The sequence below is a fragment of the Cognatundibacterium griseum genome, assembly GCF_014284195.1.
GTDB lineage: Bacteria > Pseudomonadota > Gammaproteobacteria > Burkholderiales > Burkholderiaceae_D > Undibacterium > Undibacterium griseum.
Genome location: NZ_JACOGC010000001.1, coordinates 515,971 through 571,747 on the forward strand (window position 1 = coordinate 515,971; position 55,777 = coordinate 571,747).

General features: G+C 52.5%; 62 protein-coding genes and 1 riboswitch (1 of these 63 cut by a window edge). Of the genes, 48 read left to right on the forward strand and 14 right to left on the reverse strand.

Annotation, left to right across the window (positions count from 1 at the left end; genetic code table 11):
* The 25 genes from rpsC to H8K27_RS02380 form a co-directional block, all read left to right on the forward strand.
* Positions 1-662, forward strand: partial view of a 30S ribosomal protein S3 gene (rpsC, locus tag H8K27_RS02260; RefSeq protein ID WP_176804280.1) — the 3' portion only. 163 nt of this gene lie to the left of the window's left edge; 662 of the gene's 825 nt are visible here — the last part of the coding sequence; its start codon lies beyond the left edge, outside the window; it ends in the stop codon at positions 660-662.
* A 2-nt stretch (positions 663-664) separates the two neighbouring features.
* On the forward strand, positions 665-1,084 hold the full coding sequence (gene rplP / locus H8K27_RS02265; RefSeq protein WP_176804279.1) for a 50S ribosomal protein L16: 420 nt from the start codon (positions 665-667) through the stop codon (positions 1,082-1,084).
* A 12-nt stretch (positions 1,085-1,096) separates the two neighbouring features.
* Positions 1,097-1,288 carry a 50S ribosomal protein L29 gene (gene rpmC / locus H8K27_RS02270; protein WP_176804278.1) on the forward strand — a complete coding sequence of 64 codons (192 nt, stop codon included), beginning with the start codon at positions 1,097-1,099 and terminating at the stop codon, positions 1,286-1,288.
* Positions 1,288-1,560: a 30S ribosomal protein S17 gene (gene rpsQ, locus H8K27_RS02275; protein WP_176804277.1), complete on the forward strand. Its 273-nt coding sequence runs from the start codon at positions 1,288-1,290 to the stop codon at positions 1,558-1,560. The genes rpmC and rpsQ overlap by 1 nt, the downstream gene beginning before the upstream one ends.
* A 236-nt stretch (positions 1,561-1,796) precedes the next feature.
* Positions 1,797-2,165: a 50S ribosomal protein L14 gene (gene rplN / locus H8K27_RS02280; protein WP_006464924.1), complete on the forward strand. Its 369-nt coding sequence runs from the start codon at positions 1,797-1,799 to the stop codon at positions 2,163-2,165.
* 9 nt (positions 2,166-2,174) lie between these two features.
* A complete protein-coding gene (gene rplX, locus H8K27_RS02285) occupies positions 2,175-2,489 on the forward strand; it encodes a 50S ribosomal protein L24 (RefSeq protein WP_162021778.1) in 315 nt (104 codons plus the stop codon).
* A 4-nt stretch (positions 2,490-2,493) separates the two neighbouring features.
* A complete protein-coding gene (rplE, locus tag H8K27_RS02290) occupies positions 2,494-3,033 on the forward strand; it encodes a 50S ribosomal protein L5 (protein ID WP_176804275.1) in 540 nt (179 codons plus the stop codon).
* A gap of 7 nt (positions 3,034-3,040) precedes the next feature.
* Positions 3,041-3,346 (forward strand): 30S ribosomal protein S14, encoded by a 306-nt coding sequence (gene rpsN / locus H8K27_RS02295; protein WP_176804274.1) that lies wholly within the window; start codon positions 3,041-3,043, stop codon positions 3,344-3,346.
* Between the two features lie 14 nt (positions 3,347-3,360).
* Positions 3,361-3,756 (forward strand): 30S ribosomal protein S8, encoded by a 396-nt coding sequence (rpsH, locus tag H8K27_RS02300; protein ID WP_176804273.1) that lies wholly within the window; start codon positions 3,361-3,363, stop codon positions 3,754-3,756.
* A gap of 10 nt (positions 3,757-3,766) precedes the next feature.
* Positions 3,767-4,300 (forward strand): 50S ribosomal protein L6, encoded by a 534-nt coding sequence (rplF, locus tag H8K27_RS02305; protein ID WP_176804272.1) that lies wholly within the window; start codon positions 3,767-3,769, stop codon positions 4,298-4,300.
* Positions 4,301-4,312: 12 nt separating this feature from the next.
* Positions 4,313-4,675, forward strand: coding sequence for a 50S ribosomal protein L18 (gene rplR / locus H8K27_RS02310; RefSeq protein WP_176804271.1), 363 nt, complete (start codon positions 4,313-4,315; stop codon positions 4,673-4,675).
* Between the two features lie 12 nt (positions 4,676-4,687).
* Positions 4,688-5,206, forward strand: a complete 519-nt coding sequence (gene rpsE / locus H8K27_RS02315; RefSeq protein ID WP_176804270.1) for a 30S ribosomal protein S5 — start codon at positions 4,688-4,690, stop codon at positions 5,204-5,206.
* Positions 5,207-5,216: 10 nt separating this feature from the next.
* On the forward strand, positions 5,217-5,396 hold the full coding sequence (gene rpmD, locus H8K27_RS02320; protein WP_176804269.1) for a 50S ribosomal protein L30: 180 nt from the start codon (positions 5,217-5,219) through the stop codon (positions 5,394-5,396).
* A 28-nt stretch (positions 5,397-5,424) separates the two neighbouring features.
* Positions 5,425-5,856, forward strand: a complete 432-nt coding sequence (rplO, locus tag H8K27_RS02325) for a 50S ribosomal protein L15 (protein WP_162021770.1) — start codon at positions 5,425-5,427, stop codon at positions 5,854-5,856.
* Between the two features lie 25 nt (positions 5,857-5,881).
* Positions 5,882-7,216 (forward strand): preprotein translocase subunit SecY, encoded by a 1,335-nt coding sequence (secY, locus tag H8K27_RS02330; protein ID WP_176804268.1) that lies wholly within the window; start codon positions 5,882-5,884, stop codon positions 7,214-7,216.
* Between the two features lie 26 nt (positions 7,217-7,242).
* The gene (gene infA, locus H8K27_RS02335; protein ID WP_005663428.1) at positions 7,243-7,461 is read left to right on the forward strand and encodes a translation initiation factor IF-1; all 219 of its coding nucleotides are present in this window, start codon (positions 7,243-7,245) and stop codon (positions 7,459-7,461) included.
* Between the two features lie 32 nt (positions 7,462-7,493).
* The gene (gene rpmJ / locus H8K27_RS02340) at positions 7,494-7,607 is read left to right on the forward strand and encodes a 50S ribosomal protein L36 (RefSeq protein WP_014004415.1); all 114 of its coding nucleotides are present in this window, start codon (positions 7,494-7,496) and stop codon (positions 7,605-7,607) included.
* A 27-nt stretch (positions 7,608-7,634) separates the two neighbouring features.
* Positions 7,635-8,000 (forward strand): 30S ribosomal protein S13, encoded by a 366-nt coding sequence (rpsM, locus tag H8K27_RS02345; RefSeq protein WP_176804267.1) that lies wholly within the window; start codon positions 7,635-7,637, stop codon positions 7,998-8,000.
* 31 nt (positions 8,001-8,031) lie between these two features.
* Positions 8,032-8,436, forward strand: a complete 405-nt coding sequence (gene rpsK / locus H8K27_RS02350; protein WP_110255932.1) for a 30S ribosomal protein S11 — start codon at positions 8,032-8,034, stop codon at positions 8,434-8,436.
* 184 nt (positions 8,437-8,620) lie between these two features.
* On the forward strand, positions 8,621-9,244 hold the full coding sequence (rpsD, locus tag H8K27_RS02355; RefSeq protein ID WP_162021767.1) for a 30S ribosomal protein S4: 624 nt from the start codon (positions 8,621-8,623) through the stop codon (positions 9,242-9,244).
* Between the two features lie 104 nt (positions 9,245-9,348).
* On the forward strand, positions 9,349-10,326 hold the full coding sequence (locus H8K27_RS02360) for a DNA-directed RNA polymerase subunit alpha (protein ID WP_176804264.1): 978 nt from the start codon (positions 9,349-9,351) through the stop codon (positions 10,324-10,326).
* A gap of 109 nt (positions 10,327-10,435) precedes the next feature.
* Positions 10,436-10,831 carry a 50S ribosomal protein L17 gene (gene rplQ, locus H8K27_RS02365; protein WP_186861590.1) on the forward strand — a complete coding sequence of 132 codons (396 nt, stop codon included), beginning with the start codon at positions 10,436-10,438 and terminating at the stop codon, positions 10,829-10,831.
* 75 nt (positions 10,832-10,906) lie between these two features.
* A complete protein-coding gene (cutA, locus tag H8K27_RS02370; RefSeq protein WP_186861591.1) occupies positions 10,907-11,239 on the forward strand; it encodes a divalent-cation tolerance protein CutA in 333 nt (110 codons plus the stop codon).
* A gap of 4 nt (positions 11,240-11,243) precedes the next feature.
* Entirely contained in the window at positions 11,244-13,085 is a 1,842-nt protein-coding gene (dsbD, locus tag H8K27_RS02375) for a protein-disulfide reductase DsbD (RefSeq protein WP_186861592.1), read from the forward strand.
* 150 nt (positions 13,086-13,235) lie between these two features.
* Positions 13,236-13,874: a peroxiredoxin gene (locus H8K27_RS02380; protein WP_186861593.1), complete on the forward strand. Its 639-nt coding sequence runs from the start codon at positions 13,236-13,238 to the stop codon at positions 13,872-13,874.
* 72 nt (positions 13,875-13,946) lie between these two features.
* Here H8K27_RS02380 and sbcB read toward each other — a convergent pair whose 3' ends face one another.
* The 4 genes from sbcB to yihA all read right to left on the reverse strand — a co-directional run bounded on the left by sbcB (position 13,947) and on the right by yihA (position 18,732).
* Positions 13,947-15,389 (reverse strand): exodeoxyribonuclease I, encoded by a 1,443-nt coding sequence (gene sbcB, locus H8K27_RS02385; RefSeq protein ID WP_186861594.1) that lies wholly within the window; start codon positions 15,387-15,389, stop codon positions 13,947-13,949.
* Between the two features lie 83 nt (positions 15,390-15,472).
* Complete coding sequence (locus H8K27_RS02390) at positions 15,473-16,591, reverse strand: magnesium transporter CorA family protein (protein ID WP_186861595.1); 1,119 nt, start codon at positions 16,589-16,591, stop codon at positions 15,473-15,475.
* A 229-nt stretch (positions 16,592-16,820) separates the two neighbouring features.
* Positions 16,821-17,822, reverse strand: coding sequence for a porphobilinogen synthase (hemB, locus tag H8K27_RS02395; protein ID WP_186861596.1), 1,002 nt, complete (start codon positions 17,820-17,822; stop codon positions 16,821-16,823).
* A gap of 178 nt (positions 17,823-18,000) precedes the next feature.
* Positions 18,001-18,732 (reverse strand): ribosome biogenesis GTP-binding protein YihA/YsxC, encoded by a 732-nt coding sequence (yihA, locus tag H8K27_RS02400; protein WP_186861597.1) that lies wholly within the window; start codon positions 18,730-18,732, stop codon positions 18,001-18,003.
* 200 nt (positions 18,733-18,932) lie between these two features.
* On the opposite strand from yihA, the gene H8K27_RS02405 reads away from it, so the two are divergent.
* The 6 genes from H8K27_RS02405 to H8K27_RS02430 all read left to right on the forward strand — a co-directional run bounded on the left by H8K27_RS02405 (position 18,933) and on the right by H8K27_RS02430 (position 25,690).
* A complete protein-coding gene (locus H8K27_RS02405; RefSeq protein ID WP_186861598.1) occupies positions 18,933-19,601 on the forward strand; it encodes a c-type cytochrome in 669 nt (222 codons plus the stop codon).
* Positions 19,602-19,795: 194 nt separating this feature from the next.
* Complete coding sequence (locus tag H8K27_RS02410) at positions 19,796-21,949, forward strand: cytochrome c biogenesis protein ResB (protein WP_186861599.1); 2,154 nt, start codon at positions 19,796-19,798, stop codon at positions 21,947-21,949.
* Positions 21,950-22,026: 77 nt separating this feature from the next.
* On the forward strand, positions 22,027-23,172 hold the full coding sequence (gene ccsB, locus H8K27_RS02415; protein ID WP_186861600.1) for a c-type cytochrome biogenesis protein CcsB: 1,146 nt from the start codon (positions 22,027-22,029) through the stop codon (positions 23,170-23,172).
* 177 nt (positions 23,173-23,349) lie between these two features.
* Positions 23,350-24,330 (forward strand): protein-methionine-sulfoxide reductase catalytic subunit MsrP, encoded by a 981-nt coding sequence (gene msrP / locus H8K27_RS02420; protein ID WP_186861601.1) that lies wholly within the window; start codon positions 23,350-23,352, stop codon positions 24,328-24,330.
* Between the two features lie 5 nt (positions 24,331-24,335).
* Complete coding sequence (locus H8K27_RS02425; RefSeq protein WP_186861602.1) at positions 24,336-24,956, forward strand: protein-methionine-sulfoxide reductase heme-binding subunit MsrQ; 621 nt, start codon at positions 24,336-24,338, stop codon at positions 24,954-24,956.
* Positions 24,957-25,063: 107 nt separating this feature from the next.
* Entirely contained in the window at positions 25,064-25,690 is a 627-nt protein-coding gene (locus H8K27_RS02430) for a 1-acyl-sn-glycerol-3-phosphate acyltransferase (protein WP_186861603.1), read from the forward strand.
* A gap of 78 nt (positions 25,691-25,768) precedes the next feature.
* Here H8K27_RS02430 and lptM read toward each other — a convergent pair whose 3' ends face one another.
* A complete protein-coding gene (lptM, locus tag H8K27_RS02435; RefSeq protein ID WP_186861604.1) occupies positions 25,769-25,897 on the reverse strand; it encodes an LPS translocon maturation chaperone LptM in 129 nt (42 codons plus the stop codon).
* A gap of 64 nt (positions 25,898-25,961) precedes the next feature.
* Here lptM and cyaY point away from each other — a divergent pair, with 64 nt between their 5' ends.
* On the forward strand, positions 25,962-26,273 hold the full coding sequence (cyaY, locus tag H8K27_RS02440; protein ID WP_186861605.1) for an iron donor protein CyaY: 312 nt from the start codon (positions 25,962-25,964) through the stop codon (positions 26,271-26,273).
* 86 nt (positions 26,274-26,359) lie between these two features.
* On the opposite strand, the gene H8K27_RS02445 is transcribed toward cyaY, so the two are convergent.
* Positions 26,360-28,684: a penicillin-binding protein 1A gene (locus tag H8K27_RS02445; protein WP_186861606.1), complete on the reverse strand. Its 2,325-nt coding sequence runs from the start codon at positions 28,682-28,684 to the stop codon at positions 26,360-26,362.
* Positions 28,685-28,996: 312 nt separating this feature from the next.
* On the opposite strand from H8K27_RS02445, the gene H8K27_RS02450 reads away from it, so the two are divergent.
* From H8K27_RS02450 to H8K27_RS02510, 13 genes are all read left to right on the forward strand, one after another.
* Positions 28,997-30,073: a pilus assembly protein PilM gene (locus tag H8K27_RS02450; RefSeq protein WP_186861607.1), complete on the forward strand. Its 1,077-nt coding sequence runs from the start codon at positions 28,997-28,999 to the stop codon at positions 30,071-30,073.
* The gene (locus H8K27_RS02455) at positions 30,073-30,705 is read left to right on the forward strand and encodes a PilN domain-containing protein (protein ID WP_186861608.1); all 633 of its coding nucleotides are present in this window, start codon (positions 30,073-30,075) and stop codon (positions 30,703-30,705) included. Before H8K27_RS02450 ends, H8K27_RS02455 begins: the two co-directional genes overlap by 1 nt.
* 23 nt (positions 30,706-30,728) lie before the next feature.
* Positions 30,729-31,379, forward strand: a complete 651-nt coding sequence (locus H8K27_RS02460; RefSeq protein ID WP_186861609.1) for a type IV pilus inner membrane component PilO — start codon at positions 30,729-30,731, stop codon at positions 31,377-31,379.
* Positions 31,380-31,402: 23 nt separating this feature from the next.
* A complete protein-coding gene (locus tag H8K27_RS02465) occupies positions 31,403-31,915 on the forward strand; it encodes a pilus assembly protein PilP (RefSeq protein WP_329604328.1) in 513 nt (170 codons plus the stop codon).
* A gap of 32 nt (positions 31,916-31,947) precedes the next feature.
* Entirely contained in the window at positions 31,948-34,059 is a 2,112-nt protein-coding gene (gene pilQ, locus H8K27_RS02470) for a type IV pilus secretin PilQ (RefSeq protein ID WP_230418895.1), read from the forward strand.
* Positions 34,060-34,115: 56 nt separating this feature from the next.
* Entirely contained in the window at positions 34,116-35,504 is a 1,389-nt protein-coding gene (locus H8K27_RS02475; protein WP_186861611.1) for an autotransporter outer membrane beta-barrel domain-containing protein, read from the forward strand.
* Between the two features lie 24 nt (positions 35,505-35,528).
* Positions 35,529-37,184, forward strand: a complete 1,656-nt coding sequence (gene aroKB / locus H8K27_RS02480) for a bifunctional shikimate kinase/3-dehydroquinate synthase AroKB (protein ID WP_329604329.1) — start codon at positions 35,529-35,531, stop codon at positions 37,182-37,184.
* A complete protein-coding gene (locus H8K27_RS02485) occupies positions 37,181-38,335 on the forward strand; it encodes a deoxyguanosinetriphosphate triphosphohydrolase (RefSeq protein ID WP_186861612.1) in 1,155 nt (384 codons plus the stop codon). Before aroKB ends, H8K27_RS02485 begins: the two co-directional genes overlap by 4 nt.
* Before the next feature lie 48 nt (positions 38,336-38,383).
* Positions 38,384-39,088: a DUF4197 domain-containing protein gene (locus tag H8K27_RS02490; RefSeq protein ID WP_186861613.1), complete on the forward strand. Its 705-nt coding sequence runs from the start codon at positions 38,384-38,386 to the stop codon at positions 39,086-39,088.
* Positions 39,089-39,401: 313 nt separating this feature from the next.
* Positions 39,402-40,559 (forward strand): ABC transporter substrate-binding protein, encoded by a 1,158-nt coding sequence (locus tag H8K27_RS02495; RefSeq protein ID WP_186861614.1) that lies wholly within the window; start codon positions 39,402-39,404, stop codon positions 40,557-40,559.
* 182 nt (positions 40,560-40,741) lie between these two features.
* Positions 40,742-41,632, forward strand: a complete 891-nt coding sequence (locus H8K27_RS02500) for a branched-chain amino acid ABC transporter permease (RefSeq protein ID WP_186861615.1) — start codon at positions 40,742-40,744, stop codon at positions 41,630-41,632.
* Positions 41,633-41,641: 9 nt separating this feature from the next.
* Positions 41,642-43,600 (forward strand): branched-chain amino acid ABC transporter ATP-binding protein/permease, encoded by a 1,959-nt coding sequence (locus tag H8K27_RS02505; protein WP_186861616.1) that lies wholly within the window; start codon positions 41,642-41,644, stop codon positions 43,598-43,600.
* A gap of 9 nt (positions 43,601-43,609) precedes the next feature.
* Positions 43,610-44,338 (forward strand): ABC transporter ATP-binding protein, encoded by a 729-nt coding sequence (locus H8K27_RS02510; RefSeq protein ID WP_186861617.1) that lies wholly within the window; start codon positions 43,610-43,612, stop codon positions 44,336-44,338.
* 169 nt (positions 44,339-44,507) lie between these two features.
* Here H8K27_RS02510 and H8K27_RS02515 read toward each other — a convergent pair whose 3' ends face one another.
* The 8 genes from H8K27_RS02515 to H8K27_RS02550 all read right to left on the reverse strand — a co-directional run bounded on the left by H8K27_RS02515 (position 44,508) and on the right by H8K27_RS02550 (position 51,294).
* Entirely contained in the window at positions 44,508-45,602 is a 1,095-nt protein-coding gene (locus H8K27_RS02515) for an enoyl-CoA hydratase/isomerase family protein (protein ID WP_186861618.1), read from the reverse strand.
* A gap of 206 nt (positions 45,603-45,808) precedes the next feature.
* Positions 45,809-46,153, reverse strand: a complete 345-nt coding sequence (hpf, locus tag H8K27_RS02520) for a ribosome hibernation-promoting factor, HPF/YfiA family (RefSeq protein WP_176804237.1) — start codon at positions 46,151-46,153, stop codon at positions 45,809-45,811.
* A 109-nt stretch (positions 46,154-46,262) separates the two neighbouring features.
* Complete coding sequence (locus tag H8K27_RS02525) at positions 46,263-47,744, reverse strand: RNA polymerase factor sigma-54 (protein WP_186861619.1); 1,482 nt, start codon at positions 47,742-47,744, stop codon at positions 46,263-46,265.
* Positions 47,745-47,755: 11 nt separating this feature from the next.
* Complete coding sequence (gene lptB / locus H8K27_RS02530; RefSeq protein ID WP_186861620.1) at positions 47,756-48,508, reverse strand: LPS export ABC transporter ATP-binding protein; 753 nt, start codon at positions 48,506-48,508, stop codon at positions 47,756-47,758.
* Between the two features lies 1 nt (position 48,509).
* Positions 48,510-49,091, reverse strand: coding sequence for a lipopolysaccharide transport periplasmic protein LptA (gene lptA, locus H8K27_RS02535; protein WP_186861621.1), 582 nt, complete (start codon positions 49,089-49,091; stop codon positions 48,510-48,512).
* A 12-nt stretch (positions 49,092-49,103) separates the two neighbouring features.
* Positions 49,104-49,748: an LPS export ABC transporter periplasmic protein LptC gene (gene lptC, locus H8K27_RS02540; RefSeq protein WP_186861622.1), complete on the reverse strand. Its 645-nt coding sequence runs from the start codon at positions 49,746-49,748 to the stop codon at positions 49,104-49,106.
* On the reverse strand, positions 49,745-50,269 hold the full coding sequence (locus tag H8K27_RS02545) for a KdsC family phosphatase (RefSeq protein ID WP_186861623.1): 525 nt from the start codon (positions 50,267-50,269) through the stop codon (positions 49,745-49,747). The genes lptC and H8K27_RS02545 overlap by 4 nt, the downstream gene beginning before the upstream one ends.
* Complete coding sequence (locus H8K27_RS02550; RefSeq protein WP_186861624.1) at positions 50,269-51,294, reverse strand: KpsF/GutQ family sugar-phosphate isomerase; 1,026 nt, start codon at positions 51,292-51,294, stop codon at positions 50,269-50,271. The genes H8K27_RS02545 and H8K27_RS02550 overlap by 1 nt, the downstream gene beginning before the upstream one ends.
* Positions 51,295-51,407: 113 nt before the next feature.
* Here H8K27_RS02550 and H8K27_RS02555 point away from each other — a divergent pair, with 113 nt between their 5' ends.
* From H8K27_RS02555 to ahcY, 3 genes are all read left to right on the forward strand, one after another.
* Entirely contained in the window at positions 51,408-53,390 is a 1,983-nt protein-coding gene (locus H8K27_RS02555; protein ID WP_186861625.1) for a monovalent cation:proton antiporter family protein, read from the forward strand.
* 33 nt (positions 53,391-53,423) lie between these two features.
* Positions 53,424-53,966, forward strand: coding sequence for an adenine phosphoribosyltransferase (locus tag H8K27_RS02560; RefSeq protein WP_186861626.1), 543 nt, complete (start codon positions 53,424-53,426; stop codon positions 53,964-53,966).
* A gap of 182 nt (positions 53,967-54,148) precedes the next feature.
* A riboswitch (S-adenosyl-L-homocysteine riboswitch) is annotated at positions 54,149-54,293 on the forward strand.
* A gap of 39 nt (positions 54,294-54,332) precedes the next feature.
* Positions 54,333-55,742, forward strand: coding sequence for an adenosylhomocysteinase (gene ahcY, locus H8K27_RS02565; RefSeq protein WP_186861627.1), 1,410 nt, complete (start codon positions 54,333-54,335; stop codon positions 55,740-55,742).
* Positions 55,743-55,777 lie beyond the last annotated feature (35 nt).

The following is a 55,777-nucleotide window of genomic DNA, read 5'->3' on the forward strand; positions in this document are numbered from 1 at the left end:
TCGTTATTGAGCGTCCGGCGAAAAATGCACGTATTACCATTTACAGCTCCCGTCCAGGTGTTGTGATTGGTAAAAAAGGCGAAGATATCGAAGTTCTGAAAGCAGATTTGTCCAAGATGATGGGCGTGCCAGTTCACGTCAACATCGAAGAAATCCGCAAGCCAGAAATCGATGCGCAGCTGATTGCAGATTCGATCGCTCAGCAGCTCGAAAAGCGCATCATGTTCCGCCGCGCGATGAAACGTGCGATGCAGAACGCAATGCGTCTGGGTGCACAAGGCATCAAGATCATGTCCGGCGGTCGTCTGAACGGTATCGAAATCGCACGTAAAGAATGGTATCGCGAAGGCCGCGTGCCTCTGCATACATTACGCGCTGATATCGACTACGGCTTCGGCGAAGCATCCACAACTTACGGCATCATCGGTGTCAAAGTGTGGGTCTACAAAGGTGATCGTTTGGCAAATGGCGACGCGCCTGTGATCGAATCGACACCGGAAGACGACAAAAAGCGTCGTGGTCCGCGTCGTGACGATGGCAAGCCAAATAGCCGTCCACGTGCCAAGCGTCCTGAAGGGCAAAATACAACTGGCGCAGCAGCTCCAGCTAAGCGTGTACGCGCAAAAGCTGATGCAGCACCAGCTGAGAAAGCAGGAGAATAATCATGCTGCAACCAGCACGCAGAAAATATCGCAAGGAGCAAAAAGGCCGTAACAAGGGTATTTCCCATACCCGTGGTACAGCAGTCTCCTTCGGTGAGTTTGGCTTGAAAGCGGTTGGCCGTGGTCGTATCACAGCGCGTCAGATCGAAGCTGCGCGTCGTGCAATGACACGTCACATTAAACGTGGCGGCCGCATCTGGATCCGTATTTTTCCGGACAAGCCAATTTCCCAGAAGCCTGCAGAGGTCCGTATGGGTAATGGTAAAGGTAATCCTGAGTACTATGTTGCCGAGATTCAACCAGGCAAAATGTTGTACGAGATGGATGGTGTCGATGAATCGCTCGCACGTGAAGCGTTCCGTCTGGCGGCAGCGAAGTTGCCGTTAGCAACGACTTTCGTCGTTCGCCAAGTCGGTCAATAATAGGAGTTGTAAATGAAAGTATCTGAACTCCAAGGTAAGGATCAAGCGGCTTTGACTAAAGAACTCAACGACCTGCTGAAAGCTCAGTTCAGCCTGCGTATGCAAATCGCTACCCAGCAACTGACGAATACAGCACAGTTGAAGAAAGTTCGTCGTGACATCGCTCGTGTGAAAACCGTCATGAATCAGAAGGATGCCAAATAATGAACGATCAAGTAAAAGTGGCATTGAAGCGCACATTGATTGGCAAGGTTGTGTCCGACAAGATGAACAAAACAGTCACCGTACTGGTTGAGCGTCACGTCAAACATCCTTTGTATGGCAAGATCATCGTCCGTACTGCAAAGTACCATGCGCACGATGAAGCGAACCAGGCAAAAGAAGGCGACACAGTTGAGATTCAGGAAGGTCGTCCAATCTCCAAGACTAAAGCCTGGACAGTCACTCGTGTGGTTCAAGTAGCACAAGTCGTATAAATTTATTGCACAAATCTTTTTTTGGTGTAATAATGATGGGCTGTCATTTGCAAAGTGCAGGTGGCAGCCTAAATGTCTTTCGCAGCACTCCTCGCTGTGAAAGTGGTTAAAAAATCGTCCACCTAATCAGTTGGCTCGTGCATTGTGGGTTATGTAGGGGTTGGCTGGCAGGACCAAGACTGACTACAGGCTTGCATTGTGCAAGTTGTGTGGATTAAGTTGGGAAAGAGAACATTATGATTCAAACAGAAAGCCGGCTGGAAGTGGCTGACAATACTGGTGCGCGCGAAGTTTTGTGCATCAAGGTATTGGGCGGTTCCAAGCGTCGTTATGCGGGTATCGGTGATGTTATTAAAGTCACTGTGAAATCTGCTGCTCCGCGCGGTCGTGTAAAAAAAGGTGAAATTTACAACGCCGTTGTTGTGAGAACAGCTAAGGGTGTGCGTCGTCAGGATGGCTCGTTGGTCAAATTTGATGGCAATGCCGCAGTATTGTTGAATGCAAAGCTTGAGCCTATCGGCACTCGTATTTTCGGCCCAGTGACGCGTGAATTGCGTACTGAGCGTTTTATGAAAATCGTGTCTCTGGCTCCAGAAGTGCTGTAAGGAGTCGTGATGAATAAAATTCGTAAAAACGACGAAGTCATCGTCTTAACAGGTAAAGACAAAGGTAAGCGCGGTCAGGTGCAGGCTTGCATCGATAGCGATTATGTTGTTGTTGCTGGTGTTAACGTTGCCAAGAAGGCCGTTAAGCCAAATCCGATGACTGGCGCAGTTGGTGGCATCGTTGATAAATTGATGCCGATTCATGTGTCGAATGTTGCATTGTTCAATGCTGCGTCCGGCAAGGCAGACCGTGTAGGCTTCAAGGTCGTGGATGGTAAGAAAGTCCGCGTCTATAAGTCGACTGGCGAAGTTGTGAAGGCATAACATCATGGCCCGTCTACAAGCATTATATAAAGAGAAGATCGTCGGTGAGTTGACTGAGAAGTATGCATACAAGTCAGTCATGGAAGTTCCTCGCATCCTGAAGATCACCCTGAACATGGGTTTGTCTGAAGCAGTTGCAGACAAAAAGATCATTGAGCATGCGGTTGGCGATCTGACAAAAATTGCTGGTCAAAAGCCAGTTGTTACCAAGGCTCGCAAAGCGATCGCTGGTTTTAAAATCCGTGAAGGTTATCCAATCGGCTGTATGGTAACTTTGCGTGGCGCTCAGATGTATGAATTCCTGGATCGTTTCATCACTGTGGCTCTGCCACGTGTGCGTGACTTCCGTGGTGTTTCTGGTCGTGCGTTTGATGGTCGTGGTAACTACAATATCGGTGTCAAGGAACAGATCATTTTCCCTGAGATCGAGTACGACAAGATCGACGCATTGCGTGGTATGAATATCAGTATCACGACAACAGCAAAAACCGACGAAGAAGCGAAAGCACTCCTCGCCGCATTTAAATTTCCGTTCAGAAACTGAGGTCGCCATGGCAAAATTGGCACTGATTAATCGTGAGCAAAAACGTGCAGATCTGGTGAAAAAATTCGCTGGTAAGCGCGCCGAACTGAAGGCCATCATTGATGACCAGTCGAAAACTGAAGAAGAGCGCTATATCGCTCGCCTGAAGTTGCAGGCATTGCCACGTAATTCTAACCCGACCCGCCAGCGCAATCGCTGCACATTGACAGGTCGTCCGCGTGGCACATTCCGTAAGTTCGGTCTGGGCCGTATTAAACTCCGTGAAGTCGCCATGCGTGGTGAAGTCCCGGGTATGACTAAAGCCAGCTGGTAATAGGAGAATAAGCAATGAGTATGAGCGATCCTATCGCCGATATGCTGACCCGCATTCGTAACGCACAAGTAGTTCAGAAAACTGTTGTTGCGATGCCGTCTTCTAAGGTAAAAGTGGCAATTGCCAACGTACTGAAAGACGAAGGTTACATTGAAGATTTCGCAGTTTTGGAAACTGCAGGTAAGTCCGAATTAAAAATCGGCTTGAAATATTATGCAGGACGTCCTGTGATTGAACGCTTGGAGCGTGTATCTCGCCCAGGTCTCCGTATTTACAAAGGTAAAGACGAGATTCCAAGTGTCATGAACGGTTTGGGCGTGGCGATTGTGTCCACACCAAAAGGCGTCATGACTGACCGCAAAGCGCGCGCAACCGGTGTTGGTGGCGAAGTGATTTGCTACGTCGCCTAAGGAGTGAAAGATGTCTCGAGTAGGTAAGATGCCAATCGCTTTGCCGGCAGGTGCGGAAGTCGCAATTTCAGCAGAGCAGATTACAGTAAAAGGTCCTATGGGCGCATTGACACAAAGCCTGAATGGCTTGGTGGCAGTTGCAAACAACAACGGCACTTTGAGTTTTTCTCCGGCCAATGACGGTCGTGAAGCCAATGCGATGACAGGCACACTGCGTGCACTGGTCAACAATATGGTTAACGGCGTGACTAAAGGCTTTGAGCGCAAACTCACATTGGTCGGCGTTGGCTACAAAGCGCAAGCCCAGGGTGATAAATTGAATTTGTCTTTAGGTTTTTCACATCCAGTTGTACATCAGATGCCAGCAGGCGTTACATGTGCAACACCAACGCCTACTGAAATCCTGATCAAAGGGGTTGATAAGCAGAAGGTTGGTCAAGTGGCAGCTGAAGTCCGTGCATACCGCAGCCCAGAGCCTTATAAAGGTAAGGGTGTCCGTTATGCGGACGAAGTGGTTGTGATTAAAGAAACCAAGAAGAAGTAATAGGGGTTGACGATGGACAAGAAACAATCACGTCTGCGCCGCGCACGTCAAACCCGTGCCAAGATCGCAGAACTCAAAGTGAACCGCCTGGCCGTGCATCGCACCAATCTGCACATCTACGCAAACATCATTGGCCCAGATGCCAAAGTGTTGGCTTCCGCTTCTACCGTAGAGGCAGAAGTGCGTGCAGAATTGGCTGGCAAATCCGGTGCTGGTGGCAATGCCGCAGCAGCGACTTTGATCGGCAAGCGTGTAGCAGAGAAGGCAATCAAAGCAGGGGTTACCGAAGTTGCGTTTGACCGCTCCGGTTTCCGTTACCATGGCCGCATCAAGGCGCTTGCAGAAGCTGCCCGTGAAGCTGGCTTGAAGTTCTAAGGAAAATTTGTCATGGCAAAAATGCAAGCAAAAACAGCAGCCGACAAGCCGGATGATGGCATGCGCGAAAAAATGATCGCGATCAACCGTGTAACCAAAGTGGTTAAGGGTGGTCGTATCATGGGCTTCGCTGCATTGACAGTTGTAGGCGACGGCGATGGCCGTATCGGTATGGGTAAGGGAAAGTCGAAAGAAGTTCCTGTTGCCGTACAAAAAGCGATGGAAGAAGCACGTCGCAAGATGATTAAAGTGACTTTGAAGAACGGTACTTTGCAGCACACCGTTACAGGCAAGCACGGTGCATCTTCCGTCATGATCTCTCCTGCAAAAGAAGGTACTGGCGTTATTGCTGGTGGTCCAATGCGCGCGATTTTTGAAGTAATGGGTATTGAAAACGTTGTGGCGAAGTCCAACGGTTCCACCAACCCTTACAACATGGTTCGTGCAACTTTGAATGGTCTGGCAAAGATGAGTACTCCATCTGAGATCGCTGCAAAGCGTGGCAAGACCGTTGAAGAAATTCTCGGTTAAGGAGAGCGCGATGACTAAGACAGTAAAAGTGCAGTTGGTCAAAGGTCTGATCGGTACACGTCAGGATCACCGTGCGACAGTCCGTGGTCTCGGCCTGCGTCGTGTTAATTCAGTTTCTGAATTGCAGGACACACCAGCAGTACGTGGCATGATCAATAAAGTCTCGTATCTTGTGAAGGTTGTATCGTAAGCCGTCAGGTTTTCGATCGGAGCAAATTATGGAATTGAATAACATTCAGCCAGCTGATGGCGCTAAACACTACAAACGTCGTGTTGGTCGCGGTATCGGTTCTGGTTTAGGTAAAACAGCTGGCCGTGGTCACAAAGGTCAGAAGTCCCGTTCGGGCGGCTTTCACAAAGTCGGTTTCGAAGGCGGTCAGATGCCTCTGCAACGCCGGTTGCCAAAGCGTGGTTTCAAATCACTGGCAACGCCGTTTAAAGCAGAAGTTCGTCTGACCGACCTGGAAAACCTGCCAGTGACTGAAATCGATATTCTGGCTTTGAAACAAGCTGGTGTCGTTTCTGAACTCGCACGTACAGTACGTGTGATTCTGTCTGGCGCAATTTCCAAGAAAGTTACTTTGAACGGCTTGATCGTCACTAAAGGCGCTAAAGCTGCAATCGAAGCTGCTGGCGGTACCATCGCTTAATTCAGTGCAGACACCGGAGCAATAATTGGCAACATCTCCACAACAAGCTAAAAGTGCAGCAAGCGGGTTTCCATGGGGTCGACTCTGGTTCTTGCTGGCAGCACTGGTTGTCTACAGGATTGGCGCGCATGTGCCAGTACCTGGTATCGATCCTGCCGCACTGGCGGACTTATTTAAACAAAACCAGGGCGGTCTTCTGGGGATGTTCAATATGTTCTCCGGTGGTGCGATGTCGCGTTTTGCCGTATTTGCACTCGGCATTACACCGTACATCTCAGCATCGATTGTCATGCAGTTGCTGTCCATCGTCTCTCCGCAACTGGAGGCGCTGAAAAAAGAAGGTGAATCTGGCCGAAGGAAAATCACGCAATATACGCGTTATGGAACTCTGGCTTTGGCGACAGTGCAGGCGTATTTCATTGCGTTTGGACTGGAAGCCCAGCCTGGTCTGGTTATTGATCCTGGTATGGCATTCCGGTTTACGACAGTGGTGACACTGGTGACTGGAACCATGTTTCTGATGTGGTTGGGTGAACAGATTACTGAACGTGGTCTGGGTAATGGTATCTCTATCATTATTTTTGCAGGTATTGCTGCAGGTTTGCCTAATGCACTCGGAGGTATGTTTGAGCTGGTTCGCACTGGCTCGATGCATCCGGCTTCTGTCCTGTTGATCTGCGTGATTGCTGCGGCTGTGACTTTCATGGTCGTATTCATCGAGCGTGGTCAGCGGAAGATTCTGGTGAATTATGCCAAGCGCCAGGTGGGTAACAAAGTTTATGGCGGGCAAAGCAGTCATTTGCCTTTGAAGCTGAATATGGCAGGTGTGATTCCTCCGATTTTTGCTTCTTCCATTATCTTGTTTCCTGCGACCATCACCAGCTGGTTTGCTAAAGGAGCGGATTCAACGAACGGTGTCATTACCTTTCTGAAGGATCTTGCCGCTTCGATGGCGCCAGGTGAGCCGATTCATGCGTTGTTGTATGCAGTTGCCATTGTTTTCTTCTGCTTCTTTTATACCGCGTTGGTGTTTAACAGCAAGGAAACCGCTGATAATCTGAAGAAGAGCGGCGCGTTTGTTCCGGGGATTCGTCCTGGTGACCAGACCGCACGCTACATCGACAAGATTCTGATGCGCCTGACACTGGCTGGTGCGGTTTATATTACGCTGGTATGTTTGTTGCCTGAATTTTTGATTGCGAAATGGAAAGTACCATTTTATTTCGGCGGCACTTCGCTGCTGATTATTGTGGTGGTGACTATGGATTTCATGGCTCAGGTTCAGAACTACGTGATGTCTCAGCAGTATGAATCGCTTCTTCGCAAAGCAAATTTCAAAGGCGGTATTCCTTCGCGGTAACAGCCTCAAGGAACTGAGCAGATCGAATGGCAAAAGACGACGTTATACAGATGCAGGGCGAGATTCTTGAGAATCTTCCGAATGCAACATTTCGAGTTAAGTTGGAAAACGGGCATGTTGTACTAGGCCATATTTCCGGGAAGATGCGAATGAACTATATCCGCATTCTTCCAGGTGATAAGGTGACAGTGGAATTGACGCCTTATGATTTGAGCCGGGCGCGAATAGTGTTCCGTACCAAGTAAATTAAAGTGAACAAGAAGGGAAGAGGGCAAAAATGAAAGTTCTCGCATCAGTTAAGCGGATTTGCCGCAACTGCAAAATCATCAAGCGCAAAGGTGTTGTTCGTGTTATCTGCACAGAACCACGCCATAAACAGCGCCAAGGTTAATTAACGTTATTGAACGAGGAATAACGAATGGCACGTATCGCAGGGGTTAATATCCCAAATCATCAACATACCGTAATCGGCCTCACAGCTATCTATGGTATTGGTCGTCCACGTTCACAGAAAATCTGTGAAGCAACGGGTGTTTTGACAACTAAAAAGGTCAAGGATCTGGATGACAACGAACTCGAAAAGCTTCGCGACGAAATTGGTAAATTTATCGTTGAAGGCGATTTGCGTCGTGAATTGTCCATGAACATCAAGCGTTTGATGGACTTGGGTTGCTATCGCGGCTTGCGTCACCGTAAAGGTTTGCCTGTCCGTGGTCAGCGTACACGCACCAATGCGCGTACACGCAAAGGCCCACGTAAAGCAGCGCAGTCTTTGAAGAAATAATCCAGGCTAGCCCGGATCCAAGGAAAACATTATGGCAAAAGCTCAAAATAACGCAGCAGCAGCACGTGCTCGTAAGAAAGTTAAAAAGAACGTTGCAGAAGGTATCGCTCACGTTCACGCTTCTTTCAACAACACCATCATCACGATCACTGATCGCCAGGGCAATGCATTGTCTTGGGCAACAGCGGGTGGTGCCGGCTTCAAAGGTTCTCGTAAGTCGACTCCGTTTGCAGCGCAGGTTGCGGCGGAAGCAGCAGGTAAAGTTGCTGTTGAATGCGGTATCAAAAATCTGGAAGTTCGTATCAAGGGCCCAGGCCCGGGCCGCGAGTCTTCTGTGCGCGCACTGAACAACCTGGGCATCAAGATTTCTTTGATCCAGGACGTTACTCCAGTTCCGCATAACGGCTGCCGTCCTCCAAAGCGTCGCCGTATCTAAGCAACGAATGTTGCTGGCATTCTGGCGGAATTTCCGTTAGAATGCAGACCCGCCATTTTGTTGGCGGGTTTTGTGTTGGTAAATTTATTTTGTCTGAAAAATTTCAGACTTTAAGACCACTGTCTGATAGCAGGTAGATCAGACTAGCGCAGTTCTAGCTGCGTCATTGATAAAGGAAAATACTGTGGCACGTTATATCGGACCAAAGGCTAAACTCTCCCGCCGCGAAGGCACAGATCTGTTTCTGAAAAGCGCACGCCGCTCTTTAGATTCCAAATGCAAACTGGATGCAAAGCCAGGTCAGCATGGTCGCACCTCCGGTGCCCGTACCTCTGACTTCGGTAACCAGTTGCGCGAAAAACAAAAAGTTAAGCGTATGTACGGCGTTTTGGAGCGTCAGTTCCGCCGTTATTTCGCTGAAGCTGACCGTCAAAAAGGCAATACCGGCGAAACACTGCTGAAATTACTGGAATCCCGTCTGGACAACGTTGCTTACCGTATGGGCTTCGGCTCCACACGTGCAGAAGCGCGTCAGCTGGTAAGCCACAAGGCATTCACCGTTAACGGTATCGTCGTGAACATCGCTTCTTACCAGGTTAAAGCCGGTGACGTTGTTGCTGTTCGTGAAAAAGCGAAAAAGCAAGTGCGTATCGTTGAAGCGCTGTCTCTGGCAGAACAGTCCGGCATGCCATCCTGGGTTGCTGTTGATGCGAAGAAAATGGAAGGTACTTTCAAGTCCATGCCAGATCGCAGTGACATCGCTCACGACGTCAACGAATCCCTGATCGTTGAATTGTATTCTCGTTAATTTTAAGTTTCACCGCCTGCCTGTATTTCTACAGGCAGGCTTTTTTCTTTAATGCCATCAGCCTTATCGGTGTAACGAACCGAGGGTATTGAAAAGGACATTTCATGCAAACAAATCTGTTGAAGCCACGTATTATTGATGTGGAAATGCTCGGCCCTGGTCACGCAAAAGTCGTGATGGAGCCATTTGAACGCGGTTACGGCCATACTTTGGGCAATGCGTTGCGTCGTGTGCTGTTGTCCACGATGACAGGCTATGCACCAACCGAAGTGACGATCGCTGGCGTTGTTCATGAGTACTCGTCCCTCGATGGCGTTCAGGAAGACGTTGTAGACATTCTGCTGAACCTCAAAGGTGTGGTGTTCAAGCTGCATAACCGTGATGAAGTCACGCTGACTTTGAAAAAAGATGGCGAAGGTGCTGTGCTGGCATCCGACATCGATCTGCCGCATGACGTGGAGCTGATCAACCCGGATCACGTGATCGCTAATCTGACTGCCGGTGGCAAGCTCGACATGCAGATCAAAGTGGAAAAGGGCCGTGGCTATGTGCCAGGTAACGTCCGTCGTTTGTCTGAAGATGCGAACAAAACCATTGGTCGTATGATTCTGGACGCGTCCTTCTCCCCGGTTCGCCGCGTATCTTACGCAGTTGAATCCGCTCGCGTGGAACAGCGTACCGATTTGGACAAGCTGGTCATCAATATCGAGACTAACGGAGTCATTTCTCCTGAAGAAGCGATCCGTCAGTCGGCCCGTGTGCTGGTTGATCAACTGAATGTATTCGCTGCCCTGGAAGGCACGGAAGCTGCTGCTGAAGCACCATCCCGCGCGCCTGCAGTTGACCCAGTTCTGTTGCGTCCGGTCGATGATCTGGAGCTGACAGTCCGCTCTGCAAACTGCCTGAAAGCAGAAAACATTTACTACATTGGCGATCTGATCCAGCGTAGCGAAAATGAACTGTTGAAGACACCAAACCTGGGTCGCAAGTCTTTGAACGAAATCAAAGAAGTGCTGGCATCCCGTGGTCTGTCTCTGGGCATGAAGCTGGAAAACTGGCCACCAGCCGGTCTGGAAAAATAATTTGTACCCCGGACAGCAATGCTGCTGTCCGGTTTAATAGCAGCACCTACCGGCCCGCACCATCTGGTGATAGAAGAGCTGGAATTTTTTAAACTTGAAAGGAAATACCATGCGTCACCGTCACGGCTTACGTAAGCTGAACCGTACCTCCTCCCACCGTCTGGCAATGTTGCGCAACATGACAGTTTCCCTGCTGCGTCATGAAGCGATCAAAACAACGCTGCCTAAAGCAAAAGAATTGCGCCGTGTTGTCGAGCCGATTCTGACAATGGGTAAAACCGACACACTAGCTAACAAGCGTCTGGCATTCTCCCGTCTGCGCGACCGCGAAATTGTCCAGAAGCTGTTTGCAGAACTGGGCCCGCGTTACGCAACCCGCAACGGCGGCTATCTGCGTATCCTGAAAATGGGTTTCCGCGTTGGCGACAATGCACCGATGGCTTTTGTTGAGCTGGTTGATCGTCCTGAAATCACTGACGCAGCCGATGCTCCGGTTGCTGAGTAATTGCAGTATCTTTCAATGAAAAAAGCCCGGCTGGTCCGGGCTTTTTTTTATTGTGATCCCGCTACAATAGCAGGTATGAAAAATCTCAAAGACAATGGTTTGCTGGTACTTTGCAATTGTCCTGACCGCGGCATGGCAGTGCAACTGGCAAATCAGTTATTAGTGCAAAAACTGGCGGCTTGTGTGAACGTCATGCCGGAAATGCTGTCCATGTATTTCTGGGAAGGAAAACAAGAGACGGCAACAGAGGTCGCCTTGCAGATCAAGACCGTTCAACGCCTGTATAGTGAGGTGGAGCGGCTGATTATCTCGATGCATCCTTATCAGCTTCCCGAAATTATTGCGATTCCGATCGTAGATGGCTTACCCGCTTATCTGCAATGGATCAGAGAACAGACAGGAAATTAATTCTATGCAGCATTCAAACCGGAAGATCAAAGCCTTTTTACCTTACTGGCATCCCGTTTCCGCATTTTGCAGTTTCCTATTGATCAGCGCGTTTCTGGTCTGGATGCCGGTCGCTGCCGCGGATGACTTTCTGGATCCTGAAGTCGCGTTCACAGCCGATGCCAAAATGGCCGCTCCTGACATGGTGGAGGTGAAGCTGGGTGTGGCCGATGGATATTACCTCTACCGTGAGCGCCTGAAATTCACATCGCCGGATGCGCAACTCGGCGCACCGGTTCTGCCTGCCGGCAAAATCAAATTTGACGAGACCTTTCAAAAGGAAGTTGAAACCTACCGGCATGCGCTGCTTGTCCGGATTCCGGTTCAGGCTAAAGGAGAATTTCATCTGAAAGTCGTGCGGCAAGGTTGTGCCGACCAGGGCTTGTGCTATCCGCCGCAGGAAAGTGAATTTGTCTTGCAGGCTGGGACTGCTGCCACATCTGCCACTTCTGCAACCTCTGATGTCACCGGCAATCAGGCTGTTGAGAGTGAGGTGAAGCCGGATCCGTCGGCGGCAACCGGTTTGCCGGACAGCGACAGCAGCATCAGCGCCGCGTTAAAAAGCGGGAAGTTGCTGGTGATTCTGCCTTTGTTTTTTGTGCTGGGGCTGGGTTTGTCGCTGACACCCTGCGTGTTGCCGATGGTGCCCATTCTGTCATTTATCATTGTTGGCGAAGGTGCCGACGTCAGCCGTGCCCGCGCTTTCCTGCTGTCGGTCGCGTATGTGCTGGGCATGTCGCTGGTCTACACCGGAATGGGAGTAGCTGCCGGGCTGGCAGGAGAGGGGCTGGCAGCGACTTTGCAAAATCCCTGGGTGCTGGGCGCATTTTCGCTGTTCATGGTGATACTCGCCATGTCGATGTTTAACCTGTACCAGCTGCAAATGCCGGCCGCGCTGCAAACGCGTCTGACCGCAATCTCCGAAGGTCAGCGCGACAGCCGTTTAGGAAAACTGTTCGGCGTGTTTCTGATGGGTGCTATTTCTGCCCTGATTGTCGGGCCCTGCGTGACCGGACCACTGATTGGCGCGCTGGTCTACATCAGCCAGACGCGTGATGTGCTGGTCGGCGGTGCGGCAATGTTTGCGATTGCCTTAGGCATGGGCGTTCCGTTGTTGTTGCTCGGCTTGTCGGCGGGGAGTTTGCTGCCGCGCGCCGGTGTCTGGATGGAAAGTATCAAGCAGTTTTTTGGCGTACTGATGCTGGCGATGGCATTGTGGATGATTTCGCCGGTCATTCCGGTCTGGCTGCAGATGCTGGGCTGGGCTTTGCTGTTGCTGGGATACGCGGCATTTCTGCTGCTGTTTCACCGTGCATCCATGCTCGCCAAAACGGTCGCAGTGTTGTTTGCGGTACTGGGGCTGACGCAGCTGGTTGGCGTCAGTACCGGTGGGCGTGATGTGTACGCACCGCTGGCGCATTTGCTGGGGACGCAGGAGCATGGCGTGACGTTCATGCGGGTACGCAGCGTTGCGGAGCTGGATGCCGCTCTGGCGCAGAGTAAAGGCAAAGTCGCGATGCTGGATTTCTATGCGGACTGGTGCGTGTCCTGCAAGGAAATGGAGAAACTGACCTTTACCGATCCGCAAGTCAGGCAGAAGCTGGATGCGATGTTGTTGCTGCAGGCAGACGTGACGGTAAACAGCGCGGAAGACAAGGCGTTGTTGAAGCGGTTTGGATTATTCGGTCCGCCCGGCATTATTTTCTTTGATGCGCAGGGTAAAGAAATTGCCGATACCCGTGTCGTCGGTTACCAGAACGCCGGAAAATTCCTGCAATCTTTGAGTAAGACCACGCCGGTGCGTTAACCCTCTATGGCGCGCCGTAAAAATCCGGTTGCGCCGGACGCCCGCTGTTAAATGCTTATATTCCGGATAATATAAGCATTTAACTTCTCTGTTCTTGAATCCTGCGATTGCGCCGACTATAGTCAAACTCTGTCTTTCCAGGAGATCAAGATGACTTTACGTTTAGGCGATATCGCCCCCGATTTTGAGCAGGATTCTTCCGTTGGCAAACTGAAATTTCATGAATGGGCGGGAAATTCCTGGGTGGTGCTGTTTTCGCATCCGGCTGATTTCACGCCCGTCTGCACGACCGAGCTTGGCCTGACTGCCAGGCTGAAACCGGAATTTGACAAGCGCAATGTCAAGGCGATTGCCTTGTCTGTGGACGGTGCAGACTCTCATCTGCAATGGATCAAGGATATTGAGGAGACCCAGAAAACCGTGGTCGGCTTTCCTATCATTGCCGATGCAGACCGTAAGGTTGCCACGCTGTTCGACATGATCCACCCGAACCAGTCGGAGACTGTGACTGTCCGTTCTCTGTTTATCATTGATCCGGCAAAAAAAGTCCGCCTCATCATTACCTACCCGCTCAGCACAGGCCGGAATTTTGACGAAGTGCTGCGCGTGATCGATGCCTTGCAGCTGACCGATGGCTACACCGTCGCCACGCCGGGCAACTGGAAGGACGGCGATGACGTGATCATTCCTTTGTCCGTCAAGGATGAAGACGTGATCCGTGCAAAATATCCGAAAGGCTACCGGGCGCCGAAGCCTTATCTGCGCATTACGCCGCAACCGAATAAATAAGCCTTCCTGGCTTGTATCGTATCCCGGCATCTTCCGATGACCGGGATTTTTACTGGGCGATGACCGGTTGGTTCAGCGGGTTGGCACGATGTGTTCGGCGTAGTCGTACAATGCCCCCAGAATTTCTTCGGCCCGTTCATCAGCGTCTTCAGACAGCTGGTCGATGCGTTCAAAAAACTGCTCTGCGGTCAGCGCACTGCCTGCCCCGTCGTGCAGCCGGCTGGCGCGATGGTCTTCCCATAGCTGGGTTTCTTCTTCCGTCAGCGTGGCCGGGAAATTTCTGGCTCGGTAGCGAAACAGCAGTTCTTCCAGCCGGGCATCCTGAAAACTGGCTGTATGGCGGGCAAGCTGATCCGGATCGAGGCCGCGCAACTGATTCAGGATTTTCCGGTCTGCCGGACTGATAAAACCGTTATACAGGTCTTCGTCGACATCGCTGGCTGTTGCGGGCGGACGTTCAAAGACGGCTTCCCAGACTGCGCTCATATCCGGTAGCGCGGCCGCACGCTCGGCGTGCGCCATGATCTCCGGCATGGCGATTCCCCAGTGGGCGGCGCGGTCTGGGCTGAGGGTTTTCAGATTGCTGATGACGATCGGTGACTTATTGATATGGATGGTTTTCACCGGCAACCGGCTGACATCTTCCGGCAAATCGGCGGTTTTGCTGAACATGCGCAGACGAATGTCCTCCACACTCAGGTCGGTCAGCCCGGCCGGATCATGTTGCAGATCCCAGACGATGATTTCATTTTTATTGACTGGGTGCATCGCCAGCGGCCAGACGACCGCGAGACAGCCCCGTTCCGCAGGAAACATGCCGCTGATGTGCAGGAAAGGTTTTTTGAGCGGCCAGCCGATTTCTTCCATGACCCGGTCTTTTTTGCGGAGCGCGAGGCAGAAATCAAATAGTCTGGGATTTTTCTCGCGCAGCAGGCGGGCGAGGGCAATCGTGGCGCGCACATCGGATAAGGCATCGTGCGCTGCTTCATGTGTCAGACCGTTAGCTGCGCTCAGATGCTCCAGTTTGAAACTTGGCCTGCCTTCATCATTCAGCGGCCACTGGATACCTTCCGGACGCAGGGCGTAGGCAGTGCGCACCACATCCAGCAAATCCCAGCGGCTGCACTGGTTTTGCCATTCCCGCGCATACGGATCGATCAGGTTGCGCCAGAACAAAAAGCGGGTGACTTCATCATCGAAACGAATCGTGTTGTAGCCGACGCCGATGGTGCCGGACTGCGAAAACATGGCTTCTATCTGCTGTGCAAAACGATGTTCCGGCACACCCAGTTCCAGACAGGTTTGCGGCGTGATGCCGGTGATCAGGCAGGATTGCGGATCGGGCAGGAAATCGGGCGCTGGCTGGCAGTACAGCATGATTTCCTCGCCGGTTTCACGCAGCTCCGCGTCGGTGCGGATGGCCGCAAACTGTGCGGGCCGGTCACGTCGCGGAACGGCGCCGAAAGTTTCATAGTCGTGCCAGAGAAAGCTGTGGTTTGATGAAGATGTTGTCATTGGCGTCAAAATATACTGGGGGGGGAGTATCTGTGAAAGTCTAATTGCTGTCTGGAGGATAGCCTGTTTTTTACCGATACTCCCTATTTTTGTGAATGCCGGTTACGTGCCCGGTCTTCCAGATAGCGTTGGCTGCGGAAGTAAATCAAGAGAAGCAGAACGATGATGGCCATGCTGCCCATGGCGATCCAGAAGCCGGCCGGATGCTTCAGCAATGGCATGATCTCGAAGTTCATGCCGAAGATGCCGGTAATCAGCGTCAGCGGCATAAACAAGGCGGTGATGACCGTCAGGGTGCGCATGATTTCGCTGGTTCTGTGCGCCATGGCCGAAAAATGAATCTGCACCGCGGATTCCAGTGAAGCTTCCAGCCGCCGCGCATGGTTCAGAACCCGGCTGATATGTTCCATCACATCATTCGTTCGCACCAGCAGCAAGTCTTTGGCGCGGCCATGATCGTCGTTGCCGCCGTCATGGGTGTCCACGATGTGATCGCGTAATTCCTGCAGCGCATCGTGCTGCTCTTCACACAGGTTATCGAGCTTGCGCAATTCGAGACGCGAATCGAGCAATGCCATCCAGTTGTTGAACGGGCGGCGCGGGTCCAGCAGCGCATGTTGCCAGCGATCCAGTTGCTGCGTCAGCGGCTGACGCAGTTCCAGATACTGATCCACCATGGCATTGAGCAGCCGCAGCATCAGGTCTATCGGCGAGGCGGGCAATCTGCTGCCAGCATGCGGACTGGATTCGGCCTTCTGGCGGTGGTGTAATAACTTCTGACGCGCCGTTTCGATGGTGCGGCTTTTCGCATCGCGGACCGTGATCAGGGCGTTGCCCAGCAGGAAAAAGGTAACCGGCTGGGTCGCCAGCTTATTCAGCGCTGCCGGGATTTTCCGTTTTTGCTGTTCCGCACTTTCCGCGGCGACGCTGGTTTCACCATTCAGCGCCAGTTTGCGGAATACCAGCATTTCATAATCATGCGCGTTGTCGAAATACGAGGGATGGCTCAGGTTGAGCGCATCGGCCAGATGCAGATCGTAAAGATGAATGCCGGTAATGCGTTCGACTTCCGCGCGCCATGCTTCCGGATTCGCGCCCACTTCATCATGCGTGGCGTCGAGCCAGAGAAACGTGGCCTGCGCTGGCTGGCCGGCTGCCGGGTTAAGCAGTACCTGATGGTCGGTAATGTGAAAAATGTTCATGCGCGCTGTCGTGGAAAATCATGATGCACAGCAGTGTAACGCATTGATTGCCGTGGCTGCGGCTTTGTCTTCCGGTACGTAAAACGCTGACGGAAAAATACCGGCTGAAGCGAGGGCGGAAGTGAAAACGTCGTGATGAGTGAGCTTGATCGTTCCGGTCAGGCCACACGCAGGCAGGACTGACCGGAACACCGGACTGAGCCGGATTTAAGCTGGAATTGAGCCGGAATCAGGCATGTTTCAGCAGGCGTGCAATGTCGCGTGCAAAGTACGTGAGCACGCCGTCAGCGCCGGCGCGTTTGAATGCCAGCATGGCTTCCATCATGGTCTTGTTGTGATCCAGCCAGCCGTTCTGCGCGGCCGCCTTGATCATCGCGTATTCGCCGCTGACCTGATAGGCAAAGGTCGGAACCTTGAATTCGTCCTTGACGCGGCGGACGATATCGAGATACGGCATGCCCGGTTTGACCATCACCATGTCGGCGCCTTCGGCCAGATCGAGCGCCACTTCGCGCAGCGCCTCATCGCTGTTGGCCGGGTCCATCTGGTAACTCGCCTTGTCGCTTTTTCCGAGATTCGCCGCCGAGCCGACCGCATCGCGGAACGGGCCATAAAATGCAGACGCGTATTTTGCAGAATACGCCATGATGCGGGTGTGGATGAAATTATGCGATTCGAGCGCATGGCGGATCGCACCGATGCGGCCATCCATCATGTCGCTGGGCGCCACGATATCGGCACCGGCGCGTGCCTGTGTCAGCGCCTGACGTACCAGCATGTCCACCGTCTGATCGTTCAGCACATAACCGTTGGCGTCGAGAATGCCGTCCTGACCATGACTGGTGTACGGATCAAGCGCAACGTCGGTCAGGATGCCGAGTTCCGGAAATCGGCTCTTGAGCTCGCGGATCGCACGCGGAATCAGACCGTCGGGATTGGTGGCTTCCACACCGTCCGGCGTTTTCAGTGCCGGGCTGATGGCAGGAAATAATGCCATGACCGGGATTCCCAGTGCCACGCATTCTTCTGCCACGCCAAGCAGCAGATCGACTGAAACACGCTCGACACCGGGCATCGATGCGACTTTCTCCGACTGATTTTTTCCATCGATAACGAAAACCGGATAAATCAGATCGGCGGTGGTAATCGTGTTTTCGCGCATCAGCGCGCGTGAAAACGCATCTTTGCGCATACGGCGCATACGCACGGCGGGGTATTGGGAAGGTTTCATTGAGGACATGATGAGTAGAATTTGAGAAAAAATTAAATGAAACTTTTTTTAAGCAAGCACATCTTAAAGCACAGGTAAGGAATGATCTCCGAGCCTACCGCTTCTCCTCCCTGAGCGGGCACCGTTCGTCCCTATTCGAACGGTTGTTATTTCCCCCGGCTGACCGGCCGGGGGCTTTTTATTCCGGCACCGCCATATCTTCCCCGTGATCCGGCGAACCGGATGCTTCCGGAGTGACCGGCAGCGGCTGATCGAGTCCCACCAGTTGCTGGACTCTGGCATCGGCTTCTTCAATGCCGGTGCGCTTCAGGGCAGAAAACAGCTGCACGCTGTACGGAAACAGCGGACCTTCATCATCGGTGTATTCGGCCAGCACGGCTTTGGCCTGGCGCAAAGCATTGGCGGATTCATTGCGGTTCAGCTTGTCTGCTTTGGTCAGGATGCAGTGCACTGGTTTGCCGGATGGTGCGAACCACTCGAGCATCTGCCGGTCCAGATCGGTGAACGGGCGTCGGGCATCCATCACCAGCACGAGTGCTGCGAGCTGGGTGCGGCGCTGTACATAGGCGCCGAGCAACTGGTTCCAGTGATCTTTTGCAACGCCGGGCACTTCAGCGTAGCCATAGCCCGGCAAATCAACCAGCAGGGCGCGGATTTCGTCAACGCGGGTTTCGTCTTTCCGGTGCTGGCCGACGTGCGCGCCGCCGATCGAGAAAAAATTAATATGCTGGGTGCGACCAGGGGTTTTTGATGCAAAACAAAGCTTCTTCTGATTGCATAGTGTATTAATAGCGGTTGATTTTCCGGCGTTAGAACGGCCGGCGAAGGCAATTTCCGGCACATGGGTACGCGGCAGATCACGTAAGTGATTTACCGTGGTAAAAAAGCGGGCTTGCCAAAGGATAGACATAGGGAAAGGAAAAATTGAAAAATGCAACAGTCAGCGGTAAAAACGCCTGAAAGCTATTGTACAATAAGGGGTTAGGTAATGGGCAGCAACAAGCAAGTCCTTTCCTTTGCAGGAAGGTTTCATCGGCTGATGCGTACGGACCAGGCAGCAATGTGTCGCCATCAGGACAGATTTCTCTTATTTAGTCTCAGGGTGTTTGAATGAACCGTGCTTTCTTACCATGTTTGAAGTCCCTCCGCGTCGCTGTTCTTGCTGTTTCAGCGATTGCTTCCGCCGCATACGCTAACGAACCAGCCAAAGCTGCAAAGGCCGATCCTGCAAAAGGTGAAGCTTTGTTCACTAACGGTGATGCGGCACGCGGTATTGTTGCCTGCGCTTCCTGCCACGGCGCTGCCGGTAACTCGACCATCACGGTGAATCCTAAACTGTCAGCCCAGCACGAGGCTTACATCACCAAACAGCTCCAGGACTTTACTGGTGCAGACCGCAACAACCCTGTCATGACCACCTTCGCCAAGGCAATGACACAGGAAGACATGAAAAACCTCGCAGCCTATCTGTCTGTGCAGCAGTCCAAACCCGGTGCCGCGAAAAATAAAGACATCGTTGAACTCGGCAAGCAGATTTACCGCGGTGGTATCGCAGAAAAGAATGTTCCGGCCTGTGCCGGCTGCCACAGCCCGAACGGCGCAGGTATCCCTGCCCAGTTCCCGCGCATCGCTGGCCAGCACCAGGATTACACGATTGCCCAGCTGACTAATTTCCGTACCGGTGCGCGTAAAAACAGCGCCCAGATGGTCACCATTTCCAAGAAAATGTCTGACGACGAAATGAAGGCAGTGGCTGATTACGTGGCTGGCCTGAAGTAATTCCGGCGCAGTTGCAAAAACAGGGAGGGGGTGGCGTAATGCCATCCCCTTTTTTTCAGATTCAGAGCGGACGCGCATATCCCGGCGTTGTTGTTGTTGCAGCCGGTTGCACTTTATCGCCTCAGGCAGGCTGACTGCAGTATGTCGCTGGGGCAGGGCAAATTTGCGTCAACTCTGAGATTTTTCAAGACAGTATGGAATACAAGACAGACGAAAACGAAGCGCTGGCAGATACCCGCGGCATCCAGCTCAGCACACGCCGCGCCTGGCTGGCCGATGCGGTGGAGCTGTTATCGTCGATGCGCTTTGCCATCAGCTTGCTGACCCTGATTGCGATTGCTTCTGTGATCGGCACCGTGCTGAAGCAAAATGAGCCGATGCCGAATTATGTGAATCAGTTCGGGCCGTTCTGGTTTGAAATTTTCAACCGTTTCAGCCTGTACACGGTGTATTCGGCATGGTGGTTTTTGCTGATTATGGGATTTCTGGTGTTGTCCACCAGCCTCTGCCTGATCCGCAATACACCGAAAATGCTGAAGGACATGCGCAGCTGGCGCGAGCATGTGCGTGAGCAGTCGCTGCGCAATTTCGGTCATAAGGCGGAATGGCACAGCACGGGGACGCGCTCCTCCCTGCTTGCGGCGATCAGCCATCATCTGAACCGTACCGGTTATCAGTGGAAAACAGTGGACAAGGACGGTGCCACGCTGGTCGTCGCCAAAAAAGGCGCCGGTAACAAATGGGGCTATATCTTTGCGCACGCAGCCATCGTGATTATTTGCGTCGGCGGTTTGATCGACTCGGATTTGCCGATACGCTTTCAAATGTGGTTCATGGGCAAAGTCCCGTTTGACGGCAATGGCATCATCGCGAAAATTCCTCAGCAGCACCGGCTGCCATTATCGAATCCGGCTTTCCGCGGCAATACCATGATTCCGGAAGGTGCCAGCAGCAATACGGCGATCATTCCGCAACAGACCGGCGTACTGATTCAGGATCTGCCATTCACCATCCGGCTCAAGAAATTCACCATCGATTTTTACAGCAGCGGCATGCCGAAGCTGTTTGCCAGCGATGTGGAAGTCACTGACCATGAAACGGGGAAAATGTTTTCTTCGACCATCAAGGTCAATCAGCCGCTGATTTATAAAGGCATTGCCGTTTATCAGTCCAGTTTTGAGGATGGCGGCAGCCGCCTGCAGCTGGCGGGATATCCGATGCGCGGCAACAGTTTTGCGACTTTCCCGCTGAAAGCGGAAGTGGGCGGCAGCACGCCATTGGCAGCAATGGCCGGCGATGGCGATTACACGATTGAATGGTCGGGTTTCCGTCCGTTTAATGTCGAAAACATGGCACGTAACGGTTCGGATGTGCGTGCAGTGGATGGCAATAAGACTTTCAATGAAAAATTCAGTGCCGATCTGGACCGGCACCTGGGGTCTGCCGCTAAAAATGCGAATAATAAAGACCTCAAAAACGTCGGCCCCAGCGTCCAGTATAAATTGCGTGACAAGACTGGCCAGGCCAGGGAATTCAATAATTACATGCAGCCGGTACTGGTGGACGGCGATTACATGTTCCTCGCCGGAACCCGCGATTCTCCGGCAGACAGTTTCCGTTATTTGCGGATTCCGGCGGATGACAATGATTCCGTTGTCGAGTGGATGCGCCTGCGCGCCGCGATGAGCGACCCGCTGCTGCGCGAGCAGGCAGCGACCCGTTATGCCCGCCGCGCTTTGCCTGCCAGCATGGCGAATGCACAACAGCTGCAGTCGCAACTGGCAGAGTCCGCCCGGAAAAGCCTCACCATCTTTGCCGGCGATAACCGGCAGGCCGGGTTTGTGGCGATTTCCCGCTTTCTGGAGCAGATTCCGGCAGCAGAGCAGGGCAAGGCCGCCGATGTGTTCATGAAGATTCTGAATGGCAGTCTGTGGGATTTATGGATGCTGGCGCGTGAAAAGGAACAATTGCCGCCGCTGGAGCTGACTGAAAAGCATGCGCATTTCCTGCAACTGGCGACAACCGCGATGTCGGATGCCTTTTTTTATGGCGCGCCGGTCTATCTGCAACTCCGGCAGTTTGACGAAGTCAAAGCCTCCGTGCTGCAGGTAACGCGCTCTCCCGGAAAAAATGTCGTGTATCTGGGTTGCCTGTTCCTGGTGCTGGGCGTGTTTGCCATGTTCTATATCCGTGAGCGGCGTTGTTGGATCTGGCTCAAGGATGATGGCGCGGGGACCGCTATACTGATGGCGCTGAGTTCGCAGAGAAAAACGCTGGATTTTGAAAAAGAATTTACGCAGTTGAGCGCCGAGCTGGCGCATATCGCGCAGGGCGGAGCGGCAAGCTAGAATCAGGGCAACATGCTGTCCCGGTATCGGCTACACTGCATGCGGCACGGTGGCCGCGACGGGATTGAGGAATCAAGATGGAAATCACACAACATTACACACCCTATCAGGGGTTTTTCAAACGCCTGGGGATTCTGGACTGGCTGTATGCCTTTGCGCTCAGTCTGGCGTCGCTGTTTGCCCTGAATCGTTTCGGTGCCTACATGGATGGTTACGAAAAAGCCATTCTGTTGCTGGCAGCGCCAGTATTTGCCTGGCTGGGATGGCACTGGAAACCGGTAAGGCGGCTGATGCTGCTGCTGGCCGTGCTGAGTTTATCGACCATTTACCTGTATGGCGGCAACCTCGAAACGGGCAACCAGAAATTTTTACTGAAGTATCTGCTGTCGAGCCAGTCCGCTATTTTGTGGATGAGCACCCTGTTTTTTTTATCCACCCTGTTTTACTGGGGAGGGCTGATAACCCGCTCCGGCTTTGGTGCTTCGGTCGGCTCGGTACTGTGCTGGGCTGCGGTGGTGATGGGTTTTACCGGGATGATGGTGCGCTGGTATGAGTCGTATCTGGTGGGCGTGGACATTGGCCATATTCCGGTTTCCAATCTGTATGAAGTTTTTATCCTGTTTTCGCTGATTACTGCCCTGTTTTACTTGTACTACGAGCAGCAATATGCGACGCGCCAGCTGGGGGCGTTTGTGTTGCTGGTGATCTCGGCAGCAGTTGGCTTTCTGCTGTGGTACACCGTCAGCCGCGATGCCGCAGAAATTCAGCCGCTGGTGCCTGCCCTGCAAAGCTGGTGGATGAAAATCCATGTGCCTGCCAATTTCATCGGCTACGGCACGTTTGCGCTGGCAGCGATGGTGGCGCTGGCGTATTTGCTGAAATCCAGAGGTTATCTGGCAGACCGTCTGCCGGCGCTGGAAGTGCTGGATGATGTGATGTACAAAGCGATTGCTGTCGGCTTTGCCTTTTTCACGATTGCGACCATTCTGGGCGCTTTGTGGGCTGCCGATGCCTGGGGCGGTTACTGGTCGTGGGACCCGAAAGAAACCTGGGCCCTGATCGTCTGGCTGAATTACGCTGCCTGGCTGCACATGCGCCTGATGAAAGGCCTGCGTGGGCAGGTGGCCGCCTGGTGGGCGCTGGTTGGTTTGCTGGTGACCACGTTTGCTTTCCTCGGCGTGAATATGTTTTTATCCGGTCTGCATTCCTACGGAGCGCTGTAAGCCCTCGCTGCCACCCGCTGTCTGACGACACGCAGGTCTCAGCTGATGTTTTGGATGTTTTCTTGCTATTTTTTGTAAGCGTCAGCAGAAATTTCCGACTCATGAGAAACTAAGCGCCATGTCCGCAGTCTGAACAAGACCACGGACATGGCTGATGTTTCATACAAGGAGTCCATCATGCTGATCAGAACCACCTCGCACGGCGTTACGCCGATCCCTGCTTCCGAAATCACTCCGCGTGCTGTCTTTGAATCCCGCCGGGAATTCATCCGCCAGCTTGCCGTCGGTTCGATTGCGGGCGGCACCTTGCTGGAAATGGCCAGCCGGGAAGCATTTGCCCAATCGGGCACAGCACAAAAACTGGCTGCCGCCATGAATCCGGCTTATGCGCTGATGGAGAAAAAAACAGCGTACAAAGATGCCACGACGTACAACAATTTTTACGAGTTCGGCACCGACAAGGCCGATCCGGCCCAGACGGCAGGTTCGCTGAAAACCCGTCCGTGGACGATCACGATTGACGGCGAGGTCAAAAAGCCGCTGACGCTGGACCTGGATGCCCTGCTGAAACTGGCACCGCTCGAAGAGCGCATATACCGTCTGCGCTGTGTTGAAGGCTGGTCGATGGTGATTCCGTGGATCGGTTATTCCTTGTCTGCGTTGCTGAAAAAAATCGAGCCTACCGGCAGTGCGCGTTATGTGGAATTCACCACGCTCGATGACAAGAAACAGATGCCCGGCCTGCACAGCCCGGTGCTGGACTGGCCGTATGTCGAGGGCTTGCGGCTGGATGAGGCCAATCACCCGCTGACCTTGCTGACGCTGGGCATGTATGGCGAGGTGTTGCCAAACCAGAACGGCGCACCGGTGCGGATTACCGTGCCGTGGAAATACGGTTTTAAATCCGCCAAATCGATTGTTCGTATCCGTCTGACCAGAGATCAGCCGCGCACCGCCTGGAATAACGCGGCACCGCATGAATACGGCTTTTATTCAAATGTGAATCCTCAGGTGGATCATCCGCGCTGGTCGCAGGCCAGCGAACGGCGGATTGGTGAAGATGGCCTGTTCACACGTAAACGCAAAACCCTGATGTTCAATGGTTACAGCGAAGTCGCATCGCTTTACAGCGGCATGGATCTGAAGAAATTTTTCTGAACAAGATGACACCTGACCGCCTGCAAATTGCCCGCATCAAACAGATTTTGTTTGTCTGTGCTCTGATACCATTTTTACGCCTGCTGGGTTTTGCCCTGACCGACCGGCTCGGCGCCAATCCTTTGGAATTTATCTCGCGCAATACTGGTGACTGGACTTTGTATTTCCTGTCCATCACGCTCGCGATCACGCCCCTGCGCCGCTTGCTGCATGTTGGCTGGATTGTGCAATTGCGCAGGATGCTGGGATTGTTCGGATTTTTTTATGCCAGTCTGCATTTTCTGACTTTTTTATGGTTTGACCATTTTTTTGATCTTGAGGAAATGTGGAAAGACGTCTTGAAGCGCCCGTTTATCACGGTCGGCTTCGCTGCGTTTGTCTGCCTGTTGCCACTGGCGCTGACCAGTACCAATCGCATGATGAAGCGGCTTGGCCGGCATTGGCAGCGCGTGCATCGTTTGATTTACGGCATCCTTCCGCTGGGTGTGCTGCATTACTACTGGATGAAGGCGGGCAAGCATGATTTGTCGCAGCCTTTGCTGTTCGCATTGCTGATTGCGGTGCTGCTGTCGTTGCGCCTGTGGTGGCGCTGGTCGGGTCGGCGAGCTGCCAGCGCCGTATCCTGAATCCAGATGGTTTTTGCCCGGCTGACCTCGGGCATGTGTCTTTGCGTCTGATTTTTTTCGCGGCATAATGCTCGCCATAAAACAATCAGAACAGGTGCGGGACAACCATGACGAATTATCAATTACAACAGCAGCAGATGCAGACCACGACACAACGCTGCGCGCTGCGCATGCTGCGTCTGCTGGGCTGGAATGTCAATTACAAACCATTGCCCGGTCCCAGAGGGGTCATCATTGTGTATCCGCATACCTCGAACTGGGATTTCATGGTTGGCGTGCTGGCGAAACTAGCGATCGGGATGCCATTTTATTTTATTGCCAAGTCGTCTTTGTTTGAGGGCGTGACCGGCGCCACGATCGGCCGGCTGGTGCGTTATCTGGGCGGGGAGCCGGTAGAGCGCGGCGTTTCGACCGGCGCGATCGGCCGCCTGGCTGACAAAATGCATGCCGCGGACTGGTACTGGATGGCGCTGGCACCGGAAGGCAGCCGCAGTCTGAAGCCTTACTGGCGCAGCGGTTTTTATCATATCGCCGTGGCGGCGAACGTACCTTTGGGCTGCGCTTATTTCGACTTCCGCAAACGCGAAGTCAGTCTGGTGGATTATCTGGATTTGTCCGGCGATATCCAGCAGGACATGCAGCATATCCGCGATATCTACCGGGATGTGCAGGGATGCCGCCCGCAACTGGCCAGCCCGGTTCAGTTGCGCACGGATGATGAGGCAAGAAACTGAGAAAAGTAGGGAGTACCCCGAAAAAACGACCTGACGCCCTTTTAAAACAAGGTGTTTGATAAATACTCCCCCCGAGTATTATTTTGTCGTGGACAAGGTCTGTGCGGCCGGTTTGTTCGGCAGATACAGCGGCGCTTTCTGGCCGCAGCCGGAGAGCACGCAGATGAGCAGCAGCGTCGAAATCAGGGTACGTATTGGGGATCGCATCTTGGATTTATATAACACCGTTTAAAATGACGGTTTCAATGTGAATGAATTCAAGGAGTGTAGCATGACTGAATCCGATTTCCTGGCGTTGGCCGAGTCCTGCCTGAGCCAGGTGGAAGAAATGTTTGAAGCCGCGTATGAAAACGATGAGCTGGATGTCGAATGCAGCCGCACCGGCAATGTGCTGACCATCGAATTCGTGAATAATGGTTCCAAGATGATCGTTAACAGTCAGGCTCCGATGCAGGAAATGTGGCTGGCGGCCCGCAGCGGTGGATTCCATTACCGCTATGACGGCCAGCACTGGATCAATACCCGCGATCAGTCTGAACTCTTTACCACCCTGCAACGGCTGGCGCAGGAGCAGGGGCGCTAAATTACTCAGCCGAGCAGCCGGACCGGCAACGGGACAGGCGCCGCCGCCTGAGTGCGTACGGCCCCGGCGTGCCGGATGTCTCCCGGTTATTCTTCAATCAGTTTTGGCGGCGGCGGGGTATTCAGATCGGTAATCCCTGTGCCGGGCGGATTTTCTGCATAGTAATAATCGCCGTTGACCGCGATGACACCATTGGGTACGGGACGCTCTTCAATCGGAATTTCTTTCAGCGCTCTTTGCATATAACCAATCCAGATCGGCAATGCCAGGCCGCCGCCGGTTTCACGGTTACCCAGATTCTTGGGCTGATCGAAACCAATCCATGCGATACCCACCAGCTTGGCCTGATAGCCTGCAAACCAGGCATCAAAAGAATCATTGGTCGTACCGGTTTTGCCTGCCAGATCAGGTCGTTTTAAGACCATCGCTTTGGTGGCTGTCCCATAGCGCACGACATCCTTGAGCATGCTGTCCATCAGGAAGGCATTGCGTTCATCAATGACCCGGTTGGCTTCATCGCCGGCTTTGTCAGGATTTGCCTGCACCAGGATTTTGCCGTTGCTGTCGGTAATCTTGCTGATCAGATAAGGGTTGATTTTGTAGCCGCCATTGGCAAACACCGCATAGGCGCCGGCCATCTGCAAAGGCGTGACGGCACCGGCACCCAGTGCCAGGGTCAGGTAAGGCGGATTTTTTTCCGGGATGAAACCGAAACGATTCGTGTATTCCTGTCCGTACTTGGCACCGATGCGATGCAGGATGCGGATGGAAATCATGTTTTTGGATTTGGTCAGGCCTTTGCGCATCGTCATCGGACCTTCGTATTTACCGTCGTAATTTTTCGGTTCCCAGGCTTGCCCGCCGGTTTGCCCTGCATCAAAACTGATCGGCTCATCATTAATGATCGTGGCCGGAGACAAGCCTTTTTCCAGCGAAGCGGAGTAAATGAACGGCTTAAAACTGGAACCCGGCTGGCGCCACGCCTGAGTCACATGGTTGAATTTGTTGAAATTAAAATCAAACCCGCCGACCAGTGCCTTGATCGCCCCATCCGTGGTACTGGCGGAAATAAACGCGGACTGCACTTCCGGCATTTGCGTGATGCTCCAGTTTTTTCCTTCCTGCATCACCCGGATCACGGCGCCGCGCTGAATGCGCTTATTGGCCGGTGTTTTGGCGGATAATCCGCTGGCAGCAAAACTCAGACCAGCTTCGTCAATATGAATCTCCTCGCCGGATGCCAGCACCGCCCGTACTTGTTTGGGCGCGGCGTCCAGCACCATGGCTACCTGCAGGTCATCGCTGTTGGAATGCTCCGCCAGCGCTTTTTCAATCGCATCATCGGCGGCTTCCTTGCCTTCCGGAATGGCGACGATGGCTTCCGGACCGCGATAGCCGTGGCGTTTTTCATAATCCATCACACCGCGCCGCAGCGACAGATAGGCGGCATCCTGATCTGCTTTGGTGATCGTGGTGTAGACATTGAGTCCACGGGTATAGGTATCTTCTTTGAATTGCTCATAAGCGAGCTGACGCGCCATTTCCGCAACATATTCGGCATGCACGCCGAAATCACTGCTGTCGGTTTTTGTCGTGAGCTCCTCGTTTTTCGCCTGCTGGTACTGCGCTTCGGTTATATAACCGAGCTGCCGCATGCGTTGCAGGATGTATTGCTGGCGAACCGATGCCCGTTTTGGGTTGGCCACAGGATTGTAGGCAGAAGGGGCCTTAGGTAAGCCGGCCAGCATGGCGGCCTCAGCGATCGTGATGTCTTTGAGTTCCTTGCCGAAATAAATCTGTGCCGCGGAAGAGAAGCCATAAGCGCGCTGACCGAGATAAATCTGGTTCATATACACTTCCAGAATCTGGTCTTTCGTCAGATTCTGTTCAATTTTCCAGGCCAGCAAAACCTCATAAATTTTTCTTTTGAAGGTCTGTTCGCTCGACAGGAAAAAATTCCGTGCTACCTGCTGCGTAATGGTGGAGGCGCCTTGTCTGGCGCCGCCGGTCAGGTTATGCAGGGCGGCGCGGGTGATGCCGAGGTAATCGACCCCGCCATGTTCATAAAACCGATCGTCCTCGATCGCGAGTACTGCTTTTTTCATGATATCCGGAATCTGGTCGAAACGGACGACATTGCGCCTTTCCTCGCCGAATTCCCCCAGTAATACATGGTCGGCAGAAAAAATCCGCAGCGGCATTTTCGGTTTGTAGCTGGTAATCGAATCGAGCTCCGGCAGATTCGGGTAAGCCATTGTCAGGGCAAAACCGATAATCAGTGCAACGGCCAGCGCCAGACCTGCCATCACGCCAATGGTCCCCAGCAGGAGGCGGCGCAACAGCGGCGCTTTATTTTCGGCGGGTGCTGCGGGCTTGGATTTTGAGGAAGCCGTGGTTTCTTGATCTGTCATGTGTTTATTCTGTAACAATCGCAAGTTACATTATAACGGCTGTCCCGTTGCACCCCGGTGAAACTGCCGTGAGCGAAGGAATGCAGAGCTAAATTTCAGCCCGAGTGGAAATTTGGCAACGGAATCTGAATGTGCTCTGAGGAAAGTCCTTTACCAATGCAGCCTATATTGCTAGGATTTCATGTAAGCTTGGATAAAAGTCTCGTAAATAGCGGTTTTTAAAGAGATTTTTCTGAAAATTCGATGCCAAATGCAACTGTTTGTTTCAATTTGTAAGAAGGACGCGTGATTGCGTTTTATGAGGGGATATTCTTGGCTTTAGATCTTGCATCACTATTCAGCAGAAAAAAACCACCTCTGATTGGCCTGGATATCAGTTCGTTTGATATCAAGCTCGTGGAGCTGTCAGAAGGGAGCGACAAGGCGTTCCGTCTGGAGCGCTATGCTTCCGAGCCTTTGCCCAAAGGTGCGGTGCTTGACGGGAATATCGAAAATATCGAACAGGTTTCCGATACGATCCGCAAACTGCTCAAAAAAAGCGGTACGAGCGCAAAGAATGCAGCGCTGGCCATGCCTGCCGCTGCGGTCATTACAAAGAAAATCTTTTTACCGGCGACGCTCAGCGATCAGGCGCTGGAGGTGCAGGTGGAATCGGAGGCCAGTCAGTACATTCCATTTGCCATGGATGAGGTCAGTCTGGATTTTTGTGTGATCGGATCGGCTGCGAATCAGGAAGACGTGGAAGTTATGCTGGCCGCATCCCGCAAGGAAAAAATCGAAGATCGCGTTGCAGTGGCGCAGGCAGCCGGGCTGCAGGCGAAAGTAATGGATGTCGAATCCTATGCGGCGCGGGCCGCCATGCAGCGTCTGATCGAAATGCAGCCTAACCAGGGGCAGGATCAGATCTGCGCTATTTTCCAGATTGGCGCGAAACGCACTTACATTTACATTATTTTGAACGGCGATGTGATTTACGAACGTGAGCAGCAATTCGGCGGCGGACAACTGACGCAGGATATCGTCAGAAACTACGGATTGTCCCAGGAAGAAGCGGAAGTGAAAAAGAAAACCGGTGACCTGCCGGATAGCTACGAAATGGAATTACTGGAACCCTTCCTCGAAAATGCCGCACTTGAGGTGACCCGGGCGATCCAATTTTTCTTCACCTCTACACCTTATACCCGTGTTGATCAGATTTTTCTGACAGGCGGCTGCGCTGTCGTTGCAGGTCTGGTGGACATCGTTGCAGAGCGCACCAAAATTTCTACTGCAGTGATCAGCCCGTTTAAAGGAATGGAGCTGGCTTCCGGCGTCAATGAGAAAACGCTCAGAAGTGATGCACCTGCTTACGCGGTGGCTTGTGGACTGGCACTGCGGAGATTCGACTGATGATTAAAATTAATCTCCTGCCTCATCGTGAGGAAAAACGCAAACAGCTGATCAAGGATTTTTATTCGCTGTTACTGTTGTCTGCCATTGTCGGCGCGCTCGTAGTCGTGGTGGTGGGCGGCATCAACGCACGTGAAATGGGAATTCAGACGGATCGGGTCGAATTCATCAAAAAGGAAAACCTCAAGCTTGATGAAAAGATCAAGGAAGTAGCCAATCTTAAACAGGAAATCGATGCGCTGAAGGCGCGGCAGCAGGCGGTAGAAGATTTACAGGGAGACCGTAATCAGCCGGTATTTTTGCTGGATGAGCTGGTCAAGCATACGCCTGAAGGTGTTTACCTGCGGGCATTAAAGCAAGAGGGACAGCGGGTGACGCTGAATGGTTATGCGCAGTCTCAAGAGCGGGTGGCCGAGCTTATCCGTAACCTGAGCGGCAGGTCGGAATGGATGTATAAGCCCGAACTGATTGATATTCACTCCACAGGTATTGGCCAGGGCAGGGATGCCAAGAAAGTGTCGGATTTCACGATCAATGTCGGCATCAAGCGGCCACGCGAAAAAGATGAGCCGGCATCTGCTGCTGCAACCAGCACAGTGCCGGTTAAAGGCGGTACCAATCCTGGTCGCTGATATCACACATTGGAAGGTCAGGAATGGCAACAGACATTAAGCAGGTATTTGAAGACATCAACGGACAATTCCGTGATCTGAATGGCCTCCACCCCGGACAGTGGCCAGTCGCCCCGCGTTTTGCGGCAGCTTTTGGCGTGATGGTGGTGGTACTGTTTCTGGGATGGTTTTTTTACTGGAATGGGCAGTCTGAAGAAATTGATCAGAAAAAACAGGAAGAGGTAAAACTCAAGCAGGCGTATCGGGAAAAAATGCAACAGGCCATCAATCTGGATGCGCTGAAGGAACAGCGGACGCTGGTACAGCAATATGTCGCCACCATGGAACGTCAGTTGCCCAGCAAGGCTGAGATGGATGCTTTACTTTCGGATATCAACCAGGCCGGTACGGGGCGTGGGTTGCAGTTCGACTCATTTAAGCCCGGTACTCCGGTGGTGAAAGATTACTATGCGGAACTGCCAATCGAGGTAAAGCTCACCGGTGGTTACCATGATCTGGGAGAGTTTGTCGCCGATATCGCTAAATTACCGCGTATCGTGACGCTGAATAACCTGGCGATTTCCGCTAACAAAGAAGGTGCTTTGACGCTGGAGGTGGTTGCGAAAACCTTCCGCTATCTGGATAAAGAGGAAGTCTTGGCGCAGGCAAATCTGAAAAAGGCAGCGAAGAAATGATGTTCAGGTTGATAAAAATCCCCGTGATTCTGCTACCGGCTCTGGTGTTGAGTGCTTGTGGCGACAACAGCTCGCAGGAGTTGACGGAGTGGATGAACTCCGTCAGGAAAGAAACGCGTACCGTGATTCCTAAATTGAATCCTCCTAAAGCGTATGAGCCGGTTCCTTATGTCGGGAAAGCGGATATTGACCCTTTTAATCCTGCCAAGCTGCTGGTTGTTCTGGCGAGAATGAAAGCAGAGTCCAGTAACGGTTTGCGGCCAGACATGGACAGACGCAAAGAGGCACTGGAATCCTTCCCGCTGGATACCCTCAAAATGGTGGGCACCATCGAGAAAAATGGTATCCGGATTGCCTTGGTGCAGGCGGATAAGACGGTTTTTCAGGCGAAGGCGGGCGGATACATTGGGCAGAATTTTGGTTTGATGACGAAAATTACCGAAGCGGAGATCGAGATTAAAGAGATCGTTCAGGATGCGTCCGGTGAATGGGTTGAACGTAATGTTAAGCTTGAGTTGCAGGAGAGTAAGAAATGAATGCGTTGATAAATATAAGTAAAAAGGGCGCCATGTTTGTGAAAACCTGCGTGATATTGATGCTGGGATGTTGTCAGCTGGCGATGGCGCAAACCAATAGTATTGAGTCCGTGATTGCGAATCAGCAGGGCGCCAATATTATTGTCAAGGTCAGCCTCAAAAAGCCGCTTACAAAACTGCCTACCGGGTTTACCATTGCCAGCCCTGCCCGCATTGCATTGGATTTTGCCGATGCCTCCAATGGAACAGGCAAAACCAATATTGATGTCAATATTGGTGATGTGCGTTCGGTGACTCTGGTGGAAGCATCCGGCAGATCAAGGATGGTTTTTAATCTGAACAAACCTTTGAATTATGCGGCAACGATCGAGGGTAATGCGCTGATCGTTACCATTGATGGCTCTGGTGGTGTTGCCACCGCAGTCAGTTCTCAGGGGTTGCCGGTCAATACTGAGGCAGCACCGGCTGCTAAGCCGATGATCCGTGATATTGATTTTCGCCGTGGCGTATCGGGTGATGGGCGTATCGTTGTCGATCTGCCGCTGAATCAGGTTGCTGTGGACGTACGCCAGCAAGGACAAAAAGTATTAGTCACCTTCCAGAAGGTGGGATTGCCGGAAGTCTTGCGCAAACGGCTGGACGTGGCTGATTTCGGTTCCCCTGTCCAGACGATCACCACGACTCCCATGGGTGAAAATGTGCAAATGGTGATTGAGCCGAAAGGCTTGTGGGAACAAAGCTCTTACCAGAGCGATACACAGTTCGTTCTGGAAGTAAAACCGATTAAAGAAGATCCCAACAAATTAACTCAGGGGACACAAGGGTACCGTGGTGAGCGCCTGTCGTTTAATTTCCAGAATATCGAAGTCAGAGCGATTTTGCAGATTATTGCGGAAGTCAGTGGCTTAAACGTGATTGCCAGCGATACGGTCACGGGGACCATCACCCTGAGATTGAAAGACGTGCCCTGGGATCAGGCGCTGGATAATATTATGCAGATCAAAGGTCTTGATATGCGTAAAAACGGTAACGTGATCTGGGTTGCGCCAAAAGATGAATTGCTGACCAAAGAAAAACTGGAGCTGGAACAAAAAGCGCAGATCGCGGAACTGGAGCCATTGAAGACCGAAGCGTTCCAGCTGAATTATCAAAAAGCAGAAGCGTTTAAACAAGTGTTTGGCGTAGATGGTGCTTCCACCAACCGGATTTTGTCAAAACGCGGTAGCGCCGTGATTGAACCAAGAACCAACCAGTTGTTCGTGACCGATATTCCATCCAAGCTGGAAGAGGTGCGTAAGCTGATCCAGAAAACAGATATTGCCTCCAAACAGGTATTGATCGAGGCACGTATTGTTGAGGCTGATGATAAATTCAGTAAAAATCTGGGTGCTAAACTGGGCTTTACGGATTTGCGCGGGTTGCGTGGCGGTGATGTTGGTTACCAGCTATCCGGTAACCAGCGGGCTGCCATTACCGGTAATTATCTCGGAATCGGTGAGCAGACCGGTCAGTTTAAGGTTACCGAACAATTCCTCATTCCGAATTCTCAGTTTGTTAGCCTACCTGCCGCCGGGATTAATGGTTTAAACCCTGGTAGTCTGGCAGTCAGCCTGTTCTCTTCCGCAGCCAATCGTTTCCTGAACCTGGAACTGTCGGCACTGGAAGCGGACGGCAAAGGGAAAATTATTTCCAGTCCGCGGGTAGTCACGGCAGATCAGCTGAAAGCGCTGATTGAACAAGGTACCGAATTACCTTATCTGGTCGCGACTTCCAGTGGTGCGACATCGATTTTCTTCCGTAAGGCAACCTTGCGTCTTGAAGTCACTCCGCAAATCACACCGGATGGCAATGTGATTCTGGATGTGGAAGTGCATAAAGACAGCGTTGGTCAGGAAACTCGCATGGGATACGCGATTGACACTAAAGAAGTGAAAACAATGGTGCTGGTGGAAAATGGCGGTACTGTTGTGTTGGGTGGAATTTTTCAGCAAACGGAACGTGATAATGTGACTAAAATTCCATTTTTCGGTGATTTGCCCTTGTTTGGAAATTTGTTTAAGAGCACTGGTAAAACCAATGACAAGACAGAGTTGCTGATTTTTATCACACCAAAAATTGTGACAGATAAATTCAATTTGAAGTAATCTGCTACCCGATTCGTTTCAAGATAACATTCATATAGTAAAGAGATAGGTGGTCTATGAAGAAGTTTGTCCAAATGGTGTTTGCGCTGATTTGTTTCGCGGCACTTTCCGCCTGTGGCGGTGGTGGTGGTTCAGCAGGTGCGGGATCGGGAACCGCGCCGCCGTTGTTTACGACGGCGAGCGATAAAATTTTGGTTCCTCCGGGTACTACGCAGACATATACCATTGGTGGCGGTATTCCTTCATATACGGCAACCAGCAGCTCTCCTGCGGTGATTGTTAGTGTCAGCGGAAATATATTGACGATTACCGGAGGCGCGGGGGGAGGTGCAGGTACAGTCATGGTCAAAGATAGTGCTGGCAACAGAGCCTTGATTGATGTCACCGTGGGTACCGGACTGACCTTATTCACCACAGCGCCGGCGGCAGTGAACCTGGCAGTTGGAGCAACTACTCCTGCACCGTATTATTTAGTTGGTGGCGGCAGCGGTGTTTATTCCATCAGCAGCAGTGATTATTCGGTGGCTTTTGTCGGCATGTCGGGTAACAACTTTATCATCGGCGGTGCTGGTCAGGGTAAGGCAACGGTCGTGGTTAAAGACACATTGGGGGCGATAGTCAGTATTGATGTTACTGTTGTCGCAAGCTCAGTCAGCCTCAACACGACTGCGCCATCCGCATTGACAATGCCATCTCTCCGTACGCTGACTTATACCATTACTGGTGGTACTGCACCTTATTCTGTCGCCAGCGGCAATGTGAGCTCGGTAGATGCAAAACTGAGGGCAAATGGGACAGATTTCGATATCACGGGTATTTCTGCCGGCACCGCCACAGTGTATGTGAAGGATGCAAAAGGCAATTCGACCACGATTGCTGTCACCGTGACAGCATCGACTTCCGGCGCTTTGGCGGTGTTGCCGGCTGGCGCGACAGGCAGCGTCGGCGATACACTCAAATTTAACGTCGTCGGTGGTACTGGGCCTTACCGAGTCACGAATACCAATAACAGCATTGCGGTGGTAACGGCGGCTGCGGATGGTTCCTCTTTCTCCGCATTTTTAAATAATGTGGGATCGACGGTTGTCACAGTGATTGATGCGCAGGGAGCCAATACGAACATCACCGTTACAGTCTCGGCCAATCCACCCACTGTGAAGCTGTCTCCGAATACATTCGAAATCAGTGAGCAGTCGAATAATGCCTTTACATTGAATATTTATGGCGGCACGCCACCTTACGCCGGTTTCACAAGTGATCCGAAAATGGGTGCAGTGACCGTTTCCGGTAATGTGTTGACGGTTGGCGCGGTCAGTGCCGGTGCCCGCTGCTTCACGCCAGCAACGCCACTGACAGTGTATGCGGTGACTTTAACAGTGGTGGATAGCCTGGGTGCTGCAGCGACCAGTACAATGAACGTCAGGGACACACTGAGCTGCCCGTAATTGCGTATTTCTTGAAGTGAAATTGTGTCAAATAATATCTTTTTGGTAGGACTGATGGGGTCCGGCAAGACTACGGTCGGCCGGGCCCTGGCAAGAAAACTCAACAAACGTTTTATCGATTCAGATCATGAAATAGAAGCACGGACCGGTGTGTCGATTCCGGTCATCTTCGAGATTGAAGGTGAGGCGAGTTTCCGGCAGCGCGAGGCTGATGTGATCCGTGAGTTGACAGCGCAGGATGGTATTGTGCTGGCGACCGGGGGCGGAGCCGTGCTGAATGCAGAAAGCCGCCGCTATCTGCAAGAACGTGGCACCGTGATTTACCTGCGTGCCGGCATACAAAGCATCCTGCAACGGACCAGAAACGATAAAAACCGTCCGTTACTCCGCACGGCAGATCCCAGAAAAAAACTCGAGGAACTGGAGTCGCAACGACATCCTCTTTATCAGGAAATTGCCCATCTGGTGATTGAGACCGGACGTCCGAATGTTCAGCATCTGATCCAGAACATTCTCGATAAATTACCGGGAAATGCGTCTCACGGAACTCCCGCAAAACACAAGCAGCTTATGAGCAGTGAAAATCAAACATACCAGGTATTACATGTCGATCTGGGAGAGCGCAGTTATCCGATCTCGATCGGGGAAGCGCTATTGGATAATGCCGAGCTGCTGACACAGCAGATCAAGGGAAAACGGATTGTGGTGGTGACGAATACTGTTGTTGCGCCACTTTATCTGGCTGCGCTGACTGCCCGTCTGAAAGATGCTGGCAAAGTGTGCAGCGCTGTCATTTTACCTGACGGTGAGGAACATAAAACCTGGAACAGTCTGATGATGATTTTCGATCATTTGCTGGAACATAAATGCGATCGCAAAACGACCCTGCTGGCGCTGGGCGGAGGTGTGATCGGTGATATGACCGGTTTTGCCGCAGCAACTTATATGCGCGGTGTGCCTTTTGTGCAGATCCCGACGACATTGCTGTCGCAGGTTGACTCATCGGTGGGGGGAAAGACGGGGATTAATCATCCTCTGGGTAAAAATATGATTGGTGCGTTTTATCAGCCGCAGGCGGTTATCGCTGATATTTCAAACCTGAAGACATTGCCCGATAAAGAATTATCCGCAGGGCTTGCAGAAGTGATCAAGCATGGCGCGATTATCGATACGGTATTCTTTGAGTGGCTGGAGCAGTCGATGCCAAAACTGCGCGCCAAAGACCCGCAGGCGCTGAGCTATGCGGTGATCCGCTCCTGTGAAATCAAGGCCGATGTTGTGCGTCAGGATGAACGTGAAGGCGGGTTGCGGGCGATTCTGAATTTTGGCCATACGTTTGGTCATGCGATTGAATCTGGACTTGGCTATGGCGCATGGCTGCATGGTGAGGCCGTGGGCTGTGGTATGGTGATGGCTGCAGAATTATCCTGTCGTCTCGGCTATATTGATTACGTCGCCAAAACCAGAATCCGGAAACTGGTCGAGGCAGCGGGTTTGCCCGTGGTGGCACCTGATCTCGGCGAGCAGCGCTGGCTGGAGCTGATGGAAGTCGATAAGAAAAATGAAGGCGGGCAGATCAGGTTTATACTGTTGAAACCGCTTGGTACGGCATTCATCACCGAGGCCCCTAAAGATGTTTTACTGGAAACGATACGCTACTGTATTTCACCCACTCCATGAATCTGACTGACCAGCATTTGGCACCCTATGCCGCCCGATCAGCGATTTCGCGAGGGCGGCTTTTTATTGAGCCTGCATCTGAATCGCGCAGCGAATTTCAGCGTGACCGCGACCGTATTATTCATTGTTCGGCATTTCGCCGGCTCGAATACAAAACACAGGTTTTTTTAAATCATGAGGGCGATTTGTTCCGGACGCGTCTGACGCACAGTCTGGAAGTCGCACAAATAGGGCGTTCGATTGCCCGTAATTTGCGCCTCAATGAAGATCTGGTCGAAGCGATTGCACTGGCGCATGACCTTGGACATACCCCATTCGGACATGCCGGTCAGGATGCGCTGAATGCCTGTATGCAGCTTTATGGCGGGTTCGAGCATAATCTGCAGAGTCTGCGGGTTGTTGATCAGCTCGAAGAGCGTTATGCCGCCTTTGATGGCCTGAATCTCTGTTTTGAAACCAGGGAAGGTATTCTCAAGCATTGTTCGCAGGAGAACGCGCGGCAATTGGGAGATCTGGGCCAGCGCTTTATCCATAAGACTCAGCCGACGCTGGAGGCGCAGCTGACGAACCTGGCCGACGAAATCGCCTATAACAATCACGATATCGATGATGGGCTGCGCTCAGGGCTGATTACTGAGCAGCAAATCATGGAAGTGGATTTTTTTGCGCGTCATCGTGCCGAAGTGCGCAGCCTGTATCCGGATCTGAACGGCAGGCGTGCCATCTCCGAAACGATACGCCGCATGATCAACACGCTGATTGTCGATTTGATGCGAACCTCACTGGCCAGAATTCAGGACAGTGCGGTGCAGTCACCGGATGCGGTGCGGCAGGCGGGCAAGCTGATTGCCTTTTCAGAGACGCAGTATGAAGAGGCGCGCATTCTGAAGCATTTTCTGCATCACCAGTTGTACCGTCATTATCAGGTCAATCGTATGATGTCCAAGGCAAAGCGCATCATTCATGAATTATTTGACGCCATGATGGCAGAGCCAAAACTGATTCCACCCGATTATCAGGTCAGGGCAGAGATGCCGGAAACGCAGCGCCAGCAGAAACAGGCCAGAAAAATCGCAGATTATATTGCCGGCATGACAGACCGCTATGCGATTCGTGAACACAAACGCTTGTTTTCTGTCGAGGACATGTAAAACTGTTTTTCTGATCGCGGCAGATTATTTTTTTTCAGGAGTGAATGTATGGCGACCTATTTCTCATCCATCAAAAAATGGACTTTGCCTCTGCTGCCGGTTTTAGCTGCGAGCGCTTCGGCTTACGCATTCTCACTTGCCGACCTGAGCAATCAGGATGCCAGTGCTGGTCTGAAAGCCGCTCTGGACAAGGGTTCTGTCGCCGCAGTCGCTAAACTTGGCGTGGAAAACGGTTTTCTGAATAACGATAAAGTTAAGATTCAGCTTCCATCTATATTAGAACAGGCCAGACCAATTTTGAAAATGACGGGAAAAGGCCAGCAACTGGACGAATTGGTTGTTTCTATGAACCGTGCAGCAGAGTCGGCGGTGCCACTGGCAAAACCCTTGCTCGTCAATGCCGTGAAATCCATGACATTAACCGATGCTAAAAATATCCTGACGGGCGGTGAAACGTCCGTAACGGATTTCTTTCGTCAAAAAACATCCGCGCCGCTGACAGTCAAGTTTCTGCCTTTGGTCAAAGGCGTGACGGATAAAGCGGGCTTATCCGCAAAATACAACAGTGTGATGGGGCAGGCGCAGAAATTTGGCGTAGTGCCGGAACAGGAAGCGACAGTCGAAGCCTATGTCACACAAAAAGCGCTGGACGGCCTGTTCCTGATGATCGCCGAAGAGGAAAAATCGATCCGCCAGGATCCGCTTGGTTCCGGCAGCAAAGCCATCAGCAAGGTATTCAGCCTGTTGAAGTAAGTCGTGCACAGTATTGTCCGTGGCATGCATACCTTTGATGCGATGAATGCCACAGGCAATACGTGAAAAATTTTTTCCGATACGATGAAATACATTAATTTCTGACTATTGCGACATCAGCATTCCGTCTCTGCACGGATGATCTCTCTGATACAGACGTATTTTTGGTCTGTTCTCCCCGATATTTAAACAAGTCTGCGTAGTTCCACTTAAGTAGCATTTGTTGCAATGCAAAAAGATTTTTCTGGTACTTTATGTGTGTAGTACGTCGAAAATCAAACAATCAAATTCATACCAATATCTGGAGACCGACATGACTTACAAGATGAAAGCCCTCATTGCCTCTGCACTGGTCAGCTGGTCTGTTGCAGGGATTGCAGCAGAACCAATCAAGATTGGCGTTTCAGGACCGTTGACTGGCGGCTCCGCCCCGATGGGTGTCTCGATGCGTGATGGCGTTAAAATCGCGATCAGCGAAATCAATGCAAAGGGTGGTGTGCTGGGGCGTCAGTTCCAGCTGGTCGAGCGTGACGATGAGGCAAAAAATGAGCGTGGCGTGCAGGTTGCCCAGGAGCTGATCAACAAGGAAAAAGTGGTTGCTACAGTTGGTTATGCGAACACGGGCGTGGCGCTGGCCTCCCAGCGTTTCTATGAAGAAGCCAAAATTCCTGTCATGAATAACATTGCTACCGGCAGCGCCATCACAAAGCAATTCGTGGCACCGGAGCACAAAGACAATTACATCTTCCGTATTGCTGCCAGCGATACGATTCAGTCTGCAATGATTGTTGATGAGGCGATCACCAAGCGTAAGTTTACCAAAGTGGCGATTCTGGCTGACTCGACCAACTATGGTCAGCTGGGGCGCGAAGATCTGGAGAAAGCACTGGCAGCAAAAGGTATCAAGCCAGTTGCGGTAGAAAAATTCAACATCAAAGACGTGGACATGACGGCGCAGTTGCTGAAAGCAAAACAAGGCGGTGCGCAGGCAGTTCTGACATACGGCATCGGCCCTGAGCTGGCACAGATTGCCAATGGCATGGAAAAGCTGGGCTGGAAAGTCCCGATGATCGGCAGCTGGACATTGTCGATGGGGAACTTCCTGGACAATGCTGGTAAAAACGGCGATGGCGCGACAATGCCGCAAACTTTCATTCAGGACCCAAATACCCCTAAACGCAAGGCCTTCATCGAGGCTTATCAGAAGTCGTATAAGGTTGACCGGATTCCATCTCCGGTATCTGCTGCCCAGGGCTATGATTCGATCTATTTGCTGGCTGCTGCCATCAAGCAGGCTGGCACCACAGATGGCGTCAAAGTGCGTGAAGCGCTTGAAAATCTGAATGAAAAAGTCGACGGCGTGGTCACGACTTATAACAAGCCATTCACTCATGACGATCACGAAGCGATCAAGCCGGGGATTCCTGTCATGGGCGAAGCCAAAGGCGGCCATATTGTTTTGTCGAAATAAACGTCACTGCATAACGGCATAGTGACCGTCCGGACCAGAGCGTTTTTCTGACGCAGACTGACGTCTCTGGTTCATTTTCTATACTACATCTCAGGCATCAGCACATCACATGTTGTATTGCGACAGGCAACAGCGTGTATTTCCGTGCGCCCTGACGAATGTATGCCATCGGGTAAATGAAAATGGAAATCTTATTGCAATTAGTCTTCAGCGGTATCGCGCTAGGGATGATCTATGCGGTCATCGCATTCGGCTACCAGCTGACCTTTGCGACTTCCGGCACACTGAATTTCGGTCAGGGCGAAGCGTTGATGCTGGGGGCTCTGGTCGGCCTCAGTCTGGTGGGAAATGTCCACGGCGGACCTTACATGAACTACTGGCTCATGATTCCGCTGGTGATTATATTCGGTGGATTACAAGGGGTGTTCGTCGAGTGGATCGGCGTGCGTCCGGCCATCAAGATTAAGTCTGAATTCGGCTGGATCATGTCCACCATCGCATTGGCGATTATCTTCAAGAATGTCGCTGAAAATATCTGGGGCAAGGATGATCTGACCTTCCCTTCACCGCTGTCTGCTGCGCCGTTTCAGATTTTTGGCGCGAATGTGCAGGCGATGCAGGTTGTCGTGGTTGTCGGTGCGCTGGCAATCATGCTGGCGGTGGAGTTGTTCAACCGCAAATCCATTTACGGTAAAGCCGTGGTCGCCACTTCAAATGACCGCGATGCTGCAGGGCTGATGGGAATCAATACCAGCATGGTCATTACATTCTCCTATGCGCTTTCGTCCGCGACAGCGGCATTCGCAGGTGTCCTGGTGGCACCGTTGACTTTGACCGGCGCCACAATGGGCTCCGCTCTGGGACTGAAGGCTTTCGCGGTGGCGATTATCGGCGGCCTGACATCCGGCGTCGGTGCGGTTGTCGGCGGCCTGATTCTGGGCATTGCTGAAACGGTCACCGGTTTTTATATTTCCACCGGCTACAAAGAAGTTCCTGGTCTGGTCTTGCTGTTGCTGGTGCTGGCGGTGAAACCTGCGGGGTTGTTCGGCAAAGCAGCCATCAAAAAAGTATAAGGAACGAACATGAGCAAGATGACCTATCTTTTTTCCGCGCTGGGAATCGCGGCACTGGCTTTACTGCCGGTGTTTATGCAAAACCCCTATTATCTGCATCTGGCAGAGACGATTCTGATTTACGCCATTCTGTTATTCGGTCTGGACATCGTAGTGGGGTACACCGGACAGGTTTCCCTCGGACATGCCGGACTGTTTGGAATCGGCTCTTACACGACGGGCGTTTTGTACTTCAAGCTCGGCATGCCGATTCTGCTGGCGCTGCCAGCGAGTATCTGCGTCACGGCGATCTTTGGCGCCTTGCTGGCGTTGCCGGCATTGCGTGTTACCGGACCTTATCTGGCGATGGTGACACTGGCTTTCGGTACGATTATCCAGATCCTGATTAATGAGATGACCTTCCTCACCGAAGGACCAATGGGCATCAAGGTATCCAAGCCGGTTTTATTTGGCCAGAAACTGGGTGAAGTCGGGAATTTTTACCTGGTGGCCGCTCTGATGGTGCTGGCGATGATTGTGGTGCACCGGATCTTACGTTCTCATCTCGGCCGTGCTTTTCAGGCCTTGCGCGACAGCCCGATTGCTTCTGACTGTATGGGGGTCTCGGTCTACCGCTACAAAGTTTATGCATTCGTGATCAGCGCTGCCCTGGCAGGGCTGGCGGGCAGTCTGTATGCTTATTCGGAAGAATATATTTCTCCGAACACGTATAACTTTGAACTCACGATCCTGTTCCTGCTGGCAGTCATTATGGGCGGACGTAAAAGCCGCATCGGCTCACTGCTGGGTGCATTCATTGTCGTGATGCTGCCATCCCTGCTGGCGGACATCGAATTGTTCCGCAAGATCGCTACGGTCGCAGCAGTTGTCGGTATTGCGGGTGGTGCTTATACGCTGGCAAAAGGACGCAAGACAGTCCGCGAACTGGCAGTGCCTGTGATTGCGACGGCAGGCATGGCCTTGTTTTCCTATAAGCTGGAGAGCATCACCGACTGGCGTCTGACGATATTTGGTCTGATGACTTTGTTTGTGGTGTATTACCTGCAGGATGGCATCGTCGGTTTTATCAATTCATTGCTGGGCAAAGGGCCACGTCATTTGATGGCGCAACCAGTGGCATTTACTGCAAATGACGACACTGCCATTGCCAAGGCAAACGGCGAACGTGTCGGCATTCTGCTCAGTGCACGTCAGTTGCTGATGCAGTTTGGCGGTCTGAAGGCATTGAATCAGGTAGACCTGCAAATCGCCAAGGGCACCGTGCATGGCCTGATCGGGCCGAATGGTTCCGGTAAGAGCACGATGATGAATGTGCTGACCGGCATTTATAAACCAACGGATGGCGTGGTTGAATTCAGCGGGCGCGTGATTTCCGGCACAACGCCATCAGCGATTGCACTGGGCGGTGTGGCGCGTACTTTCCAGAATGTCCAACTGTTCGGTGAAATGACGGCGACGGAAAACGTTTTGGTTGGCTTGCACAACACCTTCCGCAGCAATGTGCTCGATGTCATGCTGCATACACCGCGCTATCTGCGGGAAGAGCGTGAGGCCAGGATGCGTGCCGCCAGTATCCTCAACTTTGTCGGCTTGTCCGATCTGGCAAATGAAGAAGCCCGTAATCTTCCGTACGGCAAACAGCGTTTGCTTGAAATCGGCCGTGCACTGGGCTTGAATCCGCAATTGCTGCTGCTGGATGAGCCTGCTGCAGGTTTGACGGCACCGGATATTAAAGAGCTGATCGCCATTATCCGCAAGATCCGTGAACACGATATTACGATTATTCTGATTGAGCATCATATGGACGTCGTGATGTCGATTTGCGATACGGTGACTGTGCTGGACTTCGGACAAAAAATTGCCGAAGGTAAGCCCGCCGACGTGCAGGCGGATTCCAAAGTGATCGAAGCTTATCTTGGTGGCAGTGTCAGCGATGATATTGGCGCACCCCACGCTGTGACAGCCTGAGGAGGCAAGATGTTAACTATTTCAAATTTGCATGCCGCATACGGCAAGGTTCAGGTGCTGCACGGAATTTCAATGGAAGTTCCGAAAGGTAAAGTGGTGACGCTGATTGGATCCAATGGTGCCGGCAAGACGACTACCATGCGTGCGATTTCCGGAATGCTGAAGCCGAAAGAGGGGAAGGTGACGCTTGATGGCAAGGATGTCACAGGCCTCGATTCTCATAAAATTGCCCGTGCCGGTCTGGCGCATTCCCCTGAGGGGCGGCGTGTTTTCGCCACCATGTCCGTGACGGATAATTTGCTGTTGGGAGCCTTTCCGCGTTTTACCCGGTCGCGTCCGCGTGGCGATATCGACAGCGATCTGCAAAAGGCCATGGAGTTGTTTCCGCGCCTGAAAGAGCGTCGCCATCAGCTGGCCGGCACTTTGTCCGGCGGTGAGCAGCAGATGCTGGCGATGGCGCGTGCGGTGATGTTGAATCCCGAGGTGATTTTGCTGGATGAGCCATCTATGGGACTGGCGCCTATTCTGGTCGATGAGGTTTTCCGTATTATTCAGCGACTCAAGCAGGAAGGCAGGACCATGCTGTTAGTGGAGCAGTTTGCTGCAGCAGCGCTGGCGGTGGCCGACTATGGATATGTGCTGGAAAATGGCCGCATCTCTGTACATGGTCCGGCAGATAAACTGCAAAATGATCCGGCAGTGAAGGCGGCTTACTTGGGTGGAGGGGCGCATCACTGATGCGCTCTATGGATAGCAGGTGATATGGAAAACCAATCTGAAGGATTGGTTGCTGTCGAAAATTTGTTGGGGGATTCCGCTCATCAGACGTTCCCTGACATACTATCCAGCATAAAAGAAAAAAGCATACGTATCCCGCGTATGCTTTTTTTTTTGATTGTTGGTAGCGTCAGTCTTGCAGATGGCGCAGCGGATGTGCATAGTCTGGCCAGACTGGTGCAAAAAAGCTTTGCACCAGATTTTCGCTGACCTCATTCAATGTTGATGGTGACCATTGCGGTGCGTTGTCTTTATCCACCACCAGTGCCCGTACACCTTCGAGCACCTCACCATGCCGGAAGCAGTGACGCACCATATTTCTTTCCATGCGCAGGCATGCCGATACGTTCATGCTCTTGCTGCGGCGCAGTTGTTCCAGGGTGACCGACATCAGTAACGGGGAGCGTTTTTGCATCGTTACCAGAGTGTGTTGTGCGAAGTCACTGCTGTCCTGCTGCAGTTTGTCGCAGATGGCGCTGACGCTGTTACCGGTGAACAGGTGGTTGATGGCATTGTGCAGGCTTGCCAGCCTGCTGGCTTCCGGCTTGGCCTGATCTGCAAAGCCGGCTGCAAAATCACGTATTGCCGTACGCAGGTCTGGTGCTGTGTTTTTACCTAACAAGGTCATGAGTGCCGGTATTTCCGCAGTCGGGATATACACGTCTGCCAATCCCGCATATAAGGCATCGGCAGCACCGATGATTTCACCGGTCAGCCCCAGGTAGGTTCCCAATTCACCCGGAGTACGAGAGAGGAAGTGACCGCCCCCCACATCCGGAAACAGGCCGATATTCACTTCCGGCATCGCCATTTTGGTTCGTTCCGTGACGATGCGCAAACGGCATGTTTCTCCAGCCTGAGCGATGCCCATACCCCCCCCCATGACTACGCCATTCATCAGGGCGATGTAGGGTTTCGGATAAAAATGAATTAAATGGTTCAGCGCATATTCTTCTGTGAAAAAGTCTTCCAGTAATGCGCTGTCTCCGGTCGGCGTCGCTGTGCCTACATCGTAGAAGAAGCGGATATCGCCACCGGCACAGAAGGCCTTTTCACTGCTACTGTGAATAAACACGGCCTTCACCTCAGCATCGTCGCGCCACCGGAGCAAGATGGCGGTTATCGCGCGCACCATATCCAGTGACAGGGAGTTCAATGCCTTAGGGCGGTCCAGCAGAATATAGCCGATGGAATTGCTGACTGAGGTGATAACGTAATCGCTCATGGAAATACCAGTTTATTAATCGGAAGAAGCTGATATTTTATGACGGCATGACGGTAACGTCACTGAGTTTACTGGTGAACAGAATTCATGAGAGACAATAGCAGAGCCGGATGCACAAAACCAGTATGGCAAGATGGTGTGTGGAAATCAGTGTGCAGAAATAAAAAAGGACGCTCAAGCGTCCTTTTTGATGCGACTGCGCTCAGTCAGGGCGATGCCGGATCAGGGATATGCTTGATCGCGTCATGCTGGTGATCCTGGATTTTATCTTTGTGCTTGATGACCTGGCGATCCAGTTTGTCTACCAGTGCATCAATGGCCGCATACAGATCATGCGCGAGACTTTCGACATGAATGTCTTTACCGCTGATATGCAGATTGATGTCGGCTTTATGCCTTTTTTCTTTTTCACGGAGCTTATCAACCGTCAGGATGACGGCAATATCAATGACCTGATCGAAGTGACGCCGGATGCGTTCCAGTTTGGTATGTACATATTCACGAATGGCAGGAGTGACTTCGACGTGATGTCCACTGATGGTGAGATTCATACTGTGCTCCTATAGTGATGTTGCTTGCTGTTACGATAGGCTCATTCGATTCGGGATGTTCTGAGCTAAATCATATATAGCAATTCAAACCGTGATTACAAGGACTAAGTTACAAAGATTTTCGCAGGCTGACTGGGGGAATTTTGAGGGCTTCACGGTATTTGGCAACGGTACGCCGTGCAATCACCATGCCTTGTTCACCCAGCATGTCTGCAATTTTGCTGTCAGAGAGTGGGCTTTTCTGGTCTTCTGCTCCTATCAACTGCTTGATGAGTGCTCGTATCGCGGTGGACGATGCTTCCCCCCCGGTTTCCGTCGCGACATGGCTGCCGAAAAAGTATTTCAACTCAAACATGCCATGTGGGGTCAACATGTATTTTTGGGTCGTTACACGGGAAATAGTGCTTTCGTGTAATCCCAGTGTATCAGCTATTTCGCGCAAAACAAGGGGGCGCATGGCAACTGCGCCGTGAGTGAAAAAATTGCGTTGTCTTTCAACTATGGCTTGTGCGACGCGCAAAATCGTGTCGAAACGCTGACGCATATTTTTGATCAGCCAGCGCGCCTCCTGCAGCTGCGTGCTGAGCCCAGTTTCACCGCGGTTTTGCCGCATGATGTTGGCATACATGCTGCTGATTCTTAATTTGGGCATCACATCCTGATTCAGCAATACCTGCCAGTTGCTGCCGCATTTTTTGACAATCACATCCGGTACGACGTAGTCGGAATCATGGCTGGTGAAAGCTGCCCCGGGGCGGGGTTCGCACAGCCGGATGACGGTTTGCGCTTCCCGCAAATCTTCGTCATCGCAATTGAAGATTCTCTTGAGTTTGGTGAAATCCCGCTGGGCAAATAAAGTCAGTTGCGTTTCGACAATGGCGAGCGCCAGCCTGCGAGTGACGAAGGGAATGCGAGGCAGGCGTCTGATCTGCAGGGCGAGGCATTCCGAGAGTGTTCTGGCGCCGATTCCTGCGGGTTCAAAACTCTGCACCATTGTCAGCGCAAAATGCAGTTCTTCCGGTTCGACGCATAATTCAATCGGCAAACCTGAGTAGATGTCGTCGAGTGATTCCGCCAGATAGCCATTGTCATCCAGCGCATCAATGATCAGCTCAGTCAGCGCACGATCACGCGGTTCCCGCAGATTCAGGCGCATTTGTTCGCGCAGATGATCGTGCAGGCTGATATGGGCTGCTTCCAGTTGGGGGCGGCTCTCTTCGTCGTCCTGGCTGCGGGCTGCAGCTGGGGCATTATCAAAATTCCAGTCCTGATCGCTGGCGCTGATGCTGTCTGCCGGAGGAAAATCGGGCTCTGCCACAGTGTCCTGGGATACCGGACTGCTTTCCGTGCCGGATGAGGGCGGGCTGTCCTCGCCATATTGTTTGTCATGGCTGACTGCGCCGTCGGCCAGTAAGCGCACTGCCTGATCCAGCGGATCATCCGTACGTTCCAGTAACGGATTTTCTGTCAGTAAATTTTCCAGCTCCTGATGCAGTTCTAGTGTGGACAACTGGAGCAACCGTATCGATTGCTGCAACTGAGGCGTCAGTGCCAGATGCTGGGAGGTGCGGAGTTGCAGACCTTGTTTCATGATGCAGCCCGTTACATGCGGAAGTGTTCTCCCAGATACACCCGCCGTACGGATTCATTCTGAATGATATCGTCCGGCTTGCCACTGGCGAGTACTGCACCCTGATTAATAATATAGGCATGGTCACAGATACCCAGCGTCTCACGGACATTGTGATCGGTGATCAGTACACCGATGCCACGCTCTTTCAGGAAGCGCACGATGCGCTGAATTTCAATGACAGCGATAGGGTCCACGCCGGCAAACGGCTCATCCAGCAGAACGAAGCGCGGATTGGTTGCCAGCGCCCTGGCGATTTCCACCCGCCGGCGTTCTCCGCCCGATAGTGCCAGCGCCTGACTCTCGCGGATTTTTTCTATCTGCAGATCGGCCAGCAGTGCATTCAGACGTTCCTGAATGACTTTGCCGGTCAAAAATTTTCCATCCGGATTTTTTTGTAATTCCAGCACGGCCTGGATATTTTCTTCGACCGTCAGTTTGCGGAAAACGGAGGCCTCCTGCGGCAGATAGGACAGGCCCAGAACTGCACGCTTATGGATGGGCAGATCGGAGACATTGACGCCGTTGATCGAGATTTCCCCGCCATCTGAAGGTACCAGGCCGACGATCATATAAAACGAGGTCGTCTTGCCTGCGCCATTGGGTCCCAGCAAACCAACCACTTCCCCGCTTTTAACCTGCAATGAAACATCCCGCACCACCTGGCGCGCGCCGTAACGCTTTTGCAGTCCGTTCACCATCAAGGTGCTATCGTGTTCTGTCATATCAGTCAGCCTGTTTTTCTGCTTTGCTGCGGATCACGATACGGACGCGGGAATTGCCCTCGACGTGCTGGCCGCTGGTGGAGTTGGTTCCCAGGAAGACGTCATTCTTGCTGTCGTAGGATAAGTACGCACCTGATTGTTCTTGCGTGACTTTTTTCCCATCCAGATAACGTACCTGCGCATTCGAAATCAGTTTTACCATTTCGGTTGATTCGTCATATTCGGCGGATTCGGCCTGGCCTTCTATCCATAAATCCGGCCCGCCATCCCGTTTCTGGCGAAATGTGACCGGTGTGCCAGGTTTGCTGAGCAGCACGACATTTTGCTTACCGTCGGCAGCCTGTTTCAGGTTGGCTTTTTCTGCCCTGATCAGCAACGTTCCGCGGCTGATGGTGACGCCATGCGACAGGACGGCGACATTGTTTTTGATATCGTCAAATGAATGGCCGGCTTCAATGATCGTATCCGCATAGCTGTCTGCTTTTTCTGCCCGTGCTGCAGAAATTGCAGTCATGCTCAGGGCAAACAGTGTCAGGCTCAGCAAATATCCGGTGCGTTGACTGGCAAAAGAAAAGAAGTACATGGCTGACTCGCTTTAATGGTCGTGAGAGTTGGAATGATGTCCGGCATTTTTCTTGATATGAACCCGGACTTTACTCAGTAATTCAAATTCCTGTCTGGCGTTATTGGCATTCAGGCCAACGGCCGTGGTGTCTGTGTTGGCCGTAATCAGGCTGACCGCTTTGTCTGTTTTGATGATGTCGCTATCCGGCATCAGCATTAAATATTCGGTATCGAGCCGCATGAAACGCGAGTTCAGACCTTCCGGGCGTTCTACACTGACCTGATCGTACAAATGCACCACATCCTGTTCCCGCCGCGGTTTGGTGGTGTCTGATTTCTGTTCGACCACAGCGCGGCCGGCACTGATCGTAATCGGGGTGCGCTGGTCGTCAAAACTATTGATCAGCGGATGCTGAATTTCATACTGATCTGTGCGCGGCAGATGAACCAGACTGTCGCCAGTGACGTGGTAATTGGCTTTTCCGTTGTTGGACAGTTTGATGAAATTGAATTTTTCGACGTAATAATCCGGCTCCTGACGTGCCGTGTTGCGCTGGTAATCGTCGTCCCCGCGCATGATCACATTTTGCAGCCAGAAACTGCCGAGCGCGATCACTGCGATGGTGGCAACAGCCATCCAGATGCGGGCGCGGTCGAGGGTAATCGGTGTTTTCATGCCAGAAACTGTGCCATGACGGCGTCGTATTTTTGCTGGGCGCGCAGCAGATAGTCGCAGACTTCACGCACTGCGCCTTTTCCGCCAGTTGCCGTTGTGATGTAGTGCACACGCTGCCTGACCTCGGCATGGGCGTTTGGCACGGAGACGGCAAATCCGACGCGTGTCAGCACGGGCAGATCAATCACGTCGTCGCCGATAAAGCCGCATTCTCCGGCGCTCAGTCCCAGTTCCTGTAGTAGTTGGAGGAAAGCGGATTTTTTGTCATGAATGCCCTGCCGCACATGGCTGACACCTAAGTCCGCAGCCCGTCGTGCCACGATGGGAGACTGTCTGGCGCTGATAATGGCTGTAGCGATTCCTGCGTCCTGTATCAGTCGCATGCCTTGACCATCAAGCACGCTGAAGGTTTTTAATGCCTCGCCATCGGCACCGAAATGCAGACTGCCATCGGTCAGAATGCCATCGACATCAAAGATCATCAGACGGACTCTGGCTGCGCGTGTCATTGCTTCAGACATCAGATCACCTTTGCCCTGGTCAGGTCGTGAATATGCAAAGCCCCGACCAGCGTATGCGCGCTGTCGGTCACCAGTAACTGGTTAATACGATATGTTTCCATAACTTCCACGGCTTCGACCGCGAGCTGGTCTGCGCGTACACTGCGCGGGTTGGTATGCATGACGTCAGCGATGCGGATCTGGGTGAAGTCCTGCGAGGTCTCCATCAGCCGCCGCAAATCACCGTCGGTGAATACCCCGACTACTTTGTTTTCCGCATCGACCACGGCGGTCATTGCCATGCCCTTTTTGGTAATTTCGAGTAAGGCTGTCGTCAATCTGGTATCTGGCGTCACGCTTGGAATGGCCTCACCGGTTCGCATGACATCTTTCACATAAGTCAGCAGGCGACGTCCTAATGCACCACCCGGGTGGGAGCGGGCAAAATCCTCTTCCCGGAAACCGCGCGCATCCAGCACGGCGACTGCCAACGCATCGCCCAGTGCCAGCGTGACGGTGGTACTGGCTGTCGGCGCCAGATTCAGCGGGCAGGCTTCTTTATCGACATGCAGATTCAGATGGATATCAGCAATACCGGCCAGACTTGATTGCGGGTTGCCGGTCAGTGCGATCAGCCTGACGCCGAGCCGTTTGATGATCGGCAGGATAGACATCAGTTCAGAAGCTTCGCCGGAATAGGAAATAGCGATAAAGACATCCTGCGGCGTCACCATGCCAAGATCGCCATGCGCGGCTTCTGCCGGATGGACGAAAAAGGACGGTGTGCCGGTTGATGCGAAGGTGGCTGAAATTTTGCGGGCAATATGACCGGATTTGCCAATGCCGGAAACCACCACTCTGCCGTGGCAAGAGAGCAACATGCTGACTGCCTGCGAAAATGCCGGGGCATCGTCAGCGCGCAGCCGTTCCTGTAACTGGATCAGCGCATCGGCTTCAATTTGCAGGGTTTCGGACGCGAGCTGCACAGCACGCCGGGCGGCTGATACCAGTGCGTCATCGGTAGGGGATGCATTCAGAGCGTTCATGCCGGAAGTATAAACGAAATTCTGTAAGCAAAAACTCTGCCAGACGTAAGGAAGTCAATCATCGTTGGAATAAAACAGGATTCAGCGTCGATAAATCGGCAATAATAGTCTTCATGAATGCACTTGATACCACACTTTCCCTGTTAGCTGCCGCCGTTCTGGGGGTGGTGGCCTTTCGCATGCTGCAGTTGCCGCCTATTCTCGGCTATCTGGTCGTCGGCATCCTGATTGGGCCGTTTGGACTGCGGTTTGCCGAAGACAGCGCAGTGACCCATGAAATGGCTGAATTTGGCGTGGTGTTCCTGATGTTTTCGATCGGACTCGAATTTTCCCTGTCCAAGCTGATGTCCATGCGCAAGGCTGTATTCGGCCTGGGCATGGCGCAGGTGGTGGTCACGATTGCATCGAGTTTCCTGCTGGGCGCCGTTGCCAGCGCCTGGCTGCCGCGTTATTTCCAGATCGGTTGGGAAGCTGCTTTTGCGCTGGGGGGCGCACTGGCCATGTCTTCCACGGCGATTGTATCCAAAATGCTCACTGAGCGGCTGGAGCTCGAAAGTCTGCACGGTCGGCAGATCATCAGTGTTTTATTGTTTCAGGATCTGGCAGTGGTTCCCTTGCTGATTCTGGTACCCGCGCTGGCAGCCCATTCTAAGGATGTGGTGCAGACTCTGGCCTGGGCCAGCGGCAAAGCGGTGCTGGTGTTGTTGCTGTTGCTGGTGGTCGGACAGCGGATCATGCGCACCTGGTTCACAATCGTGGTCCGGCGGCGATCGCAGGAACTGTTTATGCTGAATCTGCTGTTCATCACGCTGGGCGCTGCCTGGCTGACCGAAAAAGCCGGACTCTCCATGGCTTTGGGCGCATTCGTGGCGGGCATGCTGATTTCTGAAACCGAATTCCGGCATCAGGTGGAAGAAGATATCAAACCTTTTCGCGACGTTTTGCTCGGTCTGTTTTTCATCACGATCGGTATGCTGCTGAACTGGCGACTGGTATGGGATCATTTATGGCTGGTGATGTTGCTGTTTATCGGCCCCATGCTGTTAAAGCTGGTGCTGATTACCGGGCTGGCGCGCGCGTTCGGCAGTTCGGTCAGCGTTGCATTGCGTACCGGGCTGGCATTAGCGCAGGCGGGTGAATTCGGATTCGTCTTGCTGAATCAGGCGGGAGATCTGCAATTGATTGATCCGCAGTTGCTGCAGCTGATTCTGGCGTCCATGGTGTTGTCGATGCTGACATCTCCGTTCATTCTGGCGAAGTCCGATGCCATTGTCATGAAATTCTCCGCCAACGAATGGATGATGCAATCGCTGGCCCTGACGCAGATCGCAGCCCGCACCATGACGTCGAAAAAGCACGTGATTATTGCCGGTTTTGGCCGCAGCGGACAAAGTCTGGCGCGCTTGCTCGAGGAGGAAAAAATTGATTATCATGCACTGGATCTCGATCCTGACCGGGTGCATGAGGCGCAGACCGCGGGAGCCAATGTCTCATACGGTGATGCTGCCCGGCGTGAGAGCCTGATGGCCGCAGGGATTCACCGTGCGGCTGCATTGGTTGTGACTTATACCAGCACGGCGTCGGCGCTGAAAGTGCTGCATTTCGTCAATGAGATCAATCCGGCATTACCCGTGATTGTGCGCAGCCACGATGATGTTGACCTTGAAAAATTACGGGCCGCGGGTGCGACGGAAGTCGTACCGGAGCTGATGGAGGGCAGTCTGATGCTGGCTTCCCACGCGCTGGTCATGCTGGGGATTCCGTTGCGCCGCGTGGTGCACCGGGTGCAGGCGGCAAGGGAAGCGCGTTATGAGTCCCTGCGCGGGTTTTTCCGCGGCGCCAGCGATGTTGCCGACAGTCCGGAAGCGATGCAGATCCGCCTGCATACGATCGTCCTCAATGAACGGGCAAATGCAATCGGAAAAATGCTCGGTGAACTGCAGCTGGCCGAAATTGGCGCTGATGTGCATACCGTCAGGCGAGGCAGAGTCAGGCAGGAGCATCATGATTCGATGCTGCTGCAGGCGGGAGATATCGTCGTTGTCCGCGGCACCTCAGAGGCTGTCGCGAGAGCAGAACAACGCCTGCTAAAATAGCGGGTTATTTTTGAAACTGAAGGACTTCCGGCGATGTTTAATCCCTCCGAATACATCAAACAACATATACGCACTGTGCCGGACTGGCCGCAACCGGGCGTGATGTTTCGTGATATCACCCCGTTATTGCAAAACCCGAAGGTGTTTCGCGTCCTGATCGATATGTTCGTGCATCGTTACATGGACCAGAAAATCGATGTCGTCGCCGGACTGGATGCGCGCGGTTTCATTATCGGTTCGGTGCTGGCGTATGAGCTGAATCTTGGTTTTGTGCCTATCCGGAAAAAAGGCAAACTGCCTTTCCATACGGTATCGGAAGAGTATGAACTCGAATACGGCAGCGCAACGGTCGAACTGCATTCGGATGCTTGTAAACAGGGTGATCGCGTGGTATTGATCGATGATCTGGTCGCCACCGGCGGTACCATGATGGCCGGTAAAAAATTGCTGGAGCGTCTTGGTGCCACCGTCGTCGAAGGTGCGGTGATCGTGGATTTGCCTGAACTTGGCGGTTCCAGACTGATCGCGGAGAGCGGCCTGCCTTTATACACGGTTTGCCAGTTTGACGGCCATTAAACCGGTCGCAATTTGCAGTGATGCATGCATTTCCGGGGCTGGCGATTGTTCCCGGCCTAATTAGAAATACTTGCCGGACGTGATGTTGCTTTCATGATATTTCCCTGTCGCCGCGCCCGTCAGCGACAGGCGGTTGCGGCATGAAAATGTGCATAATCCGGCTTGCTGCGCTATACTTCAGCTCTTCCAAGGAGCGTTGCGACAAGTGCTCAAACTTGCCAGGCTTGGAATCACGGGTTCAGCCCGCTAACCTTTTTTCTTATCTCTGCACGAGGTGAAGAATGAAACCGGACAGCGGCTGGCTCATCAAAACTGCGCTCACGTTACTTTTTTCTATCGAAAGGAGGGCGTGAGAACGCCACCATCATGACTATTCACACTGCAAACCAGGATTACCTCGTCGCCGATATCAGTCTGGCTGACTGGGGTCGTAAAGAAATCAAAATCGCCGAAACGGAGATGCCCGGCCTGATGGCAATCCGTGAAGAATTCGCTGCGAGCCAGCCGCTTAAAGGCGCACGCATTACCGGTTCGCTGCACATGACGATCCAGACTGCGGTACTGATCGAAACACTGGTCGCGCTGGGTGCGCAAGTACGCTGGGCTTCCTGCAATATCTACTCGACCCAGGATCACGCCGCAGCAGCGATTGCCGCCGGCGGTACGCCGGTGTTCGCGTTCAAAGGCGAAAACCTCGACGAATACTGGGAATTCACGCACCGTATTTTCGAATGGACCGACGGCGGCTATTCGAACATGATTCTGGACGACGGCGGCGATGCAACGCTGCTGCTGCACCTTGGTACCCGCGCTGAAAAAGATATCTCGGTACTCGCCAATCCGGGTTCCGAAGAAGAAGTCTGCCTGTTCAATGCGATCAAATCGCACCTGAAAAACGAGCCGGACTGGTATTCGAAACGCCTCGCCGCCATCAAGGGTGTGACCGAAGAAACCACCACCGGCGTGCATCGTCTGTACCAGATGCACAAAGAAGGCAAGCTGGCTTTTCCGGCGATTAACGTCAACGACTCGGTCACTAAATCGAAGTTCGATAATCTGTACGGTTGCCGCGAATCGCTGGTCGATGGCATCAAGCGCGCGACCGACGTGATGATCGCCGGCAAGGTCGCGGTCATCGTCGGTTATGGTGATGTCGGCAAGGGCTGTGCGCAAGCGATGCGCGCGCTGTCGGCGCAAGTCTGGGTCACTGAAATCGATCCTATCTGCGCATTGCAGGCGGCGATGGAAGGCTTCCGCGTCGTCACGATGGATTACGCGGCTGCGCTCGGCGATATTTTCGTCACCACCACCGGCAATTACCATGTCATCAACCACGATCACATGGCGAAGATGAAGGATCAGGCGATCGTCTGCAACATCGGTCACTTCGATAATGAAATCGACGTCGCTTCGCTGAAGAAATACACCTGGGAAAACATCAAGCCGCAAGTTGATCACGTCATTTTCCCCGACGGTAAGCGCATTATCCTGCTGGCCGAAGGCCGCCTGGTCAATCTTGGCTGCGGCACCGGTCATCCTTCGTATGTGATGAGCTCTTCGTTCGCGAACCAGACGATTGCGCAGATCGAACTGTTCCAGAACAATGATAAATATCCGGTTGGCGTCTACACGCTGCCGAAACATCTCGACGAAAAAGTCGCACGTCTGCAGTTGAAGAAGCTGAATGCGCAACTGAGCGAACTGACCGACGAACAGGCGGCTTATATTGGCGTTAAAAAAGAAGGCCCTTACAAGCCGGAACACTACCGTTATTAATCCAGACTAATGCTCCCCGTATGCCGGCCGCAGCG

Excerpts from the sequence above, each read along its gene's own strand:
- rplP (WP_176804279.1), top strand. The coding sequence starts at position 665 with ATGCTGCAACCAGCACGCAGAAAATATCGCAAGGAGCAAAAAGGCCGT.
- rpmC (WP_176804278.1), top strand. The coding sequence starts at position 1,097 with ATGAAAGTATCTGAACTCCAAGGTAAGGATCAAGCGGCTTTGACTAAA.
- rpsQ (WP_176804277.1), top strand. The coding sequence starts at position 1,288 with ATGAACGATCAAGTAAAAGTGGCATTGAAGCGCACATTGATTGGCAAG.
- rplN (WP_006464924.1), top strand. The coding sequence starts at position 1,797 with ATGATTCAAACAGAAAGCCGGCTGGAAGTGGCTGACAATACTGGTGCG.
- rplX (WP_162021778.1), top strand. The coding sequence starts at position 2,175 with ATGAATAAAATTCGTAAAAACGACGAAGTCATCGTCTTAACAGGTAAA.
- rplE (WP_176804275.1), top strand. The coding sequence starts at position 2,494 with ATGGCCCGTCTACAAGCATTATATAAAGAGAAGATCGTCGGTGAGTTG.
- rpsN (WP_176804274.1), top strand. The coding sequence starts at position 3,041 with ATGGCAAAATTGGCACTGATTAATCGTGAGCAAAAACGTGCAGATCTG.
- rpsH (WP_176804273.1), top strand. The coding sequence starts at position 3,361 with ATGAGTATGAGCGATCCTATCGCCGATATGCTGACCCGCATTCGTAAC.
- rplF (WP_176804272.1), top strand. The coding sequence starts at position 3,767 with ATGTCTCGAGTAGGTAAGATGCCAATCGCTTTGCCGGCAGGTGCGGAA.
- rplR (WP_176804271.1), top strand. The coding sequence starts at position 4,313 with ATGGACAAGAAACAATCACGTCTGCGCCGCGCACGTCAAACCCGTGCC.
- rpsE (WP_176804270.1), top strand. The coding sequence starts at position 4,688 with ATGGCAAAAATGCAAGCAAAAACAGCAGCCGACAAGCCGGATGATGGC.
- rpmD (WP_176804269.1), top strand. The coding sequence starts at position 5,217 with ATGACTAAGACAGTAAAAGTGCAGTTGGTCAAAGGTCTGATCGGTACA.
- rplO (WP_162021770.1), top strand. The coding sequence starts at position 5,425 with ATGGAATTGAATAACATTCAGCCAGCTGATGGCGCTAAACACTACAAA.
- infA (WP_005663428.1), top strand. The coding sequence starts at position 7,243 with ATGGCAAAAGACGACGTTATACAGATGCAGGGCGAGATTCTTGAGAAT.
- rpmJ (WP_014004415.1), top strand. The coding sequence starts at position 7,494 with ATGAAAGTTCTCGCATCAGTTAAGCGGATTTGCCGCAACTGCAAAATC.
- rpsM (WP_176804267.1), top strand. The coding sequence starts at position 7,635 with ATGGCACGTATCGCAGGGGTTAATATCCCAAATCATCAACATACCGTA.
- rpsK (WP_110255932.1), top strand. The coding sequence starts at position 8,032 with ATGGCAAAAGCTCAAAATAACGCAGCAGCAGCACGTGCTCGTAAGAAA.
- H8K27_RS02360 (WP_176804264.1), top strand. The coding sequence starts at position 9,349 with ATGCAAACAAATCTGTTGAAGCCACGTATTATTGATGTGGAAATGCTC.
- rplQ (WP_186861590.1), top strand. The coding sequence starts at position 10,436 with ATGCGTCACCGTCACGGCTTACGTAAGCTGAACCGTACCTCCTCCCAC.
- cutA (WP_186861591.1), top strand. The coding sequence starts at position 10,907 with ATGAAAAATCTCAAAGACAATGGTTTGCTGGTACTTTGCAATTGTCCT.
- dsbD (WP_186861592.1), top strand. The coding sequence starts at position 11,244 with ATGCAGCATTCAAACCGGAAGATCAAAGCCTTTTTACCTTACTGGCAT.
- H8K27_RS02380 (WP_186861593.1), top strand. The coding sequence starts at position 13,236 with ATGACTTTACGTTTAGGCGATATCGCCCCCGATTTTGAGCAGGATTCT.
- sbcB (WP_186861594.1), bottom strand. The coding sequence starts at position 15,389 with ATGACAACATCTTCATCAAACCACAGCTTTCTCTGGCACGACTATGAA.
- H8K27_RS02390 (WP_186861595.1), bottom strand. The coding sequence starts at position 16,591 with ATGAACATTTTTCACATTACCGACCATCAGGTACTGCTTAACCCGGCA.
- hemB (WP_186861596.1), bottom strand. The coding sequence starts at position 17,822 with ATGAAACCTTCCCAATACCCCGCCGTGCGTATGCGCCGTATGCGCAAA.
- yihA (WP_186861597.1), bottom strand. The coding sequence starts at position 18,732 with ATGTCTATCCTTTGGCAAGCCCGCTTTTTTACCACGGTAAATCACTTA.
- H8K27_RS02405 (WP_186861598.1), top strand. The coding sequence starts at position 18,933 with ATGAACCGTGCTTTCTTACCATGTTTGAAGTCCCTCCGCGTCGCTGTT.
- H8K27_RS02410 (WP_186861599.1), top strand. The coding sequence starts at position 19,796 with ATGGAATACAAGACAGACGAAAACGAAGCGCTGGCAGATACCCGCGGC.
- ccsB (WP_186861600.1), top strand. The coding sequence starts at position 22,027 with ATGGAAATCACACAACATTACACACCCTATCAGGGGTTTTTCAAACGC.
- msrP (WP_186861601.1), top strand. The coding sequence starts at position 23,350 with ATGCTGATCAGAACCACCTCGCACGGCGTTACGCCGATCCCTGCTTCC.
- H8K27_RS02425 (WP_186861602.1), top strand. The coding sequence starts at position 24,336 with ATGACACCTGACCGCCTGCAAATTGCCCGCATCAAACAGATTTTGTTT.
- H8K27_RS02430 (WP_186861603.1), top strand. The coding sequence starts at position 25,064 with ATGACGAATTATCAATTACAACAGCAGCAGATGCAGACCACGACACAA.
- lptM (WP_186861604.1), bottom strand. The coding sequence starts at position 25,897 with ATGCGATCCCCAATACGTACCCTGATTTCGACGCTGCTGCTCATCTGC.
- cyaY (WP_186861605.1), top strand. The coding sequence starts at position 25,962 with ATGACTGAATCCGATTTCCTGGCGTTGGCCGAGTCCTGCCTGAGCCAG.
- H8K27_RS02445 (WP_186861606.1), bottom strand. The coding sequence starts at position 28,684 with ATGACAGATCAAGAAACCACGGCTTCCTCAAAATCCAAGCCCGCAGCA.
- H8K27_RS02455 (WP_186861608.1), top strand. The coding sequence starts at position 30,073 with ATGATTAAAATTAATCTCCTGCCTCATCGTGAGGAAAAACGCAAACAG.
- H8K27_RS02460 (WP_186861609.1), top strand. The coding sequence starts at position 30,729 with ATGGCAACAGACATTAAGCAGGTATTTGAAGACATCAACGGACAATTC.
- pilQ (WP_230418895.1), top strand. The coding sequence starts at position 31,948 with ATGTTTGTGAAAACCTGCGTGATATTGATGCTGGGATGTTGTCAGCTG.
- H8K27_RS02475 (WP_186861611.1), top strand. The coding sequence starts at position 34,116 with ATGAAGAAGTTTGTCCAAATGGTGTTTGCGCTGATTTGTTTCGCGGCA.
- H8K27_RS02485 (WP_186861612.1), top strand. The coding sequence starts at position 37,181 with ATGAATCTGACTGACCAGCATTTGGCACCCTATGCCGCCCGATCAGCG.
- H8K27_RS02490 (WP_186861613.1), top strand. The coding sequence starts at position 38,384 with ATGGCGACCTATTTCTCATCCATCAAAAAATGGACTTTGCCTCTGCTG.
- H8K27_RS02495 (WP_186861614.1), top strand. The coding sequence starts at position 39,402 with ATGACTTACAAGATGAAAGCCCTCATTGCCTCTGCACTGGTCAGCTGG.
- H8K27_RS02500 (WP_186861615.1), top strand. The coding sequence starts at position 40,742 with ATGGAAATCTTATTGCAATTAGTCTTCAGCGGTATCGCGCTAGGGATG.
- H8K27_RS02505 (WP_186861616.1), top strand. The coding sequence starts at position 41,642 with ATGAGCAAGATGACCTATCTTTTTTCCGCGCTGGGAATCGCGGCACTG.
- H8K27_RS02510 (WP_186861617.1), top strand. The coding sequence starts at position 43,610 with ATGTTAACTATTTCAAATTTGCATGCCGCATACGGCAAGGTTCAGGTG.
- H8K27_RS02515 (WP_186861618.1), bottom strand. The coding sequence starts at position 45,602 with ATGAGCGATTACGTTATCACCTCAGTCAGCAATTCCATCGGCTATATT.
- hpf (WP_176804237.1), bottom strand. The coding sequence starts at position 46,153 with ATGAATCTCACCATCAGTGGACATCACGTCGAAGTCACTCCTGCCATT.
- H8K27_RS02525 (WP_186861619.1), bottom strand. The coding sequence starts at position 47,744 with ATGAAACAAGGTCTGCAACTCCGCACCTCCCAGCATCTGGCACTGACG.
- lptB (WP_186861620.1), bottom strand. The coding sequence starts at position 48,508 with ATGACAGAACACGATAGCACCTTGATGGTGAACGGACTGCAAAAGCGT.
- lptA (WP_186861621.1), bottom strand. The coding sequence starts at position 49,091 with ATGTACTTCTTTTCTTTTGCCAGTCAACGCACCGGATATTTGCTGAGC.
- lptC (WP_186861622.1), bottom strand. The coding sequence starts at position 49,748 with ATGAAAACACCGATTACCCTCGACCGCGCCCGCATCTGGATGGCTGTT.
- H8K27_RS02545 (WP_186861623.1), bottom strand. The coding sequence starts at position 50,269 with ATGTCTGAAGCAATGACACGCGCAGCCAGAGTCCGTCTGATGATCTTT.
- H8K27_RS02550 (WP_186861624.1), bottom strand. The coding sequence starts at position 51,294 with ATGAACGCTCTGAATGCATCCCCTACCGATGACGCACTGGTATCAGCC.
- H8K27_RS02555 (WP_186861625.1), top strand. The coding sequence starts at position 51,408 with ATGAATGCACTTGATACCACACTTTCCCTGTTAGCTGCCGCCGTTCTG.
- H8K27_RS02560 (WP_186861626.1), top strand. The coding sequence starts at position 53,424 with ATGTTTAATCCCTCCGAATACATCAAACAACATATACGCACTGTGCCG.
- ahcY (WP_186861627.1), top strand. The coding sequence starts at position 54,333 with ATGACTATTCACACTGCAAACCAGGATTACCTCGTCGCCGATATCAGT.